52 protein-coding genes and 2 riboswitches (1 of these 54 only partly in view) are annotated in these 56477 nt (G+C 71.6%); of the genes, 17 read left to right on the top strand and 35 right to left on the bottom strand.

The annotated features are described in order from the left end of the window. The 4 genes from thiE to ACFP2V_RS09995 all read right to left on the bottom strand — a co-directional run. A protein-coding gene (gene thiE, locus ACFP2V_RS10010; protein WP_381208673.1) for a thiamine phosphate synthase crosses the window boundary here: on the bottom strand, window positions 1-350 show its 5' portion. 331 nt of this gene lie to the left of the window's left edge; 350 of the gene's 681 nt are visible here — the first part of the coding sequence; it begins with the start codon at window positions 348-350; its stop codon lies beyond the left edge, outside the window. Between the two features lie 366 nt (window positions 351-716). Further along, window positions 717-1082, bottom strand: a complete 366-nt coding sequence (locus ACFP2V_RS10005) for an Rv2175c family DNA-binding protein (protein WP_381208670.1) — start codon at window positions 1080-1082, stop codon at window positions 717-719. Window positions 1083-1165: 83 nt separating this feature from the next. Next, window positions 1166-2407 carry an NAD(P)/FAD-dependent oxidoreductase gene (locus ACFP2V_RS10000; protein WP_381208667.1) on the bottom strand — a complete coding sequence of 414 codons (1242 nt, stop codon included), beginning with the start codon at window positions 2405-2407 and terminating at the stop codon, window positions 1166-1168. 39 nt (window positions 2408-2446) lie between these two features. Beyond that, entirely contained in the window at window positions 2447-2791 is a 345-nt protein-coding gene (locus ACFP2V_RS09995; protein ID WP_381208664.1) for an avidin-fold protein, read from the bottom strand. A gap of 58 nt (window positions 2792-2849) precedes the next feature. After that, window positions 2850-2961: riboswitch (TPP riboswitch) on the top strand. Here ACFP2V_RS09995 and thiO point away from each other — a divergent pair. The 5 genes from thiO (at window position 2959) to ACFP2V_RS09970 (ending at window position 8727) form a co-directional block, all read left to right on the top strand. Next, window positions 2959-4155: a glycine oxidase ThiO gene (thiO, locus tag ACFP2V_RS09990; RefSeq protein ID WP_381208661.1), complete on the top strand. Its 1197-nt coding sequence runs from the start codon at window positions 2959-2961 to the stop codon at window positions 4153-4155. (Overlaps the previous riboswitch by 3 nt.) Further along, complete coding sequence (gene thiS, locus ACFP2V_RS09985) at window positions 4152-4388, top strand: sulfur carrier protein ThiS (RefSeq protein ID WP_381208658.1); 237 nt, start codon at window positions 4152-4154, stop codon at window positions 4386-4388. Before thiO ends, thiS begins: the two co-directional genes overlap by 4 nt. A gap of 2 nt (window positions 4389-4390) precedes the next feature. Then, window positions 4391-5185 (top strand): thiazole synthase, encoded by a 795-nt coding sequence (locus tag ACFP2V_RS09980; protein WP_381208655.1) that lies wholly within the window; start codon window positions 4391-4393, stop codon window positions 5183-5185. A gap of 622 nt (window positions 5186-5807) precedes the next feature. After that, entirely contained in the window at window positions 5808-7769 is a 1962-nt protein-coding gene (gene pknB, locus ACFP2V_RS09975; protein ID WP_381208652.1) for a Stk1 family PASTA domain-containing Ser/Thr kinase, read from the top strand. 76 nt (window positions 7770-7845) lie between these two features. Then, entirely contained in the window at window positions 7846-8727 is an 882-nt protein-coding gene (locus ACFP2V_RS09970) for a deoxyribonuclease IV (protein ID WP_381208649.1), read from the top strand. Between the two features lie 37 nt (window positions 8728-8764). Here the strand turns inward: ACFP2V_RS09970 and ACFP2V_RS09965 are convergent, their stop codons facing one another. Beyond that, a complete protein-coding gene (locus tag ACFP2V_RS09965; RefSeq protein ID WP_381208646.1) occupies window positions 8765-9412 on the bottom strand; it encodes a sulfite oxidase-like oxidoreductase in 648 nt (215 codons plus the stop codon). A 184-nt stretch (window positions 9413-9596) separates the two neighbouring features. Between ACFP2V_RS09965 and bfr the strand changes: the two genes are divergently transcribed. Next, the gene (gene bfr / locus ACFP2V_RS09960; protein ID WP_381208643.1) at window positions 9597-10115 is read left to right on the top strand and encodes a bacterioferritin; all 519 of its coding nucleotides are present in this window, start codon (window positions 9597-9599) and stop codon (window positions 10113-10115) included. Window positions 10116-10138: 23 nt separating this feature from the next. Here the strand turns inward: bfr and ACFP2V_RS09955 are convergent, their stop codons facing one another. Further along, on the bottom strand, window positions 10139-10375 hold the full coding sequence (locus tag ACFP2V_RS09955) for a (2Fe-2S)-binding protein (RefSeq protein ID WP_381208640.1): 237 nt from the start codon (window positions 10373-10375) through the stop codon (window positions 10139-10141). A 192-nt stretch (window positions 10376-10567) separates the two neighbouring features. Beyond that, the gene (locus tag ACFP2V_RS09950) at window positions 10568-11920 is read right to left on the bottom strand and encodes a class II 3-deoxy-7-phosphoheptulonate synthase (protein ID WP_381208637.1); all 1353 of its coding nucleotides are present in this window, start codon (window positions 11918-11920) and stop codon (window positions 10568-10570) included. Between the two features lie 329 nt (window positions 11921-12249). On the opposite strand from ACFP2V_RS09950, the gene ACFP2V_RS09945 reads away from it, so the two are divergent. Then, complete coding sequence (locus ACFP2V_RS09945) at window positions 12250-14196, top strand: anthranilate synthase family protein (protein ID WP_381208634.1); 1947 nt, start codon at window positions 12250-12252, stop codon at window positions 14194-14196. Here ACFP2V_RS09945 and ACFP2V_RS09940 read toward each other — a convergent pair. The 4 genes from ACFP2V_RS09940 to ACFP2V_RS09925 form a co-directional block, all read right to left on the bottom strand. After that, window positions 14148-15143 carry a 2-hydroxyacid dehydrogenase gene (locus ACFP2V_RS09940; RefSeq protein WP_381208631.1) on the bottom strand — a complete coding sequence of 332 codons (996 nt, stop codon included), beginning with the start codon at window positions 15141-15143 and terminating at the stop codon, window positions 14148-14150. The two genes, ACFP2V_RS09945 and ACFP2V_RS09940, sit on opposite strands and share 49 nt — an antisense overlap. Window positions 15144-15362: 219 nt before the next feature. Continuing rightward, window positions 15363-16079: a response regulator gene (locus ACFP2V_RS09935; RefSeq protein WP_381208628.1), complete on the bottom strand. Its 717-nt coding sequence runs from the start codon at window positions 16077-16079 to the stop codon at window positions 15363-15365. After that, window positions 16076-17332 carry a MacS family sensor histidine kinase gene (gene macS, locus ACFP2V_RS09930; RefSeq protein ID WP_381208625.1) on the bottom strand — a complete coding sequence of 419 codons (1257 nt, stop codon included), beginning with the start codon at window positions 17330-17332 and terminating at the stop codon, window positions 16076-16078. Before macS ends, ACFP2V_RS09935 begins: the two co-directional genes overlap by 4 nt. A gap of 53 nt (window positions 17333-17385) precedes the next feature. Continuing rightward, the gene (locus tag ACFP2V_RS09925; protein ID WP_381208622.1) at window positions 17386-18219 is read right to left on the bottom strand and encodes a lysophospholipid acyltransferase family protein; all 834 of its coding nucleotides are present in this window, start codon (window positions 18217-18219) and stop codon (window positions 17386-17388) included. A gap of 209 nt (window positions 18220-18428) precedes the next feature. Between ACFP2V_RS09925 and ACFP2V_RS09920 the strand changes: the two genes are divergently transcribed. Then, window positions 18429-19226, top strand: coding sequence for an alpha/beta hydrolase (locus tag ACFP2V_RS09920; protein WP_381208619.1), 798 nt, complete (start codon window positions 18429-18431; stop codon window positions 19224-19226). Then, window positions 19219-19890: a hypothetical protein gene (locus tag ACFP2V_RS09915; RefSeq protein WP_381208616.1), complete on the top strand. Its 672-nt coding sequence runs from the start codon at window positions 19219-19221 to the stop codon at window positions 19888-19890. Before ACFP2V_RS09920 ends, ACFP2V_RS09915 begins: the two co-directional genes overlap by 8 nt. A gap of 13 nt (window positions 19891-19903) precedes the next feature. Here ACFP2V_RS09915 and ACFP2V_RS09910 read toward each other — a convergent pair whose 3' ends face one another. The 6 genes from ACFP2V_RS09910 to ACFP2V_RS09885 all read right to left on the bottom strand — a co-directional run bounded on the left by ACFP2V_RS09910 (window position 19904) and on the right by ACFP2V_RS09885 (window position 25309). Then, window positions 19904-20662: an endonuclease/exonuclease/phosphatase family protein gene (locus tag ACFP2V_RS09910; protein ID WP_381208613.1), complete on the bottom strand. Its 759-nt coding sequence runs from the start codon at window positions 20660-20662 to the stop codon at window positions 19904-19906. A gap of 220 nt (window positions 20663-20882) precedes the next feature. Continuing rightward, a complete protein-coding gene (locus tag ACFP2V_RS09905; RefSeq protein ID WP_381208610.1) occupies window positions 20883-21836 on the bottom strand; it encodes an ROK family glucokinase in 954 nt (317 codons plus the stop codon). 148 nt (window positions 21837-21984) lie between these two features. Beyond that, window positions 21985-22620, bottom strand: a complete 636-nt coding sequence (locus tag ACFP2V_RS09900) for a DUF5304 domain-containing protein (protein ID WP_381208607.1) — start codon at window positions 22618-22620, stop codon at window positions 21985-21987. Window positions 22621-22677: 57 nt separating this feature from the next. Further along, window positions 22678-23874, bottom strand: a complete 1197-nt coding sequence (locus ACFP2V_RS09895; RefSeq protein WP_381208604.1) for an ArsA family ATPase — start codon at window positions 23872-23874, stop codon at window positions 22678-22680. Window positions 23875-23934: 60 nt separating this feature from the next. Then, entirely contained in the window at window positions 23935-24432 is a 498-nt protein-coding gene (locus tag ACFP2V_RS09890) for an SRPBCC family protein (protein ID WP_381208601.1), read from the bottom strand. Window positions 24433-24553: 121 nt separating this feature from the next. Next, window positions 24554-25309 carry a metallophosphoesterase family protein gene (locus tag ACFP2V_RS09885; RefSeq protein WP_381208923.1) on the bottom strand — a complete coding sequence of 252 codons (756 nt, stop codon included), beginning with the start codon at window positions 25307-25309 and terminating at the stop codon, window positions 24554-24556. 351 nt (window positions 25310-25660) lie between these two features. Between ACFP2V_RS09885 and ACFP2V_RS09880 the strand changes: the two genes are divergently transcribed. Further along, entirely contained in the window at window positions 25661-27466 is a 1806-nt protein-coding gene (locus ACFP2V_RS09880) for an AMP-dependent synthetase/ligase (protein WP_381208598.1), read from the top strand. Between the two features lie 213 nt (window positions 27467-27679). Here the strand turns inward: ACFP2V_RS09880 and ACFP2V_RS09875 are convergent, their stop codons facing one another. Beyond that, the gene (locus ACFP2V_RS09875) at window positions 27680-28822 is read right to left on the bottom strand and encodes a glycosyltransferase family 4 protein (RefSeq protein WP_381208595.1); all 1143 of its coding nucleotides are present in this window, start codon (window positions 28820-28822) and stop codon (window positions 27680-27682) included. A gap of 197 nt (window positions 28823-29019) precedes the next feature. Here ACFP2V_RS09875 and ACFP2V_RS09870 point away from each other — a divergent pair, with 197 nt between their 5' ends. Next, window positions 29020-30252 (top strand): glycosyltransferase 87 family protein, encoded by a 1233-nt coding sequence (locus ACFP2V_RS09870; protein WP_381208920.1) that lies wholly within the window; start codon window positions 29020-29022, stop codon window positions 30250-30252. A 38-nt stretch (window positions 30253-30290) separates the two neighbouring features. On the opposite strand, the gene ACFP2V_RS09865 is transcribed toward ACFP2V_RS09870, so the two are convergent. The 6 genes from ACFP2V_RS09865 to ACFP2V_RS09840 form a co-directional block, all read right to left on the bottom strand. Beyond that, window positions 30291-30491 carry a hypothetical protein gene (locus ACFP2V_RS09865; protein WP_381208592.1) on the bottom strand — a complete coding sequence of 67 codons (201 nt, stop codon included), beginning with the start codon at window positions 30489-30491 and terminating at the stop codon, window positions 30291-30293. 271 nt (window positions 30492-30762) lie between these two features. Then, window positions 30763-31971: a hypothetical protein gene (locus ACFP2V_RS09860; RefSeq protein WP_381208589.1), complete on the bottom strand. Its 1209-nt coding sequence runs from the start codon at window positions 31969-31971 to the stop codon at window positions 30763-30765. 91 nt (window positions 31972-32062) lie between these two features. Further along, the gene (locus ACFP2V_RS09855) at window positions 32063-33091 is read right to left on the bottom strand and encodes a C40 family peptidase (protein ID WP_381208586.1); all 1029 of its coding nucleotides are present in this window, start codon (window positions 33089-33091) and stop codon (window positions 32063-32065) included. A gap of 186 nt (window positions 33092-33277) precedes the next feature. Then, a complete protein-coding gene (locus ACFP2V_RS09850) occupies window positions 33278-34345 on the bottom strand; it encodes a C40 family peptidase (protein WP_381208583.1) in 1068 nt (355 codons plus the stop codon). A gap of 327 nt (window positions 34346-34672) precedes the next feature. Further along, window positions 34673-36022: an NYN domain-containing protein gene (locus tag ACFP2V_RS09845; RefSeq protein WP_381208580.1), complete on the bottom strand. Its 1350-nt coding sequence runs from the start codon at window positions 36020-36022 to the stop codon at window positions 34673-34675. A 63-nt stretch (window positions 36023-36085) separates the two neighbouring features. Further along, on the bottom strand, window positions 36086-36325 hold the full coding sequence (locus tag ACFP2V_RS09840) for a hypothetical protein (protein WP_042165845.1): 240 nt from the start codon (window positions 36323-36325) through the stop codon (window positions 36086-36088). 156 nt (window positions 36326-36481) lie between these two features. Here ACFP2V_RS09840 and ACFP2V_RS09835 point away from each other — a divergent pair, with 156 nt between their 5' ends. Continuing rightward, window positions 36482-37216, top strand: a complete 735-nt coding sequence (locus tag ACFP2V_RS09835; protein WP_381208576.1) for a rhomboid family intramembrane serine protease — start codon at window positions 36482-36484, stop codon at window positions 37214-37216. After that, complete coding sequence (locus tag ACFP2V_RS09830) at window positions 37213-37494, top strand: Lrp/AsnC family transcriptional regulator (RefSeq protein ID WP_381208573.1); 282 nt, start codon at window positions 37213-37215, stop codon at window positions 37492-37494. Before ACFP2V_RS09835 ends, ACFP2V_RS09830 begins: the two co-directional genes overlap by 4 nt. 260 nt (window positions 37495-37754) lie before the next feature. On the opposite strand, the gene ACFP2V_RS09825 is transcribed toward ACFP2V_RS09830, so the two are convergent. The 6 genes from ACFP2V_RS09825 to ctaE all read right to left on the bottom strand — a co-directional run bounded on the left by ACFP2V_RS09825 (window position 37755) and on the right by ctaE (window position 45206). Next, complete coding sequence (locus tag ACFP2V_RS09825) at window positions 37755-39167, bottom strand: aminotransferase class V-fold PLP-dependent enzyme (protein WP_381208570.1); 1413 nt, start codon at window positions 39165-39167, stop codon at window positions 37755-37757. A gap of 373 nt (window positions 39168-39540) precedes the next feature. Then, a riboswitch (SAM riboswitch) is annotated at window positions 39541-39657 on the bottom strand. A 95-nt stretch (window positions 39658-39752) separates the two neighbouring features. Next, window positions 39753-40817, bottom strand: coding sequence for an anthranilate phosphoribosyltransferase (gene trpD / locus ACFP2V_RS09820; protein WP_381208567.1), 1065 nt, complete (start codon window positions 40815-40817; stop codon window positions 39753-39755). A 172-nt stretch (window positions 40818-40989) separates the two neighbouring features. Beyond that, window positions 40990-42651 (bottom strand): cytochrome bc1 complex cytochrome b subunit, encoded by a 1662-nt coding sequence (gene qcrB / locus ACFP2V_RS09815; protein ID WP_381208564.1) that lies wholly within the window; start codon window positions 42649-42651, stop codon window positions 40990-40992. Continuing rightward, entirely contained in the window at window positions 42648-43706 is a 1059-nt protein-coding gene (gene qcrA / locus ACFP2V_RS09810) for a cytochrome bc1 complex Rieske iron-sulfur subunit (protein ID WP_381208561.1), read from the bottom strand. Before qcrA ends, qcrB begins: the two co-directional genes overlap by 4 nt. Further along, on the bottom strand, window positions 43703-44515 hold the full coding sequence (qcrC, locus tag ACFP2V_RS09805; protein WP_381208558.1) for a cytochrome bc1 complex diheme cytochrome c subunit: 813 nt from the start codon (window positions 44513-44515) through the stop codon (window positions 43703-43705). The genes qcrA and qcrC overlap by 4 nt, the downstream gene beginning before the upstream one ends. 79 nt (window positions 44516-44594) lie before the next feature. Continuing rightward, on the bottom strand, window positions 44595-45206 hold the full coding sequence (gene ctaE, locus ACFP2V_RS09800) for an aa3-type cytochrome oxidase subunit III (RefSeq protein ID WP_381208555.1): 612 nt from the start codon (window positions 45204-45206) through the stop codon (window positions 44595-44597). Between the two features lie 201 nt (window positions 45207-45407). On the opposite strand from ctaE, the gene ACFP2V_RS09795 reads away from it, so the two are divergent. Next, on the top strand, window positions 45408-45809 hold the full coding sequence (locus ACFP2V_RS09795; RefSeq protein WP_381208552.1) for a DNA-binding transcriptional response regulator: 402 nt from the start codon (window positions 45408-45410) through the stop codon (window positions 45807-45809). 267 nt (window positions 45810-46076) lie between these two features. Here ACFP2V_RS09795 and ACFP2V_RS09790 read toward each other — a convergent pair whose 3' ends face one another. The 4 genes from ACFP2V_RS09790 to ctaC all read right to left on the bottom strand — a co-directional run bounded on the left by ACFP2V_RS09790 (window position 46077) and on the right by ctaC (window position 50568). Beyond that, window positions 46077-47336 (bottom strand): L,D-transpeptidase, encoded by a 1260-nt coding sequence (locus tag ACFP2V_RS09790; protein WP_381208549.1) that lies wholly within the window; start codon window positions 47334-47336, stop codon window positions 46077-46079. A gap of 147 nt (window positions 47337-47483) precedes the next feature. Further along, window positions 47484-47882, bottom strand: coding sequence for a cytochrome c oxidase subunit 4 (locus tag ACFP2V_RS09785; RefSeq protein ID WP_381208546.1), 399 nt, complete (start codon window positions 47880-47882; stop codon window positions 47484-47486). Further along, complete coding sequence (ctaD, locus tag ACFP2V_RS09780; protein WP_381208543.1) at window positions 47879-49615, bottom strand: aa3-type cytochrome oxidase subunit I; 1737 nt, start codon at window positions 49613-49615, stop codon at window positions 47879-47881. Before ctaD ends, ACFP2V_RS09785 begins: the two co-directional genes overlap by 4 nt. Continuing rightward, window positions 49612-50568, bottom strand: coding sequence for an aa3-type cytochrome oxidase subunit II (gene ctaC, locus ACFP2V_RS09775; protein WP_381208540.1), 957 nt, complete (start codon window positions 50566-50568; stop codon window positions 49612-49614). The genes ctaD and ctaC overlap by 4 nt, the downstream gene beginning before the upstream one ends. Before the next feature lie 385 nt (window positions 50569-50953). Here ctaC and ACFP2V_RS09770 point away from each other — a divergent pair, with 385 nt between their 5' ends. Beyond that, window positions 50954-52369, top strand: coding sequence for a cysteine desulfurase/sulfurtransferase TusA family protein (locus ACFP2V_RS09770; protein ID WP_381208537.1), 1416 nt, complete (start codon window positions 50954-50956; stop codon window positions 52367-52369). A 62-nt stretch (window positions 52370-52431) separates the two neighbouring features. Here ACFP2V_RS09770 and ACFP2V_RS09765 read toward each other — a convergent pair whose 3' ends face one another. After that, on the bottom strand, window positions 52432-53406 hold the full coding sequence (locus tag ACFP2V_RS09765; RefSeq protein WP_381208534.1) for a carbohydrate kinase family protein: 975 nt from the start codon (window positions 53404-53406) through the stop codon (window positions 52432-52434). A gap of 130 nt (window positions 53407-53536) precedes the next feature. Here ACFP2V_RS09765 and ACFP2V_RS09760 point away from each other — a divergent pair, with 130 nt between their 5' ends. Both ACFP2V_RS09760 and ACFP2V_RS09755 read left to right on the top strand, forming a co-directional pair. Continuing rightward, window positions 53537-53746, top strand: coding sequence for a hypothetical protein (locus tag ACFP2V_RS09760; protein ID WP_381208531.1), 210 nt, complete (start codon window positions 53537-53539; stop codon window positions 53744-53746). An 897-nt stretch (window positions 53747-54643) separates the two neighbouring features. Further along, window positions 54644-56452: a hypothetical protein gene (locus ACFP2V_RS09755; RefSeq protein ID WP_381208917.1), complete on the top strand. Its 1809-nt coding sequence runs from the start codon at window positions 54644-54646 to the stop codon at window positions 56450-56452. The last annotated feature ends 25 nt before the right edge of the window (window positions 56453-56477 follow it).

Genomic DNA, 56477 nt, shown 5'->3' with positions numbered 1-56477 from the left:
CCGATCAGGATGTCCTCGCCGAGGACGGCCCGGGCCGCGGGAACGGGGAGGTCGCCCTGTCCGAGGTGCAGTACGTCGGCGCCGGCGGCGTGGGCGACGTCCGCGCGGTCGTTCACCGCGAGCAGCTTGCCGTGCCGGGCACAGGCGTCCGCGAGGACCTCCAGGTGCTCCAGCTCCTCGGCGGCCTCCATGCCCTTGTCCCTGAGCTGGACGATGTCGACGCCGCCGGCCAGGACCGCGTCCAGGAACTCCGCGAGGTCGCCCTGCCGCTTGCGGGCGTCGGTGCAGAGATAGACCAGGGAGTCGGCGAGGCGGGCGCGCGGGGCGGTGCCTGCGGCGGTGTCGGGCATGCGGGAGTCCCCCGTGTGTCGGTGGCGGCCGGGCCCGGCCGGCGCGGGACGGGCCCGGTGGGTCGTCGGCGGATGCCCCACGGCCCACCGGGGCCGGCGGAGCGCACGCCGCAACGGACCCTATGCCGCTGCCCCGGCGACCGGTCGCGAGCGGGCCGGGCGAGCGGGCCGGCGGCCGCCTGGATCGTGGGGCCCTCCCGGCGCCCTGTGACAGCGGCGCCGGAGGGCGGTTTCCTGGCCGGGTACCTGCACGGGTGCGGGCGCGGGCCAGGCCCCGCGTACGCACACGGGTGCAGGCGCGGGTGCGGGTGCACACGAGGACGCGCGTACCGGCACTTGTGCGGGGCCCGGCGTTCCTCCCCGGGGTCAGACGGCGAGCGCCTGGGCGCGGCGCTTCACCTCCGTGCCGCGGTTCTCGCTCAGCGCCTGCGCGGGCGTGCCCGGCAGGCTCTCGTCGGGAGTGAAGAGCCATTCCAGCATCTCTTCGTCCGTGAAGCCGTCGTCCCGCAGGAGCGTCAGGGTCCCGGAGAGGCCCTTGACGACCTTGTCCTCGTCGATGAAGGCGGCGGGGACGTGCAGTGCGCGGTTCTCACCCCGGCGTACGGCGATGAGCTGGCCCTCCTTGACCAGTTGCCGGACGCGCGTCACCTCGACGCCGAGCATCTCGGCGATGTCGGGAAGGGTGAGCCAGGCGGGGACGAGAACATCGATCTTTGCGTCAATCTCGGTCACGGGACAAGCCTGCCATCTGGCACTGACAGCCGGAAGTCGGACCCCTCCACCTGGGCGGACGTATCAACCCGAAGGATCCCGGTTCACGCCTTCGCCGACTTCAGCGGTCTCGCCGGGTCGGCCAGCAGCGTCTCGTCCATCACCGTGCCCGCCTCGATCAGCCGGCGCCCCTGGGCCAGGTCGCGGGGGCGGCCCACCGCCAGCAGCGCGACCAGCCGGGACGCGCGGAGCCAGCAGACCGTCCACGCCGGGCCGTCGGCCTCTCCGCGCCACACCGTCCGGTCGGCGTCCGCGTGGTGCCCGGCGTACTGGACGAAGCGTCCGAACTGCTCGGACCAGAAGTACGGCACCGGGTCGTACACCGCGCGGGGCGCATCGGTGGCCGCCCCGATGATGTTCACCGCGACCGTGCGCGGGCCCTGGAGGGCGTTGTCCCAGTGGTGCACCAGCAGGCGTTCGCCGTACCGCTTCGAGGGGAAGGACGCACAGTCGCCGACCGCGTACACGTCCGGCACGGAGGTCGTCAGGCGGGCGTCGGCGACCACCTCGCCGTGCTCGCCGAGCTCGATCCCCGAGCCGGCCAGCCAGGCGGTGGCGGGGCGGGCACCGATACCGACGACGACGGCGCCCGCGGGCAGCCGCGAGCCGTCGTCGAGCACCACCGCGCCGGGCTCGACGCGCTCCACGCGCGCGTGTGTCCGCAGCACCACTCCCGCGTCGTCGTACCAGGCCGTCATCGGGGCGGCCACCTCGGCGGGCAGCGCCTCGGCCAGGGGCCGGTCGGCGGCCTCCACGACGGTGACCGCGCAGCCCGCCTCGCGCGCCGCCGTGGCGAACTCCGCGCCGATCCAGCCGGCACCGACGACCACGATGTCCTGCCGGCGCGCGAGCACCGGCCGCAGCCGTTCGACGTCGTCCAGGGTGCGCAGCAGGTGAACGCCCGGCACCCCCTCCGCACCCGGCAGCCGGACCGGTTCGGCGCCGGTCGCGACGACCAGCACGTCGTAGGGGACCGGCCCGGCCTCCGTGTCCAGCTCGTGGTCGGCGGGACGCAGCCCGAACACCTCGCAGCCGAGCCGCAGTTCGATGCCGAGCGCCTCGAAGTCGACGTCGAAGGCGGAGCCCTCCGCCGTGCCGAGCAGCACCGCCTTGGACAGGGGTGGCCGGTCGTACGGCTGGTGGGGTTCGGCGCCGATCAGCGTCACGGTGCCGGTGAAACCCTGCTCCCGGAGGGCGACGGCGGTCTGCACGCCGGCCATTCCGGCCCCCGTCACCACCACGCGCCGCGGCTCGGACGGTCCCCGTTCCTGCGTCTGCTCGCTCACCTGATCACCATAGACACCTGCCCCATGGCCGGGCAGGTCTCAGGGGGCCGTGAGCTGCTCCACCACGCTGGTGCCGCTGCCCGGCTGCGACTCCCACTCCCAGGTCTCCTCCAGCCGCACCCGCCCGTCGGGCAGTTCCACGACCGTCGACTCGCAGTGGCCACAGGAGGTGGTGCCGTCGTGCTTGAGCTGCACGTACCGGAAGTCCAGCCGGTCCCCCTCCCTGGTGCCCACCAGGTGTCCGCGGACGACGTCACCGCCCGCGTACTCGGCCCAGATCCGGCCGTTCCGCTCGTGGTAGACGAACCGGGTGCGGGTGCCGACCTGCCCCGGCGCCTGGTCGGCGACCGGGGAGAGAACCAGGCCGTCGAGTGAACCAGCCATGTGAAGACTCCCGCCCGTTCGTTGTTCCGGCATTGTTCCGGGGCTAGGCTGGCCACGGTAAAGCACTCGCGGGAGTCCGGGCGCACCGGGCTGAGAGGGAGGCTGGCGGCCTCCGACCGTATGAACCTGATCCGGGTCATGCCGGCGAAGGGAGGGGCTGGACGCCCATGTCGCCCACACACACCTCGGGCACCCCGCGCGCTCCGGGACGTTCTCCGGACGTCCTCGTCGTCGGGGGCGGGATCATCGGCCTGGTCACGGCCTGGCGGGCCGCGCAGCGCGGACTGACCACGACCGTGCTGGACCCCGAGCCGGGCGCCGGCGCCGCCCAGGTGGCCGCCGGGATGCTGGCCGCCGTCACGGAACTGCACTACGGCGAGCAGACCCTGCTCGGTCTGAATCTCGCCTCCGCGCGCCGCTACCCCGACTTCGCGGCCGAGCTCACCGAGGCCACCGGCCATGACCTCGGCTACCGCCGCTGCGGCACGCTCGCGGTCGCGCTGGACGCCGATGACCGTGCCCATCTGCGCGAACTGCACGTCCTGCAGCAGCAGTCGGGGCTCGACGCGCAGTGGCTGTCCGGGCGGGAGTGCCGACGCCTGGAGCCGATGCTCGCACCGGGTGTGCGCGGCGGGCTGCGGGTGGACGGCGACCACCAGATCGACCCCCGGCGCCTGGCGGCCGCGCTGGTGACCGCCTGCGAGCGGGCGGGAGTGGTGATGCACCGCGCGTGGGCCGAGCGGCTCGCCGTCGCCGGGGAGCGGGCCACGGGCGTGGTCACCGCCGACGGCGCCGCGCTGAGCGCCGGGCAGGTCGTGCTCGCCGGCGGCAGCCTCAGCGGGCGGCTCGCGGGGATCCCGGCCCAGGCGCTGCCTCCGGTACGTCCGGTGAAGGGGCAGGTGGTCAGGCTCGCGATGCCGGACCGGTTCGGTCCGTTCCTGAGCCGGACGGTACGCGCGGTGGTGCGCGGCAGCCATGTGTACCTGGTGCCGCGCGAGAGCGGGGAGCTGGTGATCGGGGCGACCAGTGAGGAACAGGGCTGGGACACGACCGTCACCGCGGGCGGGGTGTACGAACTGCTGCGCGACGCCCACGAACTCGTCCCCGGGATCACCGAACTGCCGCTCACCGAGACCCGGGCCGGGTTGCGCCCCGGCTCCCCCGACAACGCGCCGCTGCTCGGCCCGTCCGCGCTGGCGGGGCTGGTCCTCGCGACCGGGCACCACCGCAACGGCGTGCTGCTCACACCGGTCACGGGCGACGTTCTGGCCGAGGTCCTGACCACCGGTGAACTCCCGGCCCAGGCACGTCCCTTCACGCCCCGGCGGTTCACCGCCGCCGCACTCACGGAGCAACCCGCATGAACGATCCGGCGAATGCCACGGCCCACGACACCGTCTCCCTCTCCGTCAACGGCGCGCCGCGCGAGGTGGCTTCCGGTACGGCGCTCGACGCTCTGGTCGCCACTTTGACCTCGGCTCCCTCCGGGGTGGCCGCCGCCCTCAACGAGACCGTCGTCCCGCGCACGCGGTGGCCGCTCACGTCCCTCTCCGAGGGTGACCGGGTGGAAGTCCTGACCGCCGTCCAAGGAGGCTGACCATGGCCGACGATCCGTTCGTTCTCGGCGGTACGTCCTTCACGTCCCGGCTGATCATGGGGACCGGCGGGGCGCCCAGCCTCGAGGTGCTGGAGCGGGCGCTGGTGGCGTCCGGTACGGAGCTGACGACCGTGGCGATGCGGCGAGTGAACGCCTCGGTGCACGGATCGGTCCTGTCGGTGCTGGACAAGCTGGGCATCCGGGTGCTGCCGAACACGGCGGGCTGCTACACCGCCGGTGAGGCGGTGCTCACCGCGCGTCTGGCGCGGGAGGCGCTCGGCACCGATCTGGTCAAGCTGGAGGTCATCGCCGACGAGCGCACCCTGCTGCCGGACCCGATCGAGCTGCTGGAGGCGGCGGAGCGGCTGGTCGACGACGGGTTCACGGTGCTGCCCTACACCAATGACGACCCGGTGCTGGCACGGAAACTGGAGGACGCCGGCTGTGCGGCGATCATGCCGCTGGGGTCACCGATCGGGTCCGGGCTCGGCATCCGCAACCCGCACAACTTCGAGCTGATCACGCAGCGCGCGCGCGTGCCGGTGATCCTGGACGCGGGCGCCGGTACGGCGTCGGACGCGGCGCTGGCGATGGAGCTGGGGTGCGCGGGGGTGATGCTCGCCTCGGCGGTGACGCGGGCGCAGGAGCCGGTGCTGATGGCCGCCGCCATGCGCAGTGCGGTCGAGGCGGGGCGGCTGGCCAGGCGGGCGGGGCGGATTCCGCGGCGGCACTTCGCCGAGGCCTCGTCTCCTGCCGAGGGCCTTGCCGCGTTGGATCCGGAGCGGCCCGCGTTCTGAGGGGGTTGCCGTTGGAGCGCGCCTCCGGACGACACGCGGGTCTACGCCCCGGTGGTGCCGACCTCGGCGCCTGCTCGGTGCGACGTCGCCGCAGGTCGGCCACTTCCAGCACATGGCGCAGGCGCGGAACCGAAATGGTGTGCCATTGATCTGCACGCCCTTACCGGGCTGTTCTCCCCTCCACGCGCCACCCGTTTCCGGTCGGTCGGGGGCTGGGGGCCCCTCGTGGATGCGCACCGCCCTCGGCGGCTGCCGCGCCGTGGCCCGGACCGCATCCCGCCACCTCCCTGAGCCGGTACCCGTGCCCGCGACGGGATGTGTTCCAGGGCCGGAGCCGAATCCGCGCCGGGATGTGTTCCGGAGCCGGAGCCGAATCCGCGCCGGAGCATGACCCTGGTTCCGGATCGGGCCCGTCGGAACACATTGCCGGGCCGGGACCGCATCCGCCGCGGAGCACGATCCCGGGCCAGAACCGCACCTGCGGTGGGCGTGGTCCCGGGCCGCAGCCACACCCTTCCCGAGCCGCACGCATGCGTGGGTTGCGTCACAGGTCGGCTGCAGTCGCGGCCCGATCCGCGACGAAGCGGCTGGGGGTGTCGGCGGCTGCTCGTAGACTCCCTGCGTGGACACGACCCTTCAGGACCCTCTGGTCGGGCAGGTGCTCGACGGTCGGTATCGCGTCGAGGCGCGTATCGCGGTCGGCGGGATGGCCACGGTCTACCGGGCCGTGGACACCCGCCTCGACCGCGTGCTCGCGCTCAAGGTGATGCACCCGGCGCTCGCCGCCGACGGTTCCTTCGTCGACCGGTTCATCCGCGAGGCGAAGTCGGTGGCCCGTCTGGACCATCCGAACGTGGTGCAGGTCTTCGACCAGGGCACCGACCGGGGGTACGTGTACCTGGCGATGGAGTACATCGCCGGCTGCACCCTGCGGGACGTGCTGCGCGAGCGCGGGGCGCTGCAGCCGCGCGCCGCGCTGGACATCCTGGAGCCGATGCTGGCCGCGCTCGGTGCCGCGCACCGGGCCGGTTTCGTGCACCGGGACATGAAGCCGGAGAACGTCCTGATAGGGGACGACGGCCGGGTCAAGGTCGCCGACTTCGGCCTGGTCCGGGGTGTGGGCACGGTGACGAACACCACCGGCACCGTGCTGGGCACGGTCTCCTACCTGGCACCGGAGCAGATCGAGAGCGGTACCGCCGACCCCCGTGTGGACGTCTACGCGTGCGGCATCCTGCTCTACGAGATGCTGACCGGTGAGCGGCCGCACGAGGGCGACTCCCCCGCGATCGTGCTCTACAAGCATCTGCACGACGACGTGCCGCCACCGTCGGCCGTCGTCCCCGGTATGGCGTACGCGCTGGACGAGCTGGTCGCGTCGGCGACCGCGCGCAACCCGGAGGTCCGTCCGTACGACGCGGTGGCGCTGCTCGCACAGGCCCGCGAGGCCCGCGGCGGCCTGGACGCGGCGCAGTTGGACGCGCTGCCGCCACAGGCGCTGTCGTCGGAGCACCACAACGGGGACGACCGCACGAGCGTCATCCCGCGCGCGCTGACGGTGCCCCGCCCGCTGCCCGTCGACGAGGACGACGAGCGGCACGGGCGCGGCGGCGGGGCGGACTCCTACCACCGCACCAGCCGGCTCCGGACCCCGGCGCCGCTGCCGCCCCGGCGCGGCCCGGGGCTGCGCGCTCCGGCGCTGCTGCGCGGCCCGATGACGATCGTCGTCGTGGTGCTGCTGGTCCTCGGCGCCGGAGCGGGCGTCTGGTACATCAACTCGGGCCAGTTCACCAAGGTCCCGCCGCTGCTGGCGAAGACCGAGAAGGAGGCCCGGGACCGGCTGGCGGAGGCCGGGCTGGAGGTCGGCCGGGTCGAGGAGGCGTACAGCGACTCCGTGAAGCGGGGCACGGTGATCCGTACGGACCCGGCGGCGGGCTCCCGTATCCGCGGCACCGACTCGGTCTCGCTGACCCTCTCCAAGGGGCCGGAGACCGTGAAGGTGCCCGATGTGGGCGGCGTCGCGCTGGACAAGGCGCGGGCGACGCTGAAGAACGTGGGCCTGGAGCCGGGCATGGTCACCCGGGAGTTCAGCGAGGACGTGGCCAAGGGCTCCGTGATCTCCACCGGGCCGGCCGGGGGCACCGAGGTCCGTGCGGGCTCGGCGGTGGCGCTCACCGTGAGCAAGGGCAACCCGGTGGACATCCCCGACGTGACCGGCCAGAAGTCGGCGGACGCGCGCGCCGAGCTGGAGGCGGCCGGCCTCGAGGTGGAGATCGCCACCGAGCGGATCACCTCCGAGCACGACGCGGGCCGGGTGGTCCGGCAGAGCCCGGAGGCGGGCAGTGAGGCCGTCGAGGGGGACACCGTGACGCTCACGCTGTCCAAGGGACCCGAGATGATCGAGGTTCCCGACGTGGTCGGCGACAGCGTGGGCGAGGCCACAAAGGCGCTGGAGGCGGCCGGGTTCCAGGTGGAGGAGGACCGCGGGCTCCTCGGCCTGTTCGGCGACACGGTCAGGGGGCAGTCCGTGGCGGGCGGGGACACCGCGCCCAAGGGCTCGACGATCACCCTCAAGATCCGCTGACCCCCTGCCCGCCGGCGGCCGCCGGGCCCGCTGGTCCACTGACGGCCGCCGGACAACGGCATGACACCCTGGAAGGGTGAAGATTCACCTGTCCGGCCCTGCCCGCAACCCGGTCGGCGGCCATGTCCCCGTGGCCGGCGGTCTGCATTCCGTCGGTCTGTCCTACGCCCGTGAGCTGCGCGCGGAGGCCGTTCAGGTCTTCGTCGCCAACCCGCGCGGCTGGGCGACGCCGGCCGGCAACCCGAAGCAGGACGAGGCCTTCCGCGAGGCGTGCGCGGCCGAGTCGATCCCGGCGTACGTGCATGCCCCGTACCTGATCAACTTCGGGTCCCACACCCGGGCGACCGCCGAGCGGTCCACCGGGTCACTGCGGCACTCGCTGCGGCGCGGGCGCGAGATCGGGGCGCTGGGCGTGGTGGTCCACACCGGCAGCGCGACGGGTGGACGGGAGCGGTCGGTGGCGCTGGCGCAGGTACGGGAGTATCTGCTGCCGCTGCTCGACGAGCTCACCCATGACGACGACCCGTTCCTGCTCCTCGAGTCGACGGCCGGCCAGGGTTCCTCCCTCTGCTCGCGGACCTGGGACTTCGGGCCGTACTTCGAGGTGCTGGACGCCCACCCGAAACTGGGCGTCTGCCTGGACACCTGCCATGTCTTCGCGGCCGGCCACGATCTGACCGGGCCGAACGGGATGCATCAAACACTGGATCTGCTGGTGGACACGGTCGGCGAGGGACGGCTGAAACTGATCCACGCCAATGACTCCATGGATGTGGTCGGCGCGCACAAGGACCGTCACGCGAACATCGGCGACGGCCATATCGGCGAGGACCCGTTCCGCGCGTTGATGACGCACCCCGCGACCGAGGGCGTGCCGCTGATCATCGAGACGCCCGGCGGCAAGGAGGGCCATGCGGCGGACGTGGAGCGGCTGAAGAAGCTCCGGGGAGCGTCGTAGCCCCCCGCGGTCCTGGGTGACGCGCGCCGGACCGGGCTCAGAGCTCGGGGCCCTCCCCGGGCTCCTCCTGGTACGAGTAACGCTGTTCCCTCCAGGGATCGCCGATGTTGTGGTAGCCGCGCTCCTCCCAGAAACCGCGGCGGTCGGCGGTCATGTACTCCACTCCACGGACCCATTTGGGTCCCTTCCAGGCGTACAGATGGGGGACGACCAGACGGAGCGGAAACCCGTGCTCGGCGGTCAGCAGCTCGCCGTCCTTGTGGGTGGCGAAAAGGGCCCGTTCGGACGCGAAGTCCGCCAGGCGCAGGTTGGAGCTGAATCCGTACTCGGCCCAGACCATCACATGGGTGACGTCGGGCGCGGGCGGGGCGAGCTCCAGGAGGGTACGGGACGGAATGCCGCCCCATTCGGCGCCGAGCATGCTGAACTTGGTGACACAGTGCAGGTCGGCCACGACGCTGCGGTACGGCAGGGCCGTGAACTCCTCATGGTTCCAGCAGTGCTTGTCGCCGTCGGCGGTGGCGCCGAACACCCTGAACTCCCAGCGCTCGGGCCGAAACTTGGGCACCGGCCCGTAGTGCGTGACCGGCCAGCCCTTCTGCAGTCGCTGCCCCGGCGGGAGCTCGAACCGTGCCTCTTCCTCCGCTGCGCGCTCTCCCGATTCGCGTTCCGCCGGCTGACCCATGCTTCCATCCTGACAGACCCGGCGTAACGCCTCGGACCGGGGCCCCATGAAACTGGGCAATGCGGGTCAAATAACAGCAAGTACGCCCTTACTTACTAAGTCAACACTTACTGGACGACCTTCTCCGCCGGTGGAATCATGCGGCGCACCTGGCCCGTTCATTCGTACGGAAGGAGCCTCTGCGATGCAGGGCGACCCCGAAGTCATCGAATTCCTCAACGAGCAGCTGACCGCCGAGCTGACCGCGATCAACCAGTACTTCCTGCATTCGAAACTGCAGGACCACAAGGGGTGGACCAAGCTCGCCGAGTACACGCGCGCCGAGTCCTTCGACGAGATGCGGCACGCGGAACTCCTCACCGACCGCATCCTGCTGCTCGACGGCCTGCCCAACTACCAGCGGCTCTCCCACGTGCAGGTCGGGCAGACGGTGACGGAGATGTTCCAGGCCGACCGGAAAATCGAGGTCGAGGCCATCGACCGCCTGCGCCGGGGCGTGGAGGTCATGCGCAACAAGAACGACATCACGTCCGCCAACATCTTCGAGGCGATCCTCGCCGACGAGGAGCACCACATCGACTACCTGGACACCCAACTGGAACTCATCGAGAAGCTGGGCGAGGCGCTGTACCTGTCGACGGTGATCGAGCAGTCCCAGCCGGACCCCTCAGGCCCGGGAACGGGTGGGTTCTCGACCCACTAGACCGCCCACTGGACCGACAGGGCTCACGCGGCTTCGGGGAACTCCGTCGCGAGGGGCGACCGGCCCTGGTCGGCCGGCTGCCGGCGGGGGAAGGCGTCACGGCCGAGCAGCGCCTGGATGCGTCGCACGCAGCCGCCGCAGTCGGTGCCGGCCTTGCAGACGGAGGCGATCTGCCGGGGAGTGCAGGCCCCGGCATCCGCGTGACTCTTCACCTGTTCCTCGGTCACTCCGAAGCAGCTGCAGACGAACACGCGATTCACCTCCCGACGTAGCGTGGGTCGTGCCGTCCCGACTCCCGATCGGTGAGGCAAACCTAACCTTACCCGTCGCCCGAAGGGCACAAAAGTGGGGTGGGGTCGGATTCCATGTGATCCGTGCCCCACCCCTCGCCGTTTCGGCAGATGAGCGGGGGGTGACCGGTACCGGTACCGGTCACCCCCCGCCGCCGCTGCCTACTGGTCCCGGTACATCTCGGCGACGAGGAACGCCAGGTCCAGCGACTGGCTGCGGTTGAGCCGCGGGTCGCAGGCGGTCTCGTAGCGCTGGTGCAGATCGTCGACGAAGATCTCGTCGCCGCCGCCCACGCACTCGGTGACGTCGTCACCGGTGAGCTCCACGTGGATGCCGCCGGGGTGGGTGCCGAGCTCCTTGTGGACCTCGAAGAAACCCTTCACCTCGTCGAGCACGTCGTCGAAGCGGCGGGTCTTGTGGCCGGAGGCCGCCTCGAAGGTGTTGCCGTGCATCGGGTCGGTCACCCAGGCGACGGTGGCGCCGGAGGCGGTGACCTTCTCGACCAGCCCGGGCAGCTTGTCGCGGATCTTGTCCGCGCCCATGCGGACGATGAAGGTCAGCCGGCCGGGCTCGCGGTCCGGGTCGAGACGCTCGATGTACTGCAGCGCCTCCTCGGCCGTCGTCGTCGGGCCGAGCTTGATGCCGAGGGGGTTGCGGATCTTCGAGGCGAACTCGATGTGCGCGTGGTCCAGCTGCCGGGTGCGCTCACCGATCCACACCATGTGCGCGGAGACGTCGTACAGCTGTCCGGTGCGCGAGTCGACGCGGGTCAGCGCCGACTCGTAGTCCAGCAGCAGCGCCTCGTGCGAGGAGAAGAACTCGACGGTCTTGAACTCCTCCGGCTCGACCCCGCATGCCTGCATGAAGTTCAGCGCGTTGTCGATCTCGCGGGCGAGCTGCTCGTAGCGCTGGCCGGACGGGGACGACTTCACGAAGTCCTGGTTCCAGGCGTGCACCTGGCGCAGGTCGGCGTAGCCGCCGGTGGTGAAGGCGCGCACCAGGTTCAGCGTGGAGGCCGAGGCGTTGTACATCCGCTTCAGCCGCTCGGGGTCCGGGACGCGGGCGGCCTCGGTGAAGTCGAAGCCGTTGACGGAGTCGCCCCGGTAGGTGGGCAGCGTCACGCCGTCGCGGGTCTCGGTCGACTTGGAGCGCGGCTTGGAGTACTGGCCGGCGATCCGGCCCACCTTCACCACGGGCACGGACGCGGCGTACGTCAGTACGGCGCCCATCTGGAGCAGTGTCTTCAGCTTGGCCCTGATGTGGTCGGCGGACACCGCGTCGAAGGACTCGGCGCAGTCGCCGCCCTGGAGGAGGAACGCCTCTCCCTTGGCGACGGCCGCCATCCGGGCGCGCAGCTGGTCGCACTCGCCCGCGAAGACGAGCGGTGGATACGACTCGAGGTCCGCGATCACTGCGCGCAGAGCCTCCGTGTCGGGGTACTCGGGCTGCTGCACCGCGGGCAGGTCTCGCCAGGTGTTGCCAGCGCTCGGGCTGGTCTTAGCGTTCACGGTCACACCTCAACATTACGGGGTGGGACGGTGCCATCCGGGCGATGCCCAGGAAGTGAGACGGGGAACGCGCTCCGTGATCGGACGACGGACGCGTCGGAGCCGTCCCCGGCGGATGCGCTAGGGTGCGTCACATGTCCGCGCTTTCGACCCGGATCGGTTCGGCTCAGAACCCTTCCTCCCAGAACTGGTGGTGGCCCGCTTCTCCGGCGGCCCACTGACCTTGTAGCGCGTACGCAAGACTTCGCGAAGGCCGCCCGAGGGGCGGCCTTTCGGCGTTCGCGGACCGCGCGGCGCCCGCGGGTCGGCCCTCCCACATCGAGGGACCACGACCGATGAACCTGCTCGACCTGCTGGACGATCCCCGTCCGTTCGCGCTGCTGCGCCGCCGCACGCCCGGCCACGACGACACCGTGGTGGAGCTGCTGCTCGGCCCCGTCACCCCCCGTGACCGCCTGGCCGACCTTCCCGACGAGGGGCTGGCTCTCATCCCCTTCCGGCAGATCCGGGAGCGCGGTTTCGACGTGCGCGACGACGGCGCCCCGCTGCTGGTGCTGACCCCTGAGGAGCGCCACGAGATCCCGCTCGCCGAGGCCCTGGAGCAGTTGCCCGCGCACGCCGTGCGGGTGGAGGGCGGCGGCTTCGACGTCGACGACGACGAGTACGCCGGGATCGTCGGGCGGGTGCTGCGCGAGGAGATCGGGCGGGGCGAGGGCGCCAACTTCGTGATCCGGCGGACCTACGAGGGCGGGATCCCCGGGTTCGGGCGGGCCGACGCGCTGGCGCTGTTCCGGCGGCTGCTGGCGGGCGAGCGGGGCGCGTACTGGACGTTCGTGGTGCACACCGGGCGGGAGGCGGGAGGGCGGACGCTGGTCGGGGCGAGCCCCGAGGTGCATGTGCGGGCGTCCGGCGGGACGGTCGTGATGAACCCGATCAGCGGCACCTACCGCTACCCGGCCGGCGGGCCGACCCCCGAGCATCTGCTGGAGTTCCTCGCCGACGGCAAGGAGATCGAGGAGCTGTCGATGGTCGTCGACGAGGAACTCAAGATGATGTGCACCGTCGGTGACATGGGCGGGGTCGTGGTCGGGCCCCGGCTGAAGGAGATGGCGCACCTCGCGCACACCGAGTACGAGCTGCGCGGCCGGTCCTCGCTGGATGTGCGGGAGGTTCTGAAGGAGACCATGTTCGCCGCGACCGTCACGGGGTCGCCGGTGCAGAACGCCTGCCGGGTGATCGAGCGGCACGAGTCCGGCGGGCGCGGCTACTACGCGGGTGCGCTGGCGCTGCTCGGCCGGGACGCGGGCGGGGCCCAGACCCTTGACTCCCCCATCCTCATCCGCACCGCCGACATCGACGCGGCCGGGCGGCTGCGGGTGCCGGTCGGCGCCACGCTGGTGCGGGGCTCCGACCCGGCGGGCGAGGTCGCCGAGACCCACGCGAAGGCGGCCGGGGTACTGGCCGCGCTGGGGGTGCGTCCCGGGCGGCCGCGCGAGGAGTCCGTACGGCCGCGGCTGGCGGACGACCCCCGGGTGCGGGCGGCGCTGGACGGTCGGCGGGCCTCGCTGGCCCCGTTCTGGCTGCGGATGCGGGAGCAGCGGCCGTCGGACGGCCCGGTCGGCCGGACCCTGGACGGTCATGCGCTGGACGGTCCGGTCCTGGACGCTCACGCACTGGTCGTCGACGGGGAGGACACGTTCACTGCGATGCTCGCGCATGTGCTGCGCGCGTCGGGGCTCACGGTCACCGTCCGGCGGTACGACGAGCCCGGGCTGCGGAAGACGGTGCTCGGGCACGACGGCCCGGTCGTGCTGGGCCCCGGCCCCGGTGACCCGTCCGACACTCAGGACCCGAGGATGCGGTTCCTGCGCGGGCTGACCGCCGAGGTGATCGGGGCGGACCGGCACCACGGCGTTTTCGGTGTCTGCCTCGGCCACGAGCTGATCGCGGCCGAGCTGGGGCTGGAGACCGTCCGCAAGGAGGTGCCCTACCAGGGGGCGCAGACGGAGATCGACCTGTTCGGCCGACCGGAGACGGTCGGCTTCTACAACAGCTTCGTCGCGCGCTGCGACGACGGGGCGGCGGCGGAGCTGGCGGCGCACGGCATCGAGGTGAGCCGCGCGGCGAACGGCGAGGTGCACGCGCTGCGCGGGCCCGGCTTCGCGGCGCTGCAGTTCCACCCCGAGTCGGTGCTCACCCTGAACGGCGCGGCGATCGTCGCCGAGCTGATGGGTCAGCTGCGCGGGACCAGGACGTTCTCCGAGCGGCGGCCCTCGGTGTAGTCGAGGACGTTGGCCACCGTGGTGTCGATGATCTGGCCGACGGCGTCCACGGTGTAGTACGCCTGGTGGGAGGTGACCAGCACGTTCGGGAAGGTGACGAGGCGGGCCAGGGTGTCGTCCTCGATGGCCTCCAGGGACTTGTCGAGGAAGAACAGGCCCGCCTCCGCCTCGTACACGTCCAGTCCGACGCCGGTGAAGCGGCCCGCGCGCAGTTCGGCGACGAGCGCGGCGGTGTCGACGAGTCCGCCGCGGCTGGAGTTCACCAGGATCGCGTCGTCCCGCATCGTCCGCAGGGCGGCCTCGTCGATCAGGTGGAGGGTCTCCGGCAGCAGCGGGAGGTGCAGGCTGACCAGGTCGGACTCGGCGAGCAGCTGTTCCTTGGGCACGTAGGTCATGCCGAGGTCCCGGCAGGCGGGGTTCTCGACGACGTCCCAGCCGAGCAGCCGCATGCCGAAGCCGTGCGCGATCCGGGTGAACGCCTCGCCGATCTTGCCGGTGCCGATCACGCCGGCGGTGCGGCCGTGCAGGTCGCGGCCCATCAGCCCGTCGAGGCGGAAGTCGAAGTCCCGTGTGCGGGTGGAGGCACGGACGATACGGCGGTTGACGGCCATGGCGAGGGCCCAGGCGAACTCGGCGACCGCGTAGGGGGAGTAGTACGACACCCGGGCGACCGTCAGGCCGAGCCGCTCGGCCGTCTTCAGGTCGACGTTGTTGAAGCCGGTGGACCGTTGGGCGATCATCCGGGTGCCGCCGGCCGCCAGGCTCTCCAGGACTCCGGCGCCGAGGTCGCAGTTGACGCTGGTGGAGATCACCTCGTGGCCCGCCGCGATGGGGGCGGTGTCCTCGTTGAGGAAGACATGCAGGCCGCGCACCTCGTGGTGCCCTCGGAAGGCTCGCTCGATCAAGGGCTTCTCGTCGGCCTGCACACCGAACGCGAGGATTTCCACAGGGTCACTCCAGGGTCGTGCCGGGAACTCTTCCGTACCCGACGACTGCCGTACGCGGCAACCGCCTTGTGCGCGAATATACGGGGCCGGGGCGGATGCGCCCGGGCCGGACCGGACCGGAGCGGCGCGTTTCGGCCCCCGGGTCACCGGTTCGACCGGAAGGGTCAACTTCGGGGAGGGCCGGGCCGGTTGGCCGACCGGTTGCCCGGTCGGCCGGTGCTACTCGTCGTCCAGGCCGCGTTGGATGGCGTAGCGGACGAGTTCCACTCGGTTGTGCAACTGGAGCTTGCCGAGGGTGTTCTGTACGTGGTTCTGCACCGTGCGGTGGGAGATGACGAGCCGTTCGGCGATCTGCTTGTAGCTGAGGCCCTTGGCGACCAGGCGCAGCACCTCGGTCTCCCGGTCGGTCAGCCGGGGTGCCTTGGACGCGCCGCTCTCCGGGGCGGGTGCCGGGTCGGAGGCCAGCCTGCGGTACTCGCCGAGGACCAGTCCGGCCAGGCCCGGCGTGAACACCGGGTCGCCGGCGGCCGTACGGCGCACCGCGTCCTGCAGGTCCTGGGTGGAGGCGGACTTCAGCAGATAGCCGGTGGCACCGGACTTCACCGCCTCCAGGACGTCGGCGTGCTCGCCGCTCGCCGAGAGCACCAGCACCCGCAGTGCCGGGTTCGCGGCGACGACCTCCTTGCAGACCTGAACGCCGGGCTTGCCGGGCAGGTTCAGGTCGAGGACGAGGACGTCGGGGGCGGCGGCCTTGGCGCGGCGCACGGCCTGGTCGCCGTCGCCCGCGGTGGCGACCACCTCGAAGCCGGACTCGGACAGGTCCCGGGCGACCGCGTCGCGCCACATGGGGTGGTCGTCGACCACCATCACCTTGATCGGGCCCTGCCCGCTCCCGTCCGGCCCCCCGCTCGGCTCTCCGGCCGCCGTGTCGGTCATCGCTGCTCCGCCTTCCCCCGTACGTCCTGTTCGTCGCTGTGGTGCTTCGGCACCTTCAGCTCGACCTCCGTGCCCTGGCCGGGCACCGAGATCAGCTCCGCGCTGCCGCCGAGGTCGTGCAACCGCCCCCGGATCGACAGGGCCACCCCGAGCCGCCCCTCGCCCTCGGCCTGGGCGAGCCGGCCCTCGGGGATGCCGGGTCCGTCGTCGCGGACGGTGACGATCACCTCGTCCGGTTCGTCCTCGACCAGGATCCAGGCGCGCGCGTGGGGCCCCGCGTGTTCGCGTACGTTGTCCAGGGCGGCACCGACAGCGGCGGCGAGTTCCCGCGCGGCGGCCGGCGCGAGCGGCACCGGCGCCCCGGGTTCGGCGAGGCTGACGAGGGCACCGGCGTACGGTGCCAGCAGGGCCCGCAGGTCGACGGGGTCGTCGTCGGCGCCGTCCCCGGCCGCGTCGGCGGTCCCGTCCACGGTGCGCAGGTCCGCCGCTCCCCCGGCCGTGTCCTTCGCCCCTCTGGGGAGGGGCACCAGGCCGCCGGAGACCAGGGTGCGCAACGCCACCTCCTGTTCGCCGGCCATCCGGCCGAGCTCGGCCGCCTCGCCGCCGATCACCGCGCCGCGCCGCTGCACCATCGCGAGCACCTGGAGCACGCTGTCGTGGATGTCCCGCGCGAGCCGCTCCCGCTCCCTGGTCGCGGCCTCGATCTCCAGGGCGCGGGCGAGGGTGCGCTCGGAGGCGCGGGCGACCTCGACGACATAGCCGATGGCGATGGACGCGACCCAGACGAGGATCACGTTGTGCACGGTGTCGCTGGCGGGGCTGCCGCGCTCGACCAGGTTGGCGACGGCGACCAGGCTGGAGGCCAGGGCGGCCCAGCGCCAGCCGCCCTTGAGGGCGAAGGCGAGCACCGCGCCCGCGGTCCATATCGACGGCATGGTCGGACCGCCGGCCGCGATCCGCTCCGGGGCGTCGGCGACGGGGGTGAGCAGGATGCCGGCGAGTGCGATGGTCAGGTCGGCGGCGAGGAAGCGTTTGGTACAGGCGGCGGCGTTCGCGACCTGGGGCAGGGTGGCCGGTGTCCATAAGGCCACCAGGGCGAAGTAGGCGACGGCGAGCCAGGGACGCTCGAACCTCTCGTAGGCGGTGGCGAACAGGCCGACCGCGTACATCATGGTGAGGACCCGGTAACCGGCGAGCGCGCGCCACAGCGGCTGCTCGACCGACATCCTCATGACTCTCTCGCGCCTGGACATGTCTCCCCCACCCTTCGCCCCCAGGCCCAGGCCCCGGCCCCCGCCCGCAGGCCCTAGGGGTCGGACCGCCGCTGCTCGGCCGCCTGCTCCCTCCGGGCCTCCTGCTCCGCTTCCTCCTGAAGTTCCTTCGCCGCTTCTTTCGCCGCTTCCCTCTCCGCCCTCTCGGCGCGGGCGAGCTCGGCCTTCTCCGCCTTCTCGGCGTCCTTCTCGGCCTTCGCCGCCTCCGCGAGCTGCCGCTTCATGGCGGTCGCGTACATGTCGACGTACTCCTGGCCGGAGAGCTTCATGATCTCGTACATGACCTCGTCGGTCACCGCGCGGAGTACGAAACGGTCGTGCTCCATGCCCTGGTAGCGGCTGAACTCCAGCGGCTTGCCGATGCGGATGCCCGGCCGGATCAGCTTCGGGACGACCTTCCCCGGCGGCTGGACCTTCTCCGTGTCGATCATGGCGACCGGGAGCACGGGCGCGCCGGTGGCGAGCGCCACGCGTGCGAGGCCCCCCGGCTTGCCGCGGTAGAGACGGCCGTCGGGCGAGCGCGTGCCCTCGGGGTAGAGGCCGAACAGCTCGCCGCGCTCGAGGACCTCTATACCGCTCCTGATCGCCGCCTCACCGGCACCGCGCGCGCCGGAGCGGTCCACCGGGAGCTGGCCCACGCCCTTGAAGAAGGCGGCCGTCAGCCGGCCCTTCACCCCCGGTGTGGTGAAGTACTCGGCCTTGGCGATGAAGGTGACCTTGCGGTCGAGGACGGCCGGCAGGAAGAAGGAGTCGGAGAACGACAGGTGGTTACTGGCCAGGATGGCGGGCCCCTCGGAGGGGACGTTCTCCAGGCCCTCCACCCAGGGCCTGAAGGCAAGCTTCAGCGACCCTCCGATGGTGACCTTCATGGCGCCGTACAACAACCGAGTGCCTTCCCTCTGCGTGTGAGTCAGACCCTAACCCGGAGTCCCGTCAATGGCTCCTACGGCCCTGGTCGGTGTCAGTGTGGTCGCGTACGGTGAAGGTCCTGCAACCCGTGTGCAGCCCGTCGACTTCCTCGACCCTTTCCTCGACCCTTTCCACGACTCCGACGACTCTTACGACCGGGAGGCCGAAAGTGCCGCTCCTGACCGGAGCCGAGCCGTATCGCCATGAGGGCGGGGAGGCCGCCGTCCTCCTCTGCCACGGCTTCACCGGTTCGCCTCAGTCGCTGCGCCCGTGGGCGGAGCGTTTCGCCGAGCACGGCCTGACCGTCTCGCTGCCCCTGCTCCCGGGGCACGGCACCCGCTGGGAGGACCTGCGGGCCACCGGCTGGCAGGACTGGTACGCGGAGGTGGACCGCGAGCTGCGACTGCTGCGCAACCGCTGTTCGCGCGTGTTCGTGGCCGGTCTGTCCATGGGCGGCGCGCTGGCCCTGCGCCTGGCCGCGCGGCACGGCGACGCGGTGAGCGGTGTCATGATCGTCAACCCGGCGAACAAGGTGCACGGCGCGGCCGCGCACGCCCTCCCGGTGCTCCGCCATCTCGTCCCCACCACCAAGGGCATCGCGAGCGACATCGCGGACCCGTCGGCCACGGAGGTGGGCTACGACCGGGTGCCGCTGCACGCGGCGCACTCCCTGCGCGCCTTCCTGCGCCTGCTCGACGGCGAGCTTCCCCAGGTCACCCAGCCGCTGCTGCTTCTGCGCAGCCCTCAGGACCATGTGGTGCCGCCCGCGGACTCGGCCCGGATCCTCGGCCGCGTCTCGTCGCTCGACGTGACGGAGATCCTGCTGGAACAGAGCTACCACGTGGCGACGTTGGACCATGACGCGGAGCTGATCTTCCAGGAGAGCACCGCGTTCATCGGGCGGCTCGCACCCGGCGCCGTCAAGGAGCCCGGCCTCGGCATGGAAGGGACGACCACAGGTGGCTGAGCACGACTCGGACCGCGAGGACCGCGAAGGGCGTGAGGACCAGGAGGCGCGCGAGGCAGGTGCGGGCCAGGGGCGTGACGGCGGTGGCCCGGAGCATCAGGGCCAGGACGTTCCGTTCGACGAGGATGCCGCGTGGGAGGCGATCGTCGCCGGGTACGGTGCCGAGCCGCCGGACCCGGCGGGTGCCAAGCCGTTCAAGTCGGTCGAGGATCTGGCGCTGCTGGAGTCCGACACCAACACCGACACCGACACACGTACCGAGGCCGCCGACGACGAGGCACCGGCCGAGGCGCCGACGCGGGCCGGGGACAAACCGGTCAAGCCGCTGGGCGGGTCGGTCGCCTTCGCACCGGGCGTGGGCGGCCCGCGCGACTACAGCGTGTCCGAGCCCTCGGAGGACGACTTCGACGACGGCGACGAGGGCCACTTCGTACCGCCGGAGCCCCCGCCGCTGCCCGAGGCCGACGTCACGTCCAAGTTCGCGTGGCTGGGGGTACTGGGCGGTCCGTTGCTGCTCCTGCTGGCGATCCTGCTCGGCTGGGAGATGACCTGGTGGCTGACCACGCTGTGCATCGGCGGCTTCCTGTGCGGCTTCGCCACGCTGGTGATGCGCATGCGCACGGACGACGAGGACGACGACCCGGGCCGGGGCGCGGTGGTCTGAGGGCGTCCGGGGATCAGACAGCCGGGATTCTGAGGGCGGCCAGGACCGGAAGGTGGTCCGTGGCCGCCCTCAGGTCGGTCTCGGTCACCCCGGGCTGACCGTGCGGCACCCCGCAGCCCAGGACCTCGACGCCCTTGGTGGCGAAGAGCGCGTCGATGCGCTGGTGCGGATCGGCGGGGGTCGAGGTGTACTCGCCGCCCCAGGGCGCCGCCGCCCAGCAGTCCGTCAGCTCCTCGCCCGTCAGCCGACGGAAGGTACGGCCGTCCGGCCGCTCGTTCAGATCGCCGCCGGCGACCGCGTGCTCCACGCCCATCTTGGCGAGCCGGTCCAGGAGCAGGCCGCCCTGTGCGTACCGCTCGTCCTTCTGCAACGACAGATGGCAGCTCAGCACGCCCAGCCGGGCACCGCCGAACCGTACGACGGCGGTGGCGAACCCGCGCCGGTGCAGTCCCGGGGTGAGCGGCAGCAGCACGTCCTCGGTGCGCTCGACGGTCGCCCGCAGGGAACACAGAATCGCGGGACCGGCGGCCGTGGCGCCCCCGGAGAGGATCGCCAGCCCGGAGGCGGAGGCCAGCCGGGCCAGTTTCTTGCGCCACCGGAAGAACCGCGGTGCCTCCTGTACCAGTACCAGATCGGGGGCACAGGCGGTGATCACCTGGGCGAGGGCGGCGGTGTCGTCGCGCATCGACCGGACGTTGTAGCTCAGGACGCGGATCACGGCCGAACCGTCTGACTCGGTCCGGGAGCCGGGCAGCAGCGGGGTCGTCGCCATGCGGATCAAGATACGCCGACCCGCACGATCGGAAGTGCCGTACGGGCCGACAACGGCGCACAACGGACCGGGTCAGTGGCCTGCGGCTTCGCCTTGATCGCTGCTGCACCACATGGCGGGACATGGCCCTCGGCTCCGGAGCGGAGCCGGACCCGGGAACGACGCCGCCCGCCGTGGTCCCGGGAGGGGAGCGGGCGGGCGGCGTCGGGAGCAGGGGGTGTCACATGATGGGGTCGGGTTCCCGGGCCAGGTCGGCCGCCCCCACCAGGCCGGCCTTGTTGCCGAGCTCGGCGGCCCGGACGTCGGCGACGGGGCGCCAGTTGCCGCCCACCAGCCAGCGCTTGTACGACTTGCGGATCGGGTCGAGGAGCAGTTCCCCCTCGTCGGAGAGGCCGCCGCCGACGATGAAGGCGGAGGGGTCGAAGAGGGAGGCCAGGTCGGCCAGGCCGGCGCCGACCCAGCGGGCCAGCTCGCGGTAGGAGTCGACGGCCACCGGGTCGCCCTGGCGGGCGGCCATGGAGACGTGCTTGCCCTCGATGCCCTCGGGGGTGCCGTCGCCGAGGGCGAGCAGCGCCTCCGCGTTCTCCGGGGTCGCGTTGGCGCGCTGGGTGGCGTACCGGACGAGGGCGCGGCCGGAGGCGTACTGCTCCCAGCAGCCCTGCGAACCGCAGCCGCACAGCAGGCCGTCCGGGACCATCCGGATGTGCCCGAACTCGGCGGCCACGCCGAAGTGGCCCCGGCGCAGCTTGTTGCCGATGATGACGCCGCCGCCGAGGCCGGTGCCGAGCGTGATGCAGATGACGTTGCGGTGGCCCTTGCCCGCGCCGAACTTGTACTCGCCCCAGGCCGCCGCGTTCGCGTCGTTCTCCACGACGACCGGGAGACCCACGCGGGCCTCGACCTTCTGCTTCAGCGGCTCCTGGCGCCAGTCGATGTTGGGGGCGAAGTACACCGTCGAGCGCTGGCGGTTGACGTATCCGGCCGCACCGATTCCCACGCCGACGATCTCGTTCCCCGCACGTGCTCCCTCCACCGCGGAGGCTATGGCGTCCACGATGCCGTCGGGCGTGCCCGGGGTCGGCACCTTGTGGACCGAGAGGATGTTGCCGTCCTCATCGACCACGCCGGCCGCGATCTTGGTGCCGCCGATGTCGACGCCGATGGTGAGTCCCATGAATCCCTCAGTTCCGGTCGAGCCCCGCTACCGCCCACGGTACCCGAGGCCCTGGCGTCGGCTTCCCGGTATGGGACTCCTGCGCGGGACCCCGGGGGCCCTTCCGGTGGATCTTCGCCGGGGAGGGCCCCCGGGCCGTCGCCGCTCCTCAGTCCAGGTCGATGCGTTCTCCGCCGGGGCCGGGCTCGTCGCCTCGGTTCCGGCGGCGGTCGTCGCGCGCGTCGCCATCGCTGTCACCGCCGCCGTCGCGCTCCGGGCTCCCGTCCGTGGCGTCCTCGGTGCCCTCGGCTTCCTTGGCCTCGTCCGGGTCCCAGGGGCGGGTGTCGCGGGTGGTCCAGCGGCGCTCCTGGTCCTGGACCGCGGAGCGGTAGGCGGCGAGGAGTTCGTTGCCGGCGGCGGCCAGGTGGTCGAAGACGTCCGGGTTGCGTTCGACGACCGGTTCCACGGCCGCCTTGGCCTGCTGGACGACCTGACGCACCACCTGCTGCGCCGCTGGTCCGGCGACCGCGCCGAACAGCGGCGACCGGCCCCCGGTGAGCTGGTCGAACTTCTCCGCGACCACGTCGACGAGCTTGCGCAGCTCCTCGGCGGCCGACGCGGGGGGCGGTCCGTACTGGGCGCGGCGGCGGACCTTCTCCGCCTCGAGGTCCTCGGCGCACGCCGTCGCCCAGGCGTCCGCGTCGACGGACCGTACGTCGTCGGTGGCGGCCGTGCGCGCGTCGGACGCGGAACCGCCCACGGGCTCGTCCCCGGTGTCTTCGGGTGGGGGGAGCTGTTCGCTCATGACGGACTCCTGACTACGGTCGGCCCTTCCGACGGTACCTGAACGGGGGTGCCGGCTTCACGGGATGCGCGGCCACAGCCGCGGATCCGGCCGGAACCGGATGCGTAGTTCGTCCTCGCGCAGGGCCGCGCCGTCGACGGTGCAGCGGCGCAGCGCGGAGGGCAGCGGGACCGTCCGCCGGAACGGTCCGGCGGTGACGGCGAGTTCGTCGCCGTGCCGGATCAGGTCCAGTTCCTCGCGCCGGGCGCCGGGCAGCGGGATGTGCCAGACCAGGACGCCGTCGTCGGCGAGCCGGTCGGTGATGGGCCACTCGACCGTCGCGGGCCCCGCCTTGTCCCCGGAGGCAGCGGACGCGACGGGCACACCCGGTACGGCGAGCGCGGTCAGGTCGTCCGGGCCGCGCGGGTCGCGGCCGAGGTGGGCGACGGGGCGGACGTCGTACGTCTGGCGCCACTCGTCCAGCGTCTTGCGCTGCTGGGCGACCGGGCCGGCGAGCCAGCTGTCCTCGACGCTCTCGGGCAGTACCCGGCCGGCGACCAGCACGTCGGTGCGCAGTCCGCGCAGGGCGAGGCCGATTCCCGCGGTGCGTACGGCGTCGGCGCCCGCGGGGCCGGGTTCGGCGACCAGCCGTACGGTGGTGTTCCGGTCGGCGAGGACGGCTTCGACGGCGGCCAGTTCGGTGTCCCACCGGGCAGTCGTCCCGTACAGCCATTCCGCGGGCATCGGGACCCCGGCGAGGCGGCCGAGCACGGGGCGCAGGGCGCGGGCCGCCTGGCGTTCCGGCGGGAGCAGCCTGCGCATGCCGCGGCGGAGGTCCTCGGGGAGGGCGAACAGGGCCAGGGCCCGCTCGGCGGGCGGCAGGTCGACGACGAGCAGGTCGTACGCCTCCGCCAGCGCGGCGTCCCGCAGGGCACGCAGCACGGAGAGCTCCTCGGCGCCGGGCAGCGGACCGAACTCCTCGGGGTCGAGCCGGGACGCGCCGAGCAGGTCGAGCGCCGAGGCGGCCCGGTCCTGCAGTGCGGCCAGGTCGGCGCGGAAGTCCTCGCCGGCGTCGACCCGTCGCGCGGTGAGGCCCGGGACGACCTCGACGGGCGCGGCGCCGACGGGCGTGCCCAGCACCGCGCCCAGCGTGTCCGTCCGGTCGGTGCCGAGCAGCAGGACCCGGGCGCCCGCACGGGCGGCGGCGAGCGCGGTGGCCGCCGCGACGGTGGTACGTCCGCTGCCGCCGGGGCCCGTGATCAGGAGGGTGCGCATGAGGGTGAACGGTACCGGTGTACGCGCCCGCGTCCGACCGGCCGGAAGGGCGACAGCGTGCTACTCGGCGCCCGGCTTCCCGCCGGGGCCGGTGTCGGTCCCGGCGTCGGTGCCCGGCTCCTCGCCGGCCTCCACCCGCTTCTTCAGTCCCGCCAGGGCCCGGTCGATGATGACCTTCTCGGCCTTGCGCTTGATCATGCCGAGCATCGGGATCTTGACGTCGACGGTGAGCCGGTAGGTGACCTCGGTGCTGCCCGCGCCGGCCTGCTTCAGGAGGTAGGAGCCGTCCAGGGAGCGCAGCATCTGGGACTTCACCAGCGTCCAGGACACCTCGTGCTCGCCGGTCCAGGTGTACGCGAGGGTCTGGTCGTCCTTGATCGCGCCGGCGTCCATGACGAGGCGTACCTGCTCGGCACGGCCCTGCCCGTCGGTCTCGAGGACCTCCGCCTCCTTCACCTCGCCGGTCCAGTCCGGATAGCGGGCGAAATCGGCGATCACCCCCATGACCTCGGCCGGTGCCGCCTCGATCGTGATGCTCGAGCTGGTGTGTTCCGCCATCGCCGTGGCTCCTCCAGATGCGGGCCGTAGTCGGATCGCCGTGCGCGGCCCACGCGCACGCCCGTGCAACGGAAGGCTATCGCGCACCTCGCCGGCGCAAGTCATCCGACCTGGGACATCCTCACCATTCGAGGACCCAGGGCCGGCCGCGGCTCGCGAAGTGCCCCACGTTCACGCACTCGGTGGCCCCCACCCGCATGCGCCGGACCAGCGGCTGGTGCACGTGCCCGAACAGCGCGTACCGGGGCCGGGTGCGGTGGATGGCGTCCAGCAGGGCGCGGCTGCCGCGCTCGAAACGGCGGGCGACGGTGTCGTACACCAGCTCAGGGACCTCCGGCGGGATGTGCGTGCACAGCACGTCGACCTCGCCGACGGCCTCGATCTTCGCCGCGTACTCCTCGTCACTGATCTCGTACGGCGTGCGCATGGGCGTGCGCAGTCCGCCGCCGACGAAGCCGAAGACCCGGCCGCCGATCTCCACCCGCTCGCCGTCGAGGACGGTGGTGCCGGGTCCGGCGTACTCCGGCCAGAGAGCCGGCATGTCGACATTGCCGTACGTGGCGTACGTGGGGGCGGGGAAGACGGCGAACATCTCGGCGTACTGCTTGCGCACCGCCTTCTCGATCGCCGAGGCGCGGTCCGCGCCGATGCCCGCCCACAGCCGGGCCTGGAAGTCGCGCGCCTCCTCGAAGCGGCGGGCGGTGCGCAGTTCCACGATGCGGTCGGCGTTCTCGATGCCGAACAGGTCGGGAAAGATGCCGCGCGAGTGGTCGGCGTAGTCGAGGAAGAGCACCAGGTCGCCCAGGCAGATCAGCGCGTCGGCGCCGTCACCGGCCGCGGCCAGGTCGCGGACGTTGCCGTGGACGTCGCTGACCACATGAACGCGCATACGGCGGTTTCCGGCCGATGTGGATGCCATGGCGATCAAGCGTAGCCAGAGGGCGGCCCTCGTGAACAGTGGCGGCCGGACCTGCGGTTACTGGTTCCCTCCCCAGGGGTGGACTACTGTGCGCGATGGCAATCAACCCGTTCACCGACTTGTGTGACGCAGCGAACATCTCCCCTGGCCCCCTGTCGTTCCAGCCATACCGGCGGGTAACGTCCGGGCAGTCCACTCGTGCTCAGGATTTCAACAGGTGAATCCCCGAGCACCCGCCCGAGCCTTGGACCGCGCTGTCGTCGCATCGCACACCGTCGTGGCACCGGCGCCCTAAGAGGAGCAGCAGTCTTGCGCGAGTTCAGCCTTCCGGCTTTGTACGAGGTCCCCGCGGACGGCAATCTGACCGACATCGTCCGTAGAAACGCCGCGCAGCACCCCGATGTCGCCGTCATGGCCCGCAAGGTCGCCGGTGTGTGGCAGGACGTGACGGCCACCGCCTTCCTCGCCGAGGTGCGGGCGGCCGCGAAGGGACTCATCGCCTCCGGCGTCCAGCCCGGCGACCGGGTCGCCCTGATGTCGCGCACCCGCTACGAGTGGACGCTGCTCGACTTCGCGATCTGGAGCGCCGGAGCGGTCACGGTGCCGGTGTACGAGACGAGTTCGGCGGAGCAGGTCGCCTGGATCCTCAGCGACTCCGGCGCCACCGCCTGTGTGGTGGAGTCGGACGCCCACGCGGCCACGGTCGAGTCGGTGCGCGACCGGCTGCCCGCGCTGAAGCACGTATGGCAGATCGACGGCGGCGACGGCGGCGCGATCGGGGAACTGGGCCGCCTGGGCCGGGACGTCACCGACGAGACGGTCGAGGAGCGCAGCTCCGTCGCGGGCGCCGACGACCCGGCGACCATCATCTACACCTCCGGGACCACCGGCCGCCCCAAGGGCTGTGTGCTCACCCATCGCAGTTTCTTCGCCGAGTGCGGCAACATCGTGGAGCGGTTGCGTCCGCTGTTCCGTACCGGCGAGTGCTCGGTGCTGCTCTTCCTCCCGCTGGCGCACGTCTTCGGCCGGCTGGTGCAGATCGCGCCGATGATCGCGCCGATCAAGCTGGGCTGCGTCCCCGACATCAAGCAACTCACCGACGAACTGGCCTCGTTCCGGCCGACGCTGATACTGGGCGTGCCGCGGGTCTTCGAGAAGGTCTACAACTCCGCGCGTGCCAAGGCACAGGCCGACGGCAAGGGCCAGATCTTCGACAAGGCGGCGGACACCGCGATCGCGTACAGCAAGGCGCTGGACACGCCGTCGGGGCCGTCCCTCGGCCTGAAGATCAAGCACAAGGTGTTCGACAGGCTCGTGTACGGCAAGCTGCGCGCGGTACTCGGCGGCCGCGGCGAGGCCGCCATCTCCGGCGGTGCCCCGCTGGGCGAGCGCCTCGGCCACTTCTTCCGCGGCATCGGCTTCACGGTGCTGGAGGGCTACGGTCTCACCGAATCCTGCGCGGCCACCACGTTCAACCCCTGGGACCGGCAGAAGATCGGCACGGTCGGGCAGCCGCTGCCCGGGTCGGTGGTCCGCATCGCCGACGACGGCGAGGTGCTGCTGCACGGCGAACACCTGTTCAAGGAGTACTGGAACAACCCGGCCGCGACCGCGGAGGCGCTCGCCGACGGCTGGTTCCACACCGGTGACATCGGCACCCTCGACGAGGACGGATATCTGCGGATCACCGGCCGCAAGAAGGAGATCCTCGTCACGGCGGGCGGCAAGAACGTCGCCCCGGCGGTGATCGAGGACCGGATCCGCGCGCACGCTCTGGTCGCGGAGTGCATGGTCGTCGGCGACGGGCGGCCGTTCGTGGGCGCGCTGGTCACGCTCGACGAGGAGTTCCTGGGGCGCTGGGTGACGGAGCACGGGAAGCCCGAGGGGTCGACGGCGACGTCACTGAGCGAGGACCCCGAGCTGCTTGCCGCGATCCAGGCGGCTGTCGACGACGGGAACGCGGCGGTTTCCAAGGCGGAGTCGGTGCGGAAGTTCCGGGTGCTGCCTTCGCAGTTCACGGAGGAGTCGGGGCATCTGACTCCGTCGTTGAAGCTGAAGCGGAATGTGGTGGCGAAGGACTTCGCCCATGAGATCGAGGCGATCTACGCGAAGTAGGGCTCCGGGCCGGCCGGCGGTTGACGGCTGACGGTGGTCACGGCGCGGGCTCCCTGTGGTACGGGGCCCGCGTTGTGGTGTGTGGTGCGGATGGGTGAGGTGGGGCTTTTTCCGCCCCCGCCTCCGCCCCCGCCGTCCCGTCCCGTTCCCGGGGGCGCTGTCCCGGACCCCCGCTCCTCACATGCCGGAGGGGCCGGATCTCCCCGAAGCCGGTTACAGCAAGGTCTTCAGGGTTTCCGCCAAAAGGTCCCAGCGCCATTTCTCCTCGACCCAGGCCCGGCCCCGCTTCCCCATGCGGTGGCGGAGTTCGGGGTCGGCGAGGAGGGTGATGATGCGGTCGGCGGACTCGGCGGGGGTGTCGCCGCGGACGACCCAGCCGCTCTCGCCGTCGAGGACCGCGTCGGGGGCGCCGCCGGAGTCGCCGGCGACGACGGGCAGGCCGGTCGCGGAGGCCTCCAGGTAGACGATCCCGAGCCCTTCGACGTCCAGTCCCCCGCGCCGGGTCCTGCACGGCATCGCGAAGACGTCGCCGGCGCCGTAGTGGGCGGGCAGCTCGGACCAGGGCACGGCTCCGGTGAAACGGACCGATCCGGCCACTCCGGTGTCGTGCGCGAGGCGGCGCAGGTCGCTCTCGTAGGGCCCGCCGCCGACGATCAGCAGGACGGCGTCAGGCTCGGCGGCGAGGATCGCCGGCATCGCGCGGATCAGCGTGTCCTGTCCCTTGCGCGGCACCAGCCGGGAGACGCAGACGACCACCGGACGGTTCGTCAGGCCGAGCCGGGCCCGGACCTCGGGGCCGCCGGAGCCGGGATGGAAGGTTTTTTCGTCGACCCCGGGCGGCAGTTGCACCATCCGCGAGGCCGCCTCGGGCGTGAGCGCGCCGGCGATCCGCGAGCGCGTGTACTCACCGAGGTAGGTGATCGTGTCCGTGGACTCCCCGATCCGGCGCAGCAGTTGCCGGGCCGCGGGCAGCTGGGCCCAGCCCGCCTCGTGGCCGTGGGTGGTGGCCACGATCCGCTCGGCGCCCGCCCGGCGCAGCGCCGGTGCCATCAGTCCGAGCGGCGCCGCCGCACCGAACCAGACCGAGGTGCACCCGTGTTCGCGCAGCAGCCCGACGGCCTGCCGGGTCGCCTGCGGGGTCGGCAGCAGCATCGGTGTACGGGCGCGTACGACGGTGAAGGGCTGCTCGGCGTCGAAGGCGGCGGTCGCCCGGACGCCCTCCCGGGAGCGTTTCCAGGTCGAGGCGTACACGACGAGCTGCGCGGGATCGAGGCGCAGCGCCATGTTGTGCAGAAACGCCTGGATACCGCCCGGCCTGGGCGGGAAGTCGTTGGTCACGATCAGGGTCTTGTGCATCGGGGCAGACCCTACCGAACCGGTGTGTCCGGGCCGTGGGCACGGGGGGCCGCTGTGGCACCCTCTCAGGGGCGCGGGACATCAGGGCCGCAGACGGACGCGCACGGACGCGCACGGACGGGCACGGACGGGCAGGGACGGGCAGGGATCACGTGGAGACGGTGGACACGACGGGCTCGCACGGCTCCCCGGCTCGGCTGCCGGTGCGCCGGCAGGCGGTGTTCCGGCCTCTGCTGCTGTGGGCACTGACGAGAGCGCTGCTGCTGTTGTTCGTCCTGAAGGTGATCGTCTTCCCCGGCCCGGACGTCACCAGCGACGTGTCCGTGATCTACCAGGGCTGGTACGACGTCCTGCGTGCCGGAACGTTCCCGCTGGACGACGTCACCTGGCAGTACCCGCCCGCGGCGGCGCTGGCGATCCTCTCCCCCGGTCTGCTGCCGTTCCTGGAGTACGCGACGGCGTTCTTCGTCCTGGTGTGCCTCGCCGACCTGGCCACCCTGGCCCTGCTGCTGCACGCGGGCGGCCGGCCGGGCCGGACCCGGCTCGGTGCCTGGGTGTGGGTGGCGGGCGTGCCGCTCCTCGGGCCGACGGTGTACGCCCGCTATGACGTGATGGTGACCGCGGTGGCGGTGGCCGCGCTGCTGGCCGGACCCCGGCGTCCCCGGCTGCTGGGGGCGCTGGCGGCGTTCGGCGCGCTGCTGAAGGTGTGGCCGGCGATGCTGCTGCTCGGTGTCCGCCGGCGTTCCGCCTGGATGTCGGCCGTGGTGACCGTGGTCGGTGCGGCGGCCGTGTTCGCGGCACTGATGCCGGGCGCGTTCGCGTTCCTGGGTTTCCAGCGCGACCGGGGCACGGAGGTGGAGTCGCTGGGCGCGCTGGTCTTCCATGTCGCCCGGCATTACGGCTGGGACGGCGAGGTGCTGCTGAACTACGGCTCGGTGGAGTTCCTCGGCCCGTCCGTGGACCGGGTCAGCGCGGGCGCGATGTTCCTGAGTGGGGCGGCGCTGGCCTGGCTGGTGCTGTGGCGGCTGCTGGCCCGCCGTTTCGAGCCGCACACCTTCGTCGACGCCGCGTTCGTGGCGGTGCTGATGTTCACCACCACCAGCCGGGTGATCAGCCCGCAGTACGTGGTGTGGCTGGTCGGGCTCGCCGCGGTCTGCCTGTGCCATCGCGCGAGCCGGATGCGGGTGCCGGTGGCCCTGGTGCTGGTCGCGTCGTTCGTGACGGTGCTGGAGTTCCCGCTGTGGTTCGCGCACGTCGTGGCCAGCGACGCGCTCGGTGTCACCCTGCTGTTCGTGCGCAACGGCCTGCTGGTGGCGGCCACGTTCCTCGCCGCCCGCACGCTGTGGCGCTCGACGGTCACGCACGGGCTCCCGGTCGCCCCGGTACCCGCTTCGGCGGCCCGCGCCACGAAGACGCCGGTCTCCCCCTGACCCTCTCGTCGGTCCTGCCCCGAGGCTGCTATGTCGTGTCAAGCTGCTTGAGCGATTTCTTCGACGTTGCCGAGTCGGCTCCGGTCGGAACGCTCAAGGATCTTGAAGATCTGGCGGCAGACCACCCGCTTGAGGCATCGCTGCGCATCGCGGGAGGTCTTTCCTTCGGTGATCTTGCGTGCGACGTACGTCTTCGTAAAGGGATCGAGTCGCGTCCTGATCAGGGTGATGGTGTGCATGGCCCGGTTGAGCTGCCGGTCACCGCTGCGGTTGAGCCGGTGTCGGTTGTGTTTTTCGCGGTCCCGCAAGAGGGCCGCCGGCCTCCGGGCCCGACATGACTGTCGCCCCCCTGTCGAAGGCATGACCTGGGGGGGTGTCACCGGGCCCGGGAGGTGCCGTCAAAGACGCTGATGAGAGGTCCGGCCACCCCCCTTCCCCTTCCCCTTCCCCTTCCCCTTCCCCTTCCCCTTCCCCTTCCCCTGGTCCGGTGCCGGTGCCGGTGCCGGTGCCTCAACCGAACTGCTCGCGCAGGTAGGCCTGCCATCGCATGGTGAACTCCTCCGGCGTGGTGCCGAGGACCCGCCGCATCGCGTCCTCCACCGCGCCCTCCCGTTGCCCGTGCGCGCCCACGGCCCGGTAGAAGGCGCCGAGCCGTTCCTCGCCCCAGTGCTCGGCGACGAGGCGGCAGGCCATCCAGCCGCTCTCGTAGGCGTGGGCGAGGCCGTCGGCATCCGCGGTGAAGCCGAAGTCGTCGTCGGTCGGCAGCCCGGAGGGCACCTCGCCGTGGCGCACCGCGCGGGCGAGTTCCGGTGCCGCCTCGGCCGGGACGCGGTCGCCGCCCCGGTAGCCGACCCAGTCGGCGAAGCCCTCCGACAGCCACAGCGGGGTCGCGGCGGTGGTGTGGGCGCGGGTGGCGACATGGGCGGTCTCGTGGGTGACGACGACCTGCCGGCCCGAGTCCCCGAGCAGTCCGAAGGCGTCCGGGTTCACGATGACCCGGTCCGCGGGCGCCTGTGCGTCGGCTCCGGTCTCGCCGGTGGTGACGGCCGCGATGCCCCGGTAGGAGGAGGCGGGCGAGCCCAGCAGTCCCGCCATGTCCTCCAGGGACCCCGGGACCAGGACGACGACACGCCGCGCCCAGCCGGGTCCCCACGCGTCCGACACGGCGGGCACCGCCCGGTCGGCCAGCGCCGCGTAGTCGCGCAGCTTCACATCGGGCTGCCCGACGCCGAGCACCAGGCTCCGTTCTCCGTGCACGGCGCGCACCGCGCCCTGGTCCCACAGCTGGCGGCCGGACTTCCCGGCCGGCCGGTCGGAGACGACGGCCCACCGGCCGTCCTCGTCCCGGCTCAGGCGCAGGGTGCGGGCGGTGGTGACGGGGGCCGCCCGGTCGTAGCCCGCGACGCGGTAGCCGAGGTCGGCTTCGACGGTGGCGGTGTCGCCGGTGCGGCGCACGGCGTTGACCCGATAGCTCCAGTCGGCCAGCGGCACCTCGCGCAGGCTGTCGTATCCGGCCCGGGTGCCGGTACGGGCGTAGGCAGCGGCGTCCTGGCCGAGGACGGCGTCGGCCCGCCGGTCGAGCAGGGCCTGCACCTCGGCGCGGGCACTGTCGACGGCGGGCCCCTGGCCGCACGCGACCAGGGAGACGAGCAGGGAGACGAGCGCCAGGCACCGCACCGCCGCCACCGGCGCTCCGGGCGCCCACCTTCGACCAGCCACCCTTGTGAGGGTACGGGCGCTGGGCCGTTCGGGTCAGACCGCCTTGGCCGACAACTCCGGCCGCCCCCTCACGACCGGCCGCCCGCTCCGGTCAGACCCTGGTGACCGACGAGACGGGCATCATCCCGACCGGGTCGTAGCGGACGGGGGCACCGGGGTAGGGCGCGTGGATCACCTGGCCGTTGCCCACGTACATGCCGACGTGGGTGGCGTCGGCCCGGTAGACGACCAGGTCGCCGGGGCGGGCCTGGGAGAGCGGGACCCGCGTGCCGGCGTACCGCTGGGCCTGCGAGGTCCGCGGGAGGGCGATCCCGGCCTGCGCGTACGACCACTGCATCAGACCGGAGCAGTCGAAACCGGAGGGCCCGTTGGCGCCCCAGGCGTAGGGCTTGCCGAGGGCGGAGCGGGCGGCGGTGACGGCGGCTGCCGCGCGGCCGGAGACGGCGGTGGCGCCGTCCGGACCGGGCAGGCCGGGCAGGTCCGCGTCGTGGCCGGAGCGGGTGGCCCTCTCGTGGGCGGCGCGCTCGTCCTCGGGGAGGGCGTCGAGCAGCCGCCGGGCTTGGGCGAGTTTGCGCTCGACCGTCTTCTTGTGGGCGGCGACCGCCTTGCGGCTGCGGTCCAGCTCGCCCAGCTTGCGGGAGGCCTCCGCACGGTCCTGGTCCAGGGTGCGCACGGCCTCCTGGAATCCTCTCAGCTCGCCGGCCTGGCGGGCGGTGAGCCGGTCGAGCACCGAGGCCCGCTCGAGGTAGTCCTCGGGATCGTCGGAGAACAGCAGCGCGAGGGACGGGTCGAGCCCGCCGGAGCGGTACTGGGCGCCGGCCAGCGAACCCAGCGACTCCCGCATGCCGTTGACGCGCTCCTGCTGCCGGGCGATCTCGTCCTGGACCGCGTTGACCTGCCCCCGCAGGGTGTCCGCGCGCTCGTCGGCCTTGTTGTACGCCTCGGTCGCCCGCTCGGCCTCCGCGTAGAGGCGGTCCACCTCTGTCCTGAGGTCCTCGTGCGGGGTGGCCGTGGCCGGGACGGCGCCGAGGGCGGCTGCCGCCACGGACAGGAGGCCTACGGCGACGGTGGTGCCCCGGTCGGGACCGGGGGACGGTGCTGGGCGGCGATGGGACCCCACGGGGAACCGCGCTCCTTCCGCTGACGGACGGGGAAACGCGGGAGACAGTAGCCGTGGGGCGGGCGGCCGACCAACGGCCTCGGCGGCCACGCACGGTGACGCCCCGCCTCTGACGCAGGTCACAGGCGGGGCGCGGGCCGGTCGGCGGGGGCGCGATTCCCCCGAACGGGGGCACGCGACGGAACGTCAGACGCGGACGCCGAACATGAACGGGCCGCCGATGGTGTTCATCGACTCGTAGCGGACGACGGTGCCGCTGCGCGGGGCGTGGATGATCTGGCCGTTGCCCGCGTAGAGACCCACGTGGTGCAGGTCGTTGAAGAAGAAGACCAGGTCGCCGACCTGTAGCTGGCTGGTCGAGTAGATCTTGGCACCCGCGCCGGTCTGTGACTCGGAGGTACGCGGGATGGAGACGCCGGCCTGGGCGTAGGCCCAGGAGGTGAGGCCCGAGCAGTCGTAGGAGGACGGGCCGGTGGCGCCGTAGACGTACGGGGAGCCGAGCTTGCTCTGGGCGGCGGCGAAGGCGGCGCCGGCGCGGCCGGAGCCGCTCCCGACCGGGCTGGAGGTACCGGTGCTGGTGTCGGTGGCGGCGATGGCCTCGCGCTCGCTGGCGCGGGTGGCGCGGTCCTCCTCCTCGGCGAGCTGTGCCTTCTCCTCGGCGGTGAGGGTGTTGAGCAGCTTCTGCGCGGCACCGAGCTTGCTCTGGACTTCCGTCTTCTTCTTGCCCAGTTCGGTGCGGGTGGAGGAGAGGTCCTTGAGCTTCTCGGAGGCCTCGGAGCGCTGCTGGGCGAGCTCGCGCTGCTTCTCCTGGATCTCCTTGAGCGCGTCGACCTGCTGGGTGCTCAGCTGGTCGAGGGCGGACGCCTTGTCGAGGTAGTCGTCCGGGTCGGCGGAGAGGAAGAGCTGGAGCGAGGGGTCGATGCCGCCGCTGCGGTACTGGGCGCTGGCCATCGACCCGAGGCCGTCGCGCAGCTCGTTGAGCTCCTGCTGGCCCTTGGCGACGTTGTCCTGGATCGTGGAGATCTCCTTCTGGAGCTTCTCCTGCTTCTCCTTGGCGCCGTTGTACTTCTCGGTGGCCTGCTCCGCCTGCTCGTAGAGCTTGTCGACCTTGGCCTTCACCTCGCCCTTGCTCGGCTTCTCGCTGGGGGCCGCGTTGGCGGCCTGCGAGCTCAGGACGACGGCAGCTGCGGCAGCGGTGGTGAGCACTGTGACACGTGCCCGGTTCGGCTGCTTGGGACGACGGTGGGACGCCACGGAGGCGAGCTCCTTCTTCCTCCAGCCGCCTACCGAGACGCCGGTGGGCGGGGCCTCCGCCGTCGCCACCCCATGTGAACGATCACCCGAGCGGAGGTTCGAGGTCTGACCCTAGTGATTCTCTTGTGATCAGTTCAAATCCTCGGACATGAATTCTCGGTCACAGTATGTTTCTTTGCCTTCAACTCACCTGCAGTGATACTTCCTTGACGCTACGTTGCGTCAATACCGCGCCAATTCGGGCAATCAGCGGGTACGTTACGGTTGGGGCTTACGTTCCGGATGGGATGTAGCGCACTTTGCGCCCCCCGGGGCCGGCGCGGGCCGCTACGCCCGGGAGAACCGCTTCAGCAGGACCGCGGAGGCGACCGGGCGGGCGCCCGCGCGGGCGACTCCGTCGGCGACCTCACGATCGGTGGAGACGACGATGACGGGCCGCCCCGGCGGCTCGGCGCGGACCAGCTGGCGGATCAGCTCGTCGGCGGTGACGCCCGGTTTGGAGAACAGCACACGCACCCCGCGCGGCGGCGCGAGCAGGACGGGAGCGGCCAGTTCGGCCCCGTCGAAGACGCAGGTCACCTCGGCGCCGGTCTGCGCGGCGAGCTGGGCGAGCTGGCCCAGGACCCTCAACCGCTGCCTCTCCAGGGGCATCTGGGGATAGCCGGTCTTGGTCACGTTGTAGCCGTCGACGACGAGATGCGCCTGCGGCAGCGCCAGCAATTGGTCGAGGACGGCCGGGTCACCCTCGGACAGCGCGCGGGCGGCGATGTCCCTGGGGGTCATGCTGCCGGGCTCGACGGCGTCCACGGTCTCGGCGGGCCGGACGGACACGGGAGGCAGCGCGAGTTCGCGACGGAGCCCCTGGGCGGCGTCCAGCACGGTGTCCAGGAGCAGCCGTACCCGCATGTCCTCGACGCTGCGCCCCTCGCGGGCGGCCCGGCGGGCGGCCTCCAGAGCGGCCTCCGACTCGCCGAGGCGCGCCTTGAGCCGCCGGGACTCGCTCTCGGCGGCGGACACCTGGGCCTGTCCGTCCGCGCGGACGGCGTCCATCTCGCCCTGCAGTTTGCGCAGCGCGGCCGCACCGCGCTTGACGTCGCTGAGCGCGGACCGCAGCTTGCGGTGCAGGGAGTCCGCTTCCTTCCTGGCGGCTTCCAGGTCGGTACGCAGCCGCTCGGTCTCGGACCTGGTGTGCTCGCGGGCACGGGCGAGTTCCCCGCGCAGCCGCTCCAGCTCGGCCCGGGTCTCCTCGTCGGCGCGCTCGGCGTCGGCCCGCTGGGCCTCCTCACCGGCGGCGGTCACCAGTTTCACCCAGCCGGGCGGTCGCATGACGTAGGCCGCGGCCGCCACATCCAGCGGGTCCGCGGCCGGGGGCGGGGAGCCTGAGTCGAGAGCGCCGGCCAGTTCCGGCTGGGCCTCTCTCAGCCGCTCCCCGATGCGCTGACGGAACAGCGGATCGGTCTCCAGGGCGGCGGCCATCGCGTTGCCGGCGAACTTGACGCGGCGGGTCGGGGTGAACCGGGCGTACTGCCTGAGCTGGGCGGGCAGCTCGGAGACGGTCAGTCCGCCGAAGCCGTCGGAGACGATCTGGACGACCCGGCGGCGCACGCCATCGGGCAGCGGACGGTCGAACACCTCGGCGGTGCCGTCCTCCGACCCCCCGTCCGCGGTCTCCACCATCCGTCACACCCCATGCCTGTGTCCGACCCCGCTTACGGGGTCTCCTGGGCGGGGCCCGCTCCCTCAGGAGCCGGCGCCCGGCCTGTCGACGAGTTCCACCTGATCCACGGCGTTGCACCAGCGGCACCGCACCGACTCGATCGTCTCACCGAGGACCTCGCGCTCCTCGACCTTCGGCTCCCCGGCCAGGTCGAGGTGGACGTACTCCACGACCTTGGACGAGCGGGTCACGTCGAAACGGGTGAGGTTGCCGCAGAGGGTGCAGCGCCACCGCGTCGAGGCAGTCGGCAGGGGAACCGTCATCGTGGCTGTTCGCCTTCCTTCCAGTGTCCGTGACGTGCCGGGCACCCGGCGCGTCTGGCACATAACCCTACGGCCTGGCAGGTCTTCGCCGCCCGCCCCTCCACGGCGGCGAGGCGGTCTGTGCGGTTGCGTCCGGTTACGTCATGCTCTGTGTTCATGACCCGCAACTGGGGCGCGGCGGCTGCCGGGGCGCTGAGGCGTCTGCCGGCACCGGTGACCCACACCCTCATCGCCGTGTGCTGCCTGGTTTTTCTGACCGGGCCGGCCTCGGGACTCGATCCGGGGTACGGGACCGGAGACGAGCTGCTCGCCGCGCAGCGTGGCTACTTCCACCACTGGGGCGTGATTCCCGCAGACGTGTTCGAAGGGTCCCCGTGGAGTGCCCTTGCTCCGGCCACGGCCCTGTTCGTCCACGGCAGTTGGGTGCATCTGCTCGGCAACATGCTCTTCCTCCATGTCTTCGGGACGATGACCGAGGAACGAATGGGCCGCCTGCGGTTCACCCTGTTCTACGTCGGCTGCGGGTACCTCGCCCTGCTCGGGTACGCCGCCGCCAACGCGGACTCGGAGCAGTCCCTGGTCGGCGCCTCGGGGGCGATCTCGGGGGTCCTCGGCGCGTTCCTCTTCCTGTTTCCCCGGGCGCGGGTGACCAGTCTGCTGCCGTTCCTGTTCTTTCTGCCGGTGCGCTTCCCCGCCTGGGTGGTGCTGCCGTTCTGGGTGGCGCTGCAGTGGCTGGCGGCGGGGCAGGCCTCCGACGGGCCGGGGGTGGCGTATCTGGCGCACCTGGTGGGCTTCGGGCTGGGCTTCTGCTGGGCGTGGGCGCGTTTCACGGTGGCGACTACAGTGAGAAGCGCACCGGCTCCGGCCCCCGAGGGAGAGAACCAGCAGTGATCACCGCGATCGTCCTCATCAAGACCAGCGTGGACCGGATCCCCGAGATCGCGGAGCGGATCGCCGCGCTGGACAGCGTCAGCGAGGTCTTCTCCGTCACCGGGACCTATGACCTGATCGCCATGGTCCGGGTCAAGGAGCACGAGGACCTGGCGGAGGTCATCCCGGGCCGGATCAACAAGATCCCGGGCGTGGAGGGGACGGACACGCACGTGGCGTTCCGCACGTACTCGCAGCACGACTTGGAGGCCGCGTTCGCCATCGGCCTGGACAGCTGAGCGGACCGACCCGAACGGGGAGGCCGAGCGCGGGGAGGGCTGACACGCCCGAGACGGCCGAGACGCCTTGCTGAGGCCTCTGAGACGTGCCCGGCGTGGACGCGTTCCACGGCATCCTCCCTGGCCCGCGGCGCCGAACTCCTCACCGACGCCACGGAACGCGCCTTGCGCGTGATCGTTCCGGGCACTCGCCTGCCCGCCCCCGCCGTCCGGCGGGCGGTGCCCGGCGGGACGCACGTACCGGGGCGGGCGACCGGGGCTCAGGCGGAGGTGTCCGGCACGCAGCGGCCGTCGACCGTCCGGTAGCTCCAGCGGGCGCCGCCGCGCACGAGCTCCCGGACGGCGCGGACGAAGCGCTCCACGTGTTCGTCCGGCGTGCCCGCGCCGAAGCTGACACGGATCGCGTTGAGGGACGTCCCGCCGGGCGCCGCCTCGGGGGCGCCGCACTCGCCCTGGTCCTGCGGATCGCCGCCGAGCAGGGCGCGCAGCAGCGGGTGGGCGCAGAACAGTCCGTCCCGTACGCCGATGCCGTACTCGGCGGAGAGGGCCGCGGCGAAGTGGGAACTGTTCCAGCCGTCGACGACGAAGGAGAGCACACCGACGCGCGGCGCGTCGTCCCCGAACAGGGACAGGAACCGCACCTCGGGCACGTCCGCGAGCCCGTTCCGTACGGTGCGGACCAGCCGCTCCTCGCGGGCGGCCAGCGCGCCGAACCCGGCCTCGCCGAGCGCCTTGCAGGCCGAGGCGATGGCGTAGGCGCCGATGACGTTGGGCGAGCCGGCCTCGTGGCGGGCGGCGCTGTCGTGCCACTCCACCTCCACTCCCCCGTCCTCGCGCCGGGTGACCTTGCGGCTGGCGCCGCCCCCCGCGAGGTAGGGCTCGGCCTCCCGCAGCCAGTCGGCGCGGCCGGCCAGGACGCCGGCGCCGAACGGGGCGTACAGCTTGTGCCCGGAGAAGGCGACCCAGTCGACGTCCAGCCCGCGCAGGCTCACCGCGTGGTGCGGGGCGAGCTGGGCGGCGTCCAGGACGATCCGGGCGCCGTGCGCGTGGGCGGCGGCGGCCAGCTCGCGCACGGGCCACAGCTCGCCGGTGACGTTGGAGGCACCGGTGACGCAGAGCAGGGCGGGGCCGTGGGGGTCGCGGGCGGCGAGGGCGTGTTCCAGGGCCCGTACGGCCCGCTCCGGGCTGTCCGGGGCGTCGAGGAAGGTGACGCGGGCGCCGCGCCAGGGCAGCAGGGCGGCGTGGTGCTCGCTCTCGAAGACGAAGACCTGGCAGTCGTCCGGGAGCGCGGCGGCGAGCAGATTGAGCGAGTCGGTGGTGGACCGGGTGAAGACCACCTGGTCTCCGGCGCGGCAGTCGAGGAACTCGGCGACGGTCCGGCGGGCGTTCTCGAACAGCTCGGTGGAGAGCTGGGAGAGGTACCCGGCGCCGCGGTGGACGCTGCCGTAGTAAGGCGCGTACGCGGCCACGTCGTCCCACACGCGCTGGAGCGCCGGGGCACTGGCGGCGTAGTCGAGCGCGGCGTAGGTGACCTCCCCGCCGGTGACGAGCGGAACGGTGACGTCCCGGCCGAGTACGGGCAGCGGAGCGCAGCCGGACGGGCCGTCGGCGGCGGAGACGCGGGGTGCGGAAGCGGCAGCGGCAGGGGCGGCGGAGACGGTGGAAACAGACATGGCTGAACTCCCGTGAAAGCAGGCGGAACCACCACGCGAGCGCGCACCGCTCGAGCGTGGGAGAAAGGGAAGGAGAATCTGCGAAGGCGGGGTTCCACGGCCTCGGGCGGCCGGCGGAAACGCCTTGGGGCCTGTCCGACACATACCCGTCGTCCGCCCGGAGGGCGGGCTCCGCGGCGTCCGGTGCGTGCGATCGCAAGGCGCCGGAGCGTCCTCGACGGAGGTCCCCCTGCTCGAAGGGTTCGGGGGAGTGCGTGCCGGGCTCGCGGGGCAGGCGGGGATCGGTCAGGCAGGCCCTAACGCATTCGCTTGCTCACGGAAGGCTCCCTCGAACGACCAGGACCCCTGGCGTGTCACTCGATCGAGTGCGAGGGGTCCGCGCTTGCCGCGAGCCCTGCTGCTCACGGCCTGGTCCTCACCCGGGGCACCCCGCCACGGACGGAGGGTTGCCGGACAGCCGGCCGGGGCCTGATGGCTGTCGCTCATGACCTGGTCCCAGATCTTGCCAACACAGCCCCGTACGCGCAAGGCGCGGTCCGGATCCTGGACGGATCCGGACCGCGCCGGTGCCTCGGAACGTACGGCTCACGCGTTGCTGACCAGCACCCAGCGCTCCAGAACCCGCCGGGCGGCGCCCGAGTCGATCGATTCGGCGGCCCTGGCCATCCCTGCCCGGATCTGCTCCGCCAGCGTCCCGGTGCCCGGTTCGAGCGCCACCAGCGCCGCCGCCGAGTTCAGCAGCACCGCGTCCCGCACCGGGCCGTGCTCGCCGTCCAGCACCCGCCGGGCGACCTCCGCGTTGTACGACGCGTCGGCGCCGCGCAGGGCCTCCAGCGGCACGGGCTCGATGCCGACGTCGCGCGGGTCGAAGCGCTCCTCGGTCACCTTCCCGTCCCGGACCACCCACACCGTCGAGGGGCCGGTGGTGGTCAGCTCGTCGAGGCCGTCGTCGCCGCGGAACACCAGCGAGGAGTGGCCGCGTTGGGCGAACACGCCGGCCATGATCGGAGCCATCCTCGGGTCGGCGACCCCGACGGCCTGGGCCCTGACCCGGGCCGGGTTGGCCAGCGGGCCGAGGAAGTTGAACACCGTCCGGATGCCCAGCTGTCCTCGCGCGGCCGCCACATGGCGCAGCGCCGGGTGGAACTTCACCGCGAAGCAGAAGGTGATCCCGGCCTCCTCGGCGACCTCGGCGACCCGCCGCGGAGTCAGCTCCAGGTTGACGCCGAGCTTCTCCAGGACATCGGAGGCGCCGGACGCGGAGGAGGCGGCCCGGTTGCCGTGCTTGACGACCTTCGCCCCGGTGCCGGCGATGACGATGGAGGACATCGTGGAGATGTTCACCGTCTTGGCGCCGTCGCCGCCGGTGCCGACGATGTCGACGGTCTCCCCGGGCACCTCGATGCCGAGGGCGTGGTCGTACATCGCCCGGACGCAGCCGGTGATCTCCTCGACGGTCTCGCCCTTGGCCCGCAGGGACACGGCGAACCCGGCGATCTGCGCGTCGGTGGCCTCACCGCGCATGATCAGGTCCATCGCCCAGGCGGTGTCGTCGGCGGACAGGTCGTGGCCGTCGAGCAGGCCGTTCAACAGGGCGGGCCAGGAGCGGCCCGCCGCGGTGTTGCCTCCTGCGGGGGTCACAGCGCTCATCAGCCGCTCCTGGGTCCTCGACGTCTTCGACAGACGGATGGGTAGGGGTTTCGTCCCCACCCTATCGATCCCGGGGCACGACGAAGGGCCCCCGTCCGGTCCTCGGACGGGGGCCCTTCGCAGTCGTGTGGCGACTCGGTTGCCCGGTAAGGCGGTTGAGGCGGTGCGGGGATCAGTGGTGGCCGTGGCCGCTCGTGATCTCCTGGTACTCCTCGACGGTCGGCTTCGGAATCTGGGACTCCTCGCCGTAGTAGCCCTTGCTGAGCTTGGCGCGCAGCTTCTCGAGCGGCTTCACCTTGCGCTCGACACCGTTCTCGTCGACGAGCGGGCCGATCTCGGCCGGCTGGTACTGCTCGTGCGCCGTGAGGGTGTACAGCTGCTCCTGGCTGAGCGGCTCGTGGACCTCGATGAACTCACCGTGCGGCAGGCGCTTGATGATGCCCGACTCGCGGCCGTGCAGCACCTTGTCCTTGTCCCGGCGCTGGAGGCCGAGACAGATCCGCTTGGTGATGATGAACGTGACCACCGGTACGACGAAGAAGCCGACGCGCACGAACCAGGTGATCGCGTTGATCGACAGGTTGAAGTGCGTCGCCCACAGGTCGTTGCCGCCGCCGACGAGGAGCACGAAGTACCAGGCCATCCACGCGACGCCGAAGGCGGTGCGGGTCGGCGCGTTGCGCGGGCGGTCCAGGATGTGGTGCTCGCGCCTGTCGCCGGTGATCCAGGACTCGATGAACGGGTAGACCGCGATGGACACCAGGACCAACGGGAAGATCATCAGCGGGACGAACACGCCCAGGGCGAGCGTGTGGCCCCAGAAGTTGATCTCCCAGCCCGGCATCACACGGACCAGGCCCTCGGAGAAGCCCATGTACCAGTCGGGCTGGGCTCCCGTGGAGACCATGTCCGGCCGGTAGGGGCCGATGTTCCAGATCGGGTTGATCGTCGCGACCGCCGAGACGACGCACAGCACACCGAAGACCAGGAAGAAGAAGCCTCCGGCCTTCGCCATGTACACCGGCAGCAGCGGCATGCCCACGACGTTCTTGTTGGTCTTGCCGCCGCCCGCGAACTGCGTGTGCTTGTGGTAGAAGACCAGGATCAGGTGGGCCACCACGAGGCCGAGCATGATGCCCGGCAGCAGCAGGATGTGGACCGAGTAGAACCGGGCGATGAAGTCGTCCCCCGGGAACTCCCCGCCGAAGATGAAGAACGCGAGGTACGTGCCGACGATCGGCACGGACAGGACCGCGCCCTCCATGAAGCGGATACCGGTGCCGGAGAGCAGGTCGTCCGGGAGCGAGTAGCCGGTGAAACCGGTGAACATGCCGAGGACGAACAGCAGGAAGCCGAACAGCCAGTTGATCTCACGCGGCTTGCGGAACGCGCCGGTGAAGAACACGCGCATCATGTGCACGAACATGCCGGCCAGGAAGATCAGCGCGGCCCAGTGGTGGAGCTGCCGGATCAGCAGACCGCCACGGACGTCGAAGCTGATGTCCAGCGTCGACTTGTAGGCCTCACTCATCAGCTGTCCCTGCATGGGGACGTAGCTGCCGTGGTACACCACCTCGTTCATCGACGGGTGGAAGAACAGCGTCAGGTACACACCCGTGAGGATGATGATGATGAAGCTGTAGAGGCAGACCTCACCCAGCATGAACGACCAGTGGTCGGGGAAGATCTTGCGCATGTTGGCCTTGGCCAGGGAGTAGATCCCCAGCCGGCCGTCGGCCCAGTCTGCGACCCGTTCACCGGCCGGGGCCTTCCCGCGGGAGCGGCCCGGCCCTTCGGCGCCGGACGGATTCGTGGTGCTGGTCGTGGTACTCATCCGCGCTCCCAGAAGGACGGACCGACGGGTTCTTCGAAGTCGCCGAGCGCTTCGAGATAGCCCTCGTCGTTCACACCGATACGCAGCTGCGGCAGGGCGTGACCGGCGGGACCGAAGATGACCCGGGCCCCGTCGGAGAGGTCGAAGGTGGACTGGTGGCAGGGGCACAGCGCGTGGTGCGTCTGCTGCTCGTACAGGGAGATCGGGCAGCCGACGTGGGTGCAGATCTTCGAGTACGCGACGATGCCCTCGTGCGACCACGCGAGCTCGCGCTTGTCCTTGATGTCCTCCGGCTTGATACGGACGATCATCAGGGCGGCCTTGGCGATCTCGTCCATGAACCCGTGCTTGTGCGGGTCCAGGCCCTCGGGCTGGGCGAAGGTCAGCGAGCCCACGACGAGGTCGGACGGCCGCAGGGGCTCGTTCGTGTTCATGTTGATGAGCAGCTTGCCCTTTTTCCACGCGGTGTGGCGGAGCTTGGTCTCGGGCAGCGGACCGAGGTCGCGCAGCAGGACCACTCCGGAGAGCGGGAACAGGGCCAGCGCGCCGAACATCGTGTTGCGGATCAGCTTGCGCCGTCCGAGCGCGGACTCCTTCGCGCCCTGGCGGAAGTCGTCCATGACCTTCTCGCGGACCTCCGGCGGCGCGGAGATCGGGTGCCGCTCGTCGGCGATCTCGTGGTCCGACATCAGCGTGCGGGCCCAGTGGACCGCGCCGGCGCCGATGGCGAACAGAGCGATGCCGAGGGTCATACCGAGCGCGAAGTTCAGCGCGCCGATGTGACCGAGCGGGAAGATGTAGACGGACTTGTCGACCGGGATCGTCACGAACGACGCGATGAAGCCGACGGTGGCCAGCATCGACAGCGTGAACAGCAGGGCGACCGTACGCTCGGACCGCTTGGCGGCCCGCTCGTCGATGTCCTGGACCCGCGGCTCGTGGGGCGGCAGCCCCGGGTCGGCGAACGGGTTCTCCTCGTCCGCGACGCGCACCGCGCCGTGCGCGGTGTCCTGCCCTGCGGGCAGCTTCTCTTCGGGAGTCTCTTGGGTACTCATGACTTCCTGACCTTTGCGGTCCGAGCGGCGACCCAGACGGTGACCGCGATCAGCCCGCCGAGTCCGAAGATCCAGGCGAACAGACCCTCGGAGACCGGGCCGAGCCCGCCCAGCGACAGGCCGCCGGGGCTCACGGCCTCATCGCCGTTCACCGTCGTCACGTAGGCGATGATGTCCTTCTTGTTCTGCTCCGACAGCGAACCGTCGGGGAAGGAAGGCATGTTCTGCGGGCCGGTCAGCATGGCCTCGTAGATGTGCTTGGGGTTCACGTCCTTCAGAGCCGGGGCGTACTTGCCGTGCGTGAGCGCACCGCCCTGGCCGGTGAAGTTGTGGCACTGCGCGCAGTTGTTGCGGAACAGCTCACCGCCCTTGGCGATGTCGGCGCCCTCGGGGCCGTACTGCTCCGCGGTGGGAACGGCCGGGCCGGCGCCCAGGGAGGCGATGTACGCCGCCAGCTGGTCGATCTCGGCCTGGGTGTAGATGGCCTTCTTCTTCGGAAGCTGCGCGGCCTGCGAGGTGGCGGCCGGCATACGGCCGGTGGCCACCTGGAAGTCGACGGCCGCTGCGCCCACGCCCACCAGGCTCGGACCGTCGGTGGAGCCCTGCCCACCGGTGCCGTGGCAGCTGGCACAGCCGACCGCGTAGAGCTTCTTGCCCTCCTCGATGGTGAGGGATTGGGCGGTTTCGTCGGCCTGCGCCTTGCTCGCGGGTGCGAACACGGCGTACAGCCCCCCGGTGCATGCCAGCGCGAGGAGCAGAACGACGAGCGCCGCCAACGGGTGGCGTCGTCGTGCGGAGAGCTTTTTCACGGATTACCCCGGTGTCAGGATTTTCTGCGTCGATGCTTCTGGTAAGTGCGCTTCTTCGAGCGCGCGGATTCGGGTCCGCCTACTTGATCATGTAGATCGTGGCGAAGAGGCCGATCCAGACGACATCGACGAAATGCCAGTAGTAGGACACGACGATGGCCGCCGTCGCCTGGTCATGGGTGAACCTCCGAGCCGCGTAGGTCCGGCCCAGGACGAACAGGAAGGCGAAGAGACCCCCCAGCACGTGCAGGCCGTGGAAGCCGGTGGTCAGGTAGAAGACCGAGCCGTAGGGGTCGGAGGAGAGGGACAGGCCCTCGTGCTTGACCAGCTCGGTGTATTCGAGGACCTGACCGCCGATGAAGACCGCGCCCATGATGAACGTGACGATGAACCACGCCCGGAGCTTCTTCACATCACCGCGCTCGGCGGCGAAAACGCCGAGCTGACAGGCAAGGGAGGAGAGCACCAGGATCGTGGTGTTCGTCAACGAGAACGGGAAGTTCAGCGTGCCGGCTCTCTCCGACCAGAAGTCGGGTCCAGTCACCGATCGCAGGGTGAAGTACATCGCGAAGAGGGCCGCGAAGAACATCAGCTCGGAACTCAACCAGATGATGGTTCCGACGCTGGTGAGGTTCGGTCGATTGACCGACGGGTGCGCGTGCCCGGTATCTACTGTCGTTGCTGTCGCCACGCCGACATTATGTCGGTCGCTTATCCCGCCCTCACCCCGGGGGGTGCCGTTCGGTGTGTTCGCCCGTCGTGTACTGCCCGGACAGCCCATCGAAGCGGTGTCCGAACCAGTGTTGACAAGCTGCCGGAAGGGGTAGCATCCGCGCCATCGGCACCACGGGTGCCGGACGATGCCGTGCCCCCTCGGAAGCGTGGAGGAACAATGCAGGCGACCGCCACGGTGCTGGTCTACAGCGACAACGCAGGCACCCGGGAGCAGGTGCGGCTCGCCACCGGCCGGCGGCCGGCCCCGGACGTACCCCTCGTGGAGTTCGTGGAGTGCGCGACCCTCCCGGCCGTCCTCAAGGAGTTGGAGCGGGGAGGGATCGACGTCTGCGTCCTGGACGGCGAGTCGTCGCCGGTGGGCGGCATGGGCGTGTGCCGGCAGATCAAGGACGAGATCTTCCAGTGCCCGCCGGTACTGCTGCTCATCGGCCGGCCCCAGGATGCCTGGCTGGCCACCTGGAGCCGTGCGGAGGCCGCTGTGACGCTGCCGGTGGACCCGGCGGAGTTCGCCTCGGCCCTGGCCTCCCTGCTGCGCCAGAAGCACGCTCTGAACGCTTAGGGGCTGTCCGGCGGACCAAGTCGGAGGTGACCGGCGGCATCTGTCCGGCTGGGTCGAACGAGGGCTGGTGCGTTCGGCCGCACGGCGGAGGAGGGGGTCGACGCGGATCGATGGGACCCCTCCCGCTCATGGGCCCCCGCTCATGGGGTCCCCCGCTCGAGCGAAGCCGGGAGTGGGGGAGCCGGCGAGTGACGACAGCGCCGCTGGGGGCGCCCCCTGCTCGAAGAGCCGGGGGGAGGGCGTGCCGGCCCCCGTGTCTCCGGCGGATCACGCCGGCTGGGGGCGCAGGCGTGCCTTCTCCTCGGGTGCGGGACCGGCCCCGGTGTCGCCCACCAGGGCGCTGCCCTTGCGCCATTGGGCCCAGCTCAGGTTCCAGTCGCCGAAGCCGTTGCTGAACGGCTCCATGGTGCTGCCGCCCGAGTTGACGACCTCGACGAGGTCGCCCTGCCGGAACGTGTCGAAGAACCACTTGGCGTCGTCGGTGCTCATGCCGACGCAGCCGTGGCTGACGTTGTCGTAGCCCTGGGAGCCGACGGACCAGGGGGCGGCGTGCACGTACTCGCCGCTCCAGGTCACCCGGGTGGCGAAGTGGACGTCCATGTCGTACGAGTCGGCGGAGCCCTCGGCGATGCCGACGGTGCTGCTGCGCATACGTACGAAGCGTTCCTTGGCGAGGACGACCTTGACGCCGTTGCGGGTCTCGAAACCGGCCTTGCCGGCGGTGATGGGAATCGTCCTGATCTCCTCACCGCTCTTGTGGACGGTCAACCGGTGCGCGGCGACATCGGTGATGGCTATGACCCGGTCTCCGGTCCTGAGGGTCAGTGGTGCGGTCTTGCCGCCCCTCAGCCGGTCGCCGATCCCGATGCCCTCCAGGTTGCTGCGCATCCTGACGGTGGCGTTCTCGGGCCAGTAGTTCTTCGGGCGGAAGTGGAGCACCTTGTCGTCCACCCAGTGCCAGGCCCCCTCCACCGCGGGTGTGGAGGACACCTTCAGGCCGCGCTCCACGACGGCACGCTGGGCGGGGGCCCGGACCGGCGCGGTCAGCGTGGCGGTGAGCGGCTGACCGACGCCGTAGGTGCCTGTTCCGGGCCCGAAGGTGACGCCGAGGCTCTTGGTGGCGGGGGGTTTGCCCGTGGTGAAGGCGAGGACCTTGCGGCCCCGCGCCCCGCCCTCGTCCTCGGTGCTGACCCGGACCGTGTAGTCGGCGTCGGCGGCCAGCGGGAAGATGCTGTGCCAGCGGCTGCCGTCGGCGGCGAGTTCGCCCGCCACATGGCGGCCTGCGGCGTCCACTGCCGTCACGTCGGTGATGCGCCCGTCGGAGTCCTCGGCGACGATCTCCAGAGGCTTGTCCGGGTCGGCCTTCTTCCCTTCGGAGGGACCGCTGAAGCTGATCCGGTCCGCGGCGTCGTAGGGCTCGGCGGACAGGGGGTCACCGCCGGAGGAGCAGCCGGTGACGCCCGCACCGAGGGCGATCACCAGCAGCGTGCAGCCGACGACAGTGCGGTTTCGGGGGTCACATCTCATGACCTCACGCTAGGTAACCTCGTCAACCGTGGCGCGCTGGATAACTCGAACGAGTGATGTTCTTTACGGCAGGACGCGACGCAGGGCCCGGACCATCCTGGCGGAGTGTCCGGGCCCTGCGCGGGTCGCCCGTATTACTGGCGCGTACTACTGGGTGCGGTTCTCACCGCGGTAGTACTCGAAGACCCAGCCCCAGAGGCTGAGCAGGATCAGCGGTGCCGCGAAGTACATCAGCCACCAGCCGACGGCGACGGCCAGGAAGGCGACCGCGCCACCGAGGCCGAGACCGAGCGGCTGCCAGCTGTGCGGGCTGAAGAACCCGACCTCGCCGGCGTCGTCGGCGACGTCCGCCTCCTTGTTGTCCTGAGGACCCACGTCGACCCGCCGGGCGGTGAAGCCCAGGTAGAAGCCGACCATGATGCTCAGGCCGAAGGCCAGGAAGAGGGCCGTGGTGCCGGCCGGCTCCTTCGACCACACGCCGTAGACGATCGCCACGGTGAGCAGGAAGGCGCTCAGCCAGATGAACATCTTGCCCTGGATCTTCACTTGCCGGCCTCCTTGCCGCCGGAGAGGACCTTCTCACCGTGACCGGCGTTCTCCAGCTGGTCGAGCGCGGCGATCTCCGGGTGGTGCAGGTCGAACGCCGGGGACTCGCTGCGGATCCGCGGCAGGGTGAGGAAGTTGTGCCGCGGCGGCGGGCAGGAGGTGGCCCACTCCAGCGAACGGCCGTAGCCCCACGGGTCGTCGACCTCGACCTTCTCGCCGTACTTGGCCGTCTTCCAGACGTTGTAGAAGAACGGCAGCATCGACAGGCCGAGCAGGAACGACGCGATGGTGGAGACCGTGTTCAGCGCGGTGAAGCCGTCGGCCGCCAGGTAGTCGGAGTAACGGCGCGGCATGCCCTCGGCACCCAGCCAGTGCTGGACCAGGAACGTGCCGTGGAATCCGGCGAACAGCGTCCAGAAGGTGATCTTCCCGAGCCGCTCGTCGAGCATCTTGCCGGTGAACTTCGGCCACCAGAAGTGGAAGCCGGCGAACATCGCGAAGACGACGGTGCCGAACACCACGTAGTGGAAGTGCGCCACCACGAAGTACGAGTCCGAGACGTGGAAGTCCAGCGGCGGCGAGGCCAGGATGACGCCCGTGAGACCACCGAAGAGGAAGGTCACCAGGAAGCCCGCCGACCAGAGCATCGGTGTCTCGAAACTCAGCGACCCCTTCCACATGGTCCCGACCCAGTTGAAGAACTTCACCCCGGTCGGGATCGCGATCAGGAAGGTCATGAACGAGAAGAACGGCAGCAGCACACCGCCCGTGACGTACATGTGGTGCGCCCACACCGTCACCGACAGACCCGCGATCGCGATCGTCGCGCCGATCAGACCCATGTAGCCGAAGATCGGCTTGCGGGAGAAGACCGGGATGATCTCCGAGACGATGCCGAAGAACGGCAGCGCGATGATGTACACCTCGGGGTGGCCGAAGAACCAGAACAGGTGCTGCCAGAGCAGCGACCCGCCGTTGGCCGCGTCGAAGATGTGGGCCCCGAACTTCCGGTCCACCTCCAGCGCGAACAGCGCCGCCGCGAGCACCGGGAAGGCGAGCAGGACCAGTACACCGGTCAGCAGCACGTTCCAGGTGAAGATCGGCATGCGGAACATCGTCATGCCGGGAGCGCGCATGCAGATGATCGTGGTGATGAAGTTGACCGCACCGAGGATCGTTCCGAAGCCGGAGAGGGCCAGACCCATGATCCACATGTCGGAGCCGAGACCCGGCGAGCGAATGGCGTCCGACAGCGGGGAGTAGGCGAACCAGCCGAAGCTGGCGGCCCCGTCCGGGGTGAGGAAACCGCCGACCGCGATCAGCGAGCCGAACGTGTACAGCCAGTAGGCGAACATGTTCAGCCGCGGGAAGGCGACGTCGGGCGCGCCGATCTGGAGCGGCATGATCCAGTTCGCGAAACCGGAGAACAGCGGCGTCGCGAACATCAGCAGCATGATCGTGCCGTGCATCGTGAACGCCTGGTTGAACTGCTCGTTCGACATGATCTGCAGGCCCGGCCGGGCCAGCTCGGCGCGCATGACGAGCGCCATCACGCCACCGATGCAGAAGAACACGAACGACGACACCAGATACAGCGTGCCGATCGTCTTGTGGTCAGTGGTCGTCAGCCACTTGACGACCACGCTGCCGGGCTGCTTGCGCCGGGCCGGCTGCTCACTCTCGTAGGAGTCCACAGCAGCCGCGGCACCCTGGGGTTCGTTGAGGATGCTCACAGCTTGTTCGTCTCCCGGTTCTTCTCGTGGCTCGTCTGCGCGATGCCGGCGGGAACGTAACCGGTCTGCCCCTTCTCGGCGAGTTCCTTGAGGTGCTGCTCGTAGCGCTCGGGGGAAACGACCTTCACGTTGAACAGCATCCGGGCGTGGTCCACGCCGCAGAGCTCGGCGCACTTGCCGAGGAAGGTGCCCTCACGGTTGGGGACCACCTCGAAGGCGTTGGTGTGACCCGGGATGACGTCCTGCTTCATCAGGAACGGCACCACCCAGAAGGAGTGGATGACGTCGCGCGAGGTCAGGACGAACCGGACCCGCTTGCCCTCGGGCAGCCACAGGGTGGGGCCCGGGTTGTTCGTCTGCGGGTTCCGCGTGGAGGGGGTACCGCAGTCGTTGACACCGCCGGCGTTGGCCGGGAAGTCATCCTTGTAGCGGTCCGGGATCCCGTCGAGTTCCTTGGAGGTCTTCGCGTTGCCGGAGGAACCGGGGACGTTCTCGATGTAGTTGAAGCACCAGCTCCACTGGAAGCCGACGACGTTGACGGTCACGTCGGGCTTCTCGAGCTTCATCAGCTCGGACTCGTCCCGGGCCGTGAAGTAGAAGAAGACTGACACGATGATGAGCGGAACCACGGTGTACAGCGCCTCGATGGGCATGTTGTACCGGGTCTGCGGAGGTACCTCGACCTTGGTGCGGCTGCGCCGGTGGAAGAAAGCACTCCACAGGATCAGGCCCCACACCAGCGCGCCGATGGCGAGCGCGGCGGCCCAGGATCCCTGCCACAGGGAGAGGATTCGCTCGGCCCCCTCTGACGTGGGGGTGGGCATACCAAGGCGGGGGAAGTCCTCCCATGTGCAACCGGTGGCGGTTGCCAGGACCAGGCCCGCGGTCAGTGCCTGCAGCAGCTTCCGCCGCGTCGGGCGCCGCGGCGAGCGGTCGGAGCCGTTGGGACTCACGTAGCGCCTTCCCGAGAGTCTCGCCCGCGCTGTACGGCTGCGGCCTGGCCTTCTCGCTGGTCGGTCGCCGCCCTGCGTCGGGCAGGGGTTTGGATGTTTATGCGGACCAAACCCTAGCCGACGCCTTTCGGGGGCTCGCGGGGAGGGGGGCATACGCGCCGCCCGTCACCCCGAAGGGGTGGGAAGGGCGTACCCAATGGCCAGAGGTGCGGCTTGTGCGGTGGCAACGGCCCGGCACGGCAGGCGTAAAGGGCTCCGGGGTGTTCGTGCGCCGGCCTCCCACTGTCCGAAGGGCGTGGGAGGCACCCCCGGTCGTGGCCGGGCACCCGCACCCTCACCCCTCCCCGTCCCCTCGTCCTCCCCGCCCGCGGCTTACCGTTGCCGTATGGCCTACTTCGACGCCGCGTCCGCCGCTCCGCTCCATCCCGTCGGCCGTCAGGCCCTGTTGGCCGCGCTGGACGAGGGGTGGGCCGATCCGGCGCGACTGTACCGGGAGGGCAGGAGGGCCCGGCTGCTGCTGGACGCGGCGCGCGAGGCTGCGGCGGAGGCGGTGGAATGCCGCCCGGACGAGCTGGTGTTCACCCCGTCCGGCACCCGGGCGGTGCACGCCGGGATCGAGGGTGCGCTGGCCGGGCGGCGGCGCGTCGGACGCCACCTGATCGTGTCAGCGGTCGAACATTCTTCTGTACTCCATACGGCTGAAGTCCACGAAGCGCAGGGCGGTTCGGTCACCGTGGTCGGGGTGGACCGCACGGGGGCCGTGGCTCCGGACGCCTTCGCCGGGGTGCTGCGGCCGGACACCGCGCTGGCCTGTCTCCAGTCGGCCAACCACGAGGTGGGAACGGTGCAGCCGGTGGCCGAGGTCGCCGAGGCGTGCCGGGCGGTGGGTGTGCCGCTGCTGGTGGACGCGGCCCAGTCGCTGGGCTGGGGGCCGGTGGCGGGCGACTGGTCGCTGCTCACGGCGAGCGCCCACAAGTGGGGCGGCCCGTCGGGTGTCGGGCTGCTCGTGGTGCGCAAGGGGGTGCGGTTCGCTCCCCGGGGGCCGCTGGACGAACGGGAGTCGGGGCGGGCGGCCGGGTTCGAGGACATCCCGGCGGTGGTGGCCGCGGCGGCCTCGCTGCGGGCGGTGCGTGCCGAGGCAGCCGGGGAGGCGGCCCGGCTGCGGGAACTGACGGAGCGGATCCGCACCCGGGTGCCGGAGCTGGTGCCGGACGTGGAGGTGACCGGCGATCCGGAGCGGCGGCTGCCGGGGATCGTCACCTTCTCCTGTCTCTATGTCGACGGGGAGACGGTGCTGCACGAGCTGGACGGCGCCGGCTTCTCCGTGTCGTCCGGTTCGTCGTGCACGAGCAGCACGCTCACCCCGAGCCATGTGCTGAGGGCGATGGGGGTGCTGAGCGAGGGCAACGTCCGCGTCTCGCTGCCGCCGGGGACACCGGCCGAGGACGTCGAGCGGTTCCTGAAGGTCCTGCCGGGGGTGGTGGCGGGGGTACGGGAGAAGCTGGGGGCGCCGGTGCCGGCCGGGGGTGTACGGGGCGCGGAACGGGGCGCCGAGGAGAGCGGCGCCCCGGCCGTGGACGCGCTGGTCGTGGACGCGCTGGGCCGGCGGTGCCCGGTCCCGGTGATCGAGCTGGCCCGGGTGATCGGCGACGTGCCCGTGGGCGGCACGGTACGGGTCCTCGCGGACGACGAGGCGGCTCGGCTGGACATCCCGGCGTGGTGCGAGATGCGCGAGCAGGAGTACGTGGGTGAGGAGCCGGCGGACCGGGGCTCGGCCTATGTGGTCCGCCGGATCTCATGAACGGCGGGGGTCCGGGACCGCGGGGGTCCGGTGGCCCCCGCGGTTCGTGAACCGCCGGTGTGTCAGGCCAGGTGCTTCTTCACCTCGGCCGCGGGCTCGTCGCCGTAGGCCCGGGCGAAGCGCTCCATGAAGTGGGCGCGGCGCAGCCGGTACTCCTGGGTGCCGACGGTCTCGATGACCAGGGTGGCGAGCATGCAGCCCACCTGCGCGGCACGCTCCAGCGAGACGCCCCAGGCCAGTCCGGACAGGAAGCCGGCGCGGAAGGCGTCGCCCACTCCGGTTGGGTCCGCCTTGCGCTCCTCCTGGGCGCAGCCGACCTCGATGGGGTCCTCGCCGGCGCGCTCGATGCGCACGCCGCGGGAGCCGAGGGTGGTGACGCGGTGGCCGACCTTGGCGAGGATCTCGGCGTCGGTCCAGCCGGTCTTGCTCTCGATGAGCCCCTTCTCGTACTCGTTGGAGAAGAGGTAGGTCGCCCCGTCCAGCAGTATCCGGATCTCCTCCCCGTTCATCCGGGCGATCTGCTGGGAGAAGTCGGCGGCGAACGGAATGTTCCGGGAGCGGCACTCCTCGGTGTGCCGGAGCATGCCCTCCGGGTCGTCGGCGCCGATGAGGACCAGGTCGAGACCGCCCACGCGGTCGGCGACGGTCTTCAGCTCGATCAGCCGGGCCTCGCTCATCGCCCCCGTGTAGAAGGAGCCGATCTGGTTGTGGTCTGCGTCCGTGGTGACCACGAAGCGGGCGGTGTGCAGCGTCTCGGAGATGCGGACGGACCCGGTGTCGACGCCGTGCCGCTCCAGCCAGGCGCGGTACTCGTCGAAGTCGAAGCCCGCGGCGCCGGCCAGGATCGGCCGGGTGCCGAGCTGGCCCATGCCGAAGGCGATGTTCGCGGCCACGCCGCCCCGGCGTACATCGAGGGTGTCGACCAGGAAGGACAGCGAGACCGTGTGCAGCTGGTCCGCGACGAGCTGGTCGGCGAAGCGGCCGGGGAAGGTCATGAGGTGGTCGGTGGCGATGGAGCCGGTGACTGCGATGCGCACGGCGTGGACTCTCCTGAGGGAGGGGGATTGACAGTCCACGCTATCTGGTGGGAGCCACCCGATGAAGCCCGGCAAAACTACCCGATAGTAGATCTTTCTTCGTGACCCGCTGCATGCATACGGTGCCGATATGACGAACCTCAAGGTCCACGCCCCCACTCAGGCCGACCTCGACGGCGACCTCGCGTCGCTGCGCGGCGACTGCGCCCGGATGGCTCGCCGCTGGACGGCACCGGACCGGGGCTCCGCACGCCCGGTCTCCCCGTCCCTGATCCACGGCGTGTCCGTCCCCTCGTCCTCGGCCCGTCTGCTGGACGAGATGTCGGAGTACGGCGACTGAGCCGAGTTCTCCTGCGGCCGGATCGGCGTCCGGGGAACCGTGCGCTCCTCCGTTGCGTCCCATCGCTGTCCCCCGTAAAGGGGATGCGGGATACGACCCGTCAGCAGTCCCGGTGCGACCGGGCAGGGTCTTCAGGGACAGCTGTGCAGCCGAAGGAGCGATGCGGTGAACACCGAGCGACCCGACAACGACGACGCCGAGGCACAGGCCTCCGGTAGCGCGCGCGACACCGGGGGCGCTTCGGCCGACGGCGCGGAGAACAGCCCCCCGCAGGGCGGACGGCCCCGGGACGACGCCGCCACGCCCGGCTCCTCCCCCGAAGCGCCCGCTTCCGGGACGGACGGGGCCGGGGGACCGGAAGGGGACACCGGGGGCGCCGAGGCCGACGGCGACCGGGCGCTGAAGAGCGAGCCTTCCCGGGGCGATCTCCCGGCAGGCGGGCCGTCGAAGGCCCTCCGGGCCGGGACCGAGGCCCCGGAGGCGGACGACGCCCCCACCGGCCCCGCACGGGCCGACGACGCAGCGACCGGCACCGCGGCGGCGGGCGGCGGTCAGGAGCGGGACGCGGAGGGCGGGCCCGGAGAGGCCGTGCCGGCCGGGGCCCGGCGGCCCGAGGGCGAAGCCCTCGGGAGGAAAGCTCCAGGCACCGAGGACGCGCAGGCCGATTCCGTACCGGCCGACGTCACCGGACTGTCGGCGCCGAAGACCTCGGACACGAGCACAGCACCCGGAGCGGAGCCCGAGGCTCCACGGCCTGACGCCAGCGAGACTTCGGCACGGGACGCCGCAGCCGGCGGGGGTGAGGTCTCGGAGGCGGACAGGGGTAAGACCCGGGCGCCGGGGAGCGGGCCCGAGAAGGCGCACGGGGACGAGTCCGGAGGCGCGGCACCCGGAGCCCTGTCGGCCGGGAGCGCAGGGGCCGAGGCCGCGAAGCCGGACGGTACCGAGGACCGGGCCGCCGGACTCGAGCAGGCGCGCACTCTCCCGGCCCAGGGCGGGGAAGTGGCGGCCGAAGGCCCGGAGGCCGGGTCTCCGGCCGCCGGTGCTCCGGGGGCCGATGCCCCGGGGGCCGGTGCGTCGTCTGCCCCGGCCGCGGGGCCGAGGCCGGGGGCGGCCGAGGCCGAGACCGAGGCCGAGGCCGAGCCCTCCGCCGTACGGGCCGCCGCCCCGGTGTCCGGGGCGGGTGAGGGGCGTACCGGTGGGGGTCATGGTGCGGGCGGGGGTCCCGGCGACGCGCACGGCGGCGGTGACGGTCACGGCGTCGGGCGGTGGCGGTCGCCAGGGCTGGTCGCGGCGGTGGCCGCGGCGGTGCTGCTGGTCGGGGGCGGCGGGGCGTATCTCGCGGCCAGTGCCTCCGACGGGTCGGGCGGCGGTACGACTCCGGGAGCGAACGGGGACGGCACTCCCCCGCCGCTCACCCTCGACGCCTACGCCGAGGGCGGGACGCACGGCATCGCGCCGGGTGAGCCCAACCCGTACGGCGCCGCCTACCGCGCCGACGGCCCGCTCCCCGAGGGTCCCGGCTCGGCGCCGGTGTACCGCGCCCGGGGGCAGATCACCGAGGCGCAGGTGACCGTTCTCGCGAAGGCGCTCGGGGTCGACGGGAAGCCGGTGGCGGAGGGCGAGGCCTGGCGGATCGGCGGCAAGGACGGCAGCGGGCCCACGCTGCGGGTGGACCGCAGCGCCCCCGGCACGTGGACGTTCAGCCGGTACACGCCCGGCCCCGACGCCTGTGACAGCAAGGGCGAGACGTGCAAGATCCCGCCGGTCGGCGGTCCGGCGGTGAGCGAGGAGGCCGCGAAGAAGGCCGCCGCACCCGTGCTGAAGGCGCTGGGCCAGGACGACGCGAAGCTCGACGCCGGCCAGATGACGGGCGTCAAGCGGGTGGTGAACGCGGAACCCGTGGTCGGCGGGCTACCGACGTACGGCTGGACGACCGGGGTGGTCGTCGGTGCCGACGGTGAGGTGGTCGGCGGCAGCGGCCGGCTGTCGACGCCGGTGAAGGCGGACACGTACCCCGTCGTGAGCGCCGAGGAGGCGCTGGAGTTGATGAACACGGCGCCGGGCGCCGATGACCGCGCGGAGATCGGCGGCTGCGCCACTCCCGTACCGCTGGAGGGCGATGGCCGGCAGGCGCGGCAGGAGCCGTGTGCCACGGCGACGACCCTGCCCGCCAAGGACACGGTCACCGTCGAGAAGGCGGTGTTCGGGCTGGCCGCGCACTCGGTGGACGGGCAGCAGGCGCTCGTACCGTCCTGGCTGTTCGAGGTGCGGCCGACGAAGGCGCAGGACGGCGGCACGGTCACGTACCCGGCGGTCGAACCGGAATACCTCGCACCGCGGGCGCGGTCCGGGGAAACCGGCACGCAGCCGGCGAAGCCGGGGGACGGTGACCGGCCGACCTCGGCGCCGGCCGCACGCGAGGTCGCCGTCGAGGGCTACACCGCCGAGGGCAGCGAGCTGACGGTGACCTTCACCGGCGGGGTGTGCGCCGCCTACGAGGCCACGGCGAGCGAGAGCGGCGACCGGGTCACGGTCACCGTGACCGAGACGCCCTGGCCGGACAAGGTCTGCATCCTGATCGCCAAGCAGTACCAGCAGACGGTGCGGCTGGACGCGCCGCTGGGAGCCCGCGAGGTGGTGGACGCCGGCGGTGAGCCGGTGCCGCTGCGCAAGGACGGCGCGCGGCTGCCCGCGGCGCCCTAGGGAGAGCGGGAGCCCGGAAGGCTCC

This window comes from Streptomyces incanus (assembly GCF_042656345.1).
Classification (GTDB): domain Bacteria; phylum Actinomycetota; class Actinomycetes; order Streptomycetales; family Streptomycetaceae; genus Streptomyces; species Streptomyces incanus.
Note: the sequence above shows the minus strand (reverse complement) of the source record. Positions and strands in the feature narration are given on the sequence as shown.

Excerpts from the sequence above, each read along its gene's own strand:
- ACFP2V_RS09995 (WP_381208664.1), bottom strand. The coding sequence starts at position 2,791 with ATGGCTGGTTCACTCGACGGCCTGGTTCTCTCCCCGGTCGCCGACCAG.
- thiO (WP_381208661.1), top strand. The coding sequence starts at position 2,959 with ATGTCGCCCACACACACCTCGGGCACCCCGCGCGCTCCGGGACGTTCT.
- thiS (WP_381208658.1), top strand. The coding sequence starts at position 4,152 with ATGAACGATCCGGCGAATGCCACGGCCCACGACACCGTCTCCCTCTCC.
- ACFP2V_RS09980 (WP_381208655.1), top strand. The coding sequence starts at position 4,391 with ATGGCCGACGATCCGTTCGTTCTCGGCGGTACGTCCTTCACGTCCCGG.
- ACFP2V_RS09965 (WP_381208646.1), bottom strand. The coding sequence starts at position 9,412 with ATGGGTCAGCCGGCGGAACGCGAATCGGGAGAGCGCGCAGCGGAGGAA.
- bfr (WP_381208643.1), top strand. The coding sequence starts at position 9,597 with ATGCAGGGCGACCCCGAAGTCATCGAATTCCTCAACGAGCAGCTGACC.
- ACFP2V_RS09945 (WP_381208634.1), top strand. The coding sequence starts at position 12,250 with ATGAACCTGCTCGACCTGCTGGACGATCCCCGTCCGTTCGCGCTGCTG.
- ACFP2V_RS09935 (WP_381208628.1), bottom strand. The coding sequence starts at position 16,079 with ATGACCGACACGGCGGCCGGAGAGCCGAGCGGGGGGCCGGACGGGAGC.
- macS (WP_381208625.1), bottom strand. The coding sequence starts at position 17,332 with ATGTCCAGGCGCGAGAGAGTCATGAGGATGTCGGTCGAGCAGCCGCTG.
- ACFP2V_RS09925 (WP_381208622.1), bottom strand. The coding sequence starts at position 18,219 with ATGAAGGTCACCATCGGAGGGTCGCTGAAGCTTGCCTTCAGGCCCTGG.
- ACFP2V_RS09910 (WP_381208613.1), bottom strand. The coding sequence starts at position 20,662 with ATGGCGACGACCCCGCTGCTGCCCGGCTCCCGGACCGAGTCAGACGGT.
- ACFP2V_RS09905 (WP_381208610.1), bottom strand. The coding sequence starts at position 21,836 with ATGGGACTCACCATCGGCGTCGACATCGGCGGCACCAAGATCGCGGCC.
- ACFP2V_RS09900 (WP_381208607.1), bottom strand. The coding sequence starts at position 22,620 with ATGAGCGAACAGCTCCCCCCACCCGAAGACACCGGGGACGAGCCCGTG.
- ACFP2V_RS09895 (WP_381208604.1), bottom strand. The coding sequence starts at position 23,874 with ATGCGCACCCTCCTGATCACGGGCCCCGGCGGCAGCGGACGTACCACC.
- ACFP2V_RS09890 (WP_381208601.1), bottom strand. The coding sequence starts at position 24,432 with ATGGCGGAACACACCAGCTCGAGCATCACGATCGAGGCGGCACCGGCC.
- ACFP2V_RS09875 (WP_381208595.1), bottom strand. The coding sequence starts at position 28,822 with ATGCACAAGACCCTGATCGTGACCAACGACTTCCCGCCCAGGCCGGGC.
- ACFP2V_RS09865 (WP_381208592.1), bottom strand. The coding sequence starts at position 30,491 with ATGCACACCATCACCCTGATCAGGACGCGACTCGATCCCTTTACGAAG.
- ACFP2V_RS09845 (WP_381208580.1), bottom strand. The coding sequence starts at position 36,022 with ATGGTGGAGACCGCGGACGGGGGGTCGGAGGACGGCACCGCCGAGGTG.
- ACFP2V_RS09840 (WP_042165845.1), bottom strand. The coding sequence starts at position 36,325 with ATGACGGTTCCCCTGCCGACTGCCTCGACGCGGTGGCGCTGCACCCTC.
- ACFP2V_RS09835 (WP_381208576.1), top strand. The coding sequence starts at position 36,482 with ATGACCCGCAACTGGGGCGCGGCGGCTGCCGGGGCGCTGAGGCGTCTG.
- ACFP2V_RS09825 (WP_381208570.1), bottom strand. The coding sequence starts at position 39,167 with ATGTCTGTTTCCACCGTCTCCGCCGCCCCTGCCGCTGCCGCTTCCGCA.
- trpD (WP_381208567.1), bottom strand. The coding sequence starts at position 40,817 with ATGAGCGCTGTGACCCCCGCAGGAGGCAACACCGCGGCGGGCCGCTCC.
- qcrB (WP_381208564.1), bottom strand. The coding sequence starts at position 42,651 with ATGAGTACCACGACCAGCACCACGAATCCGTCCGGCGCCGAAGGGCCG.
- qcrA (WP_381208561.1), bottom strand. The coding sequence starts at position 43,706 with ATGAGTACCCAAGAGACTCCCGAAGAGAAGCTGCCCGCAGGGCAGGAC.
- ACFP2V_RS09795 (WP_381208552.1), top strand. The coding sequence starts at position 45,408 with ATGCAGGCGACCGCCACGGTGCTGGTCTACAGCGACAACGCAGGCACC.
- ACFP2V_RS09790 (WP_381208549.1), bottom strand. The coding sequence starts at position 47,336 with ATGAGATGTGACCCCCGAAACCGCACTGTCGTCGGCTGCACGCTGCTG.
- ACFP2V_RS09770 (WP_381208537.1), top strand. The coding sequence starts at position 50,954 with ATGGCCTACTTCGACGCCGCGTCCGCCGCTCCGCTCCATCCCGTCGGC.
- ACFP2V_RS09760 (WP_381208531.1), top strand. The coding sequence starts at position 53,537 with ATGACGAACCTCAAGGTCCACGCCCCCACTCAGGCCGACCTCGACGGC.